We start from the raw sequence: 56,796 nt of genomic DNA, 5'->3' as shown, positions 1-56,796 counted from the left end.
CGCGCCTAAAACGCTTAGGGATAGAACAAAATTTAACCACCAAAGGTCAACATCCCCTGGATTCAGACATGAAAAAAGCAGCCTAGGCTGCTTTTTTTATTTGACGACAGTCAGTGTCGGACGACCTTTCGGTTTCTGCTCTGGCTCTGAAGTTGGCTCCTCAGTCTCCACAACAGTTTCCACATCTTCCTGCACTTCCTCGACAGCATTGAGTTCTGGTTCAGATTCAATACGCTCCAGCTCTTCATCGTATGCTGGCTCTGGATCGAACATGGTGCCAGCACCATTTTCACGTGCATAAATTGCCATCACAGCATACATAGGCACAGTCACCAGCATCGGTCGACCACCGAATCGTGCATTGAAACTGACTTCGTCATTACCCAATTCAAGGTTGCCAACCGCACGCGGTGCAACGTTCAATACGATCTGTCCATCCTGTACGTACTCAAAAGGTACATTCACGTAGGGCATGGTTGCATCCACAACCAGATGTGGCGTCAGATCGTTGTCGAGTAACCAGTCGTAAAACGCCCGTAACAGATACGGGCGTCGAGGCTTGAGATTGATGTCGCTCATTATTGCGCCAGACGCATCTCACGCTCAGCTTCAGTCAGAGAAGCCAGGAATGAATCACGCTCAAATACGCGCGCCATGTAAGTTTTCACTTCTTTAGCGCCAGGACCGCTCAGTTCGATGCCCATTACCGGCAAACGCCACAGCAGCGGAGCCAGGTAGCAATCAACCAAGCTAAACTCTTCGCTCATGAAGAAAGGATACTCAGCAAAAACTGGTGCCAGAGCCAACAGCTCTTCACGCAGTTGACGACGCGCTTTGTCAGCGTCTTCTGCATTGCCTTTTTCAATTTTCTCAGCCAGTGTGTACCAGTTACGTTCGATGCGGTACATCATCAGACGGCTGTTACCACGTGCTACCGGGTAAACCGGCATCAGCGGAGGATGTGGGAAACGCTCATCCAGGTATTCCATGATGATGTTTGCGTTATACAACGCCAACTCACGGTCAACCAGAGTCGGAACCGAGTTATACGGATTCAGATCGAGTAAATCCTCTGGCAGGTTATTTGGATCAACAAGCTCAATCTCGTATGTCACACCTTTCTCTGCCAGAACGATGCGAACCTGATGGCTATACATGTCTGATGCGTCTGAATACAACGTCATCACCGAGCGTTTATTGGCAGCAACAGCCATTAACCCCTCCAGAATGTTTCATCTATAGAAAAAACAATGGGAGCACCTGCTCCCATTGTGGATCAGCAACTCACTAGATTAACCGATCAGTGAACGTCACGCCAATACTCTTTCTTGAGCAAAATGGCTAGGATGAGGAAAATGACCATAAAGCCAATCACCCAGTAACCCATTTGCTGACGCTCAAGCTTATTAGGCTCACCTGAGTACTCAAGGAAGTTGACCAAGTCACGAACTGCGTCGTCGTACTCTTCAGGGCTCAGCTCACCGTTACCCAATGATTCGATACCGATGAACTCCTGAACCTGTTCACCATCAACCAGTACCGTTTTGTACTGCTTAACAGGTGTACCTTGAAGCTCTTCCAATACGTGAGGCATACCCACGCTAGGGAACACTGAGTTGTTCACACCAAACGGACGAGAGTCATCTTGGTAGAAAGAACGCAGGTAAGTGTAAATCCAGTCTGTACCACGAACACGAGCAACCAACGTTAGGTCTGGTGCAGGGCCACCAAAGAAGGTCGCACCATCTTCTGCGGTCATCGCATTGGTCACCAGATCACCGATTTTCGCATTGCTGTCAAAAACCAGATTTTCCAGCATCAGTTCTTTCGGGATATCCAAGTCTTCTGAGATACGCTCATAGCGCTGGTACTGAGTGGCATGACAGCCAAAACAGTAGTTCATGAAAAGCTTGGCACCGTTTTGCAATGATGCTTTATCTGACAAATCGTTGTTTGCTGCATCCAATGGAATGCTTGGACCCGCCGCCATCGCCAGAGAAGGCAGCAGAGCAAACAGCATTACAATCCACTTCTTCATTTGTAGTTCACCCTCTCCGGTAATGGTTTCGTCGCTTCGTTTTTACTGTAGAAGAACAGCGCGACGAAGAACATGAAGTAACCAAAGCTAAAGATCTGTGCCAACAGGGTATAAGTTGGGGTTGCTGGCAGCGCACCCAGAATACCCAGCGCAATGAACGAAACAGTAAACTGCGCAATGTTTGCCAGGTGGATTTTGCTGCGGTAACGGTAAGAACGTACCTTACAGCGATCCAGCCATGGCAGCAGGAACAGAACAGCGATGGAGAGGCCCATCATTACAACACCCAACAGTTTGTCAGGAACTGCACGGAGGATGGCGTAGAATGGGGTGAAGTACCACACTGGCGCAATGTGCTCTGGTGTCTTCAGCGGGTTAGCTGCTTCAAAGTTAGGTGGCTCAAGGAAGTAACCGCCCATCTCTGGATTGAAGAAGATAACGTAAGCAAACAGAATACCGAACAGACCCACACCAATCAGATCTTTCACCGTACCGTAAGGGTGGAAAGGCACAGAATCGATGATGTCGTACTTCTTGGTGTAGTACTCGTGGAATGGGAACTGGGTTTCGTAACCTTCACCTTTAGTGCCCTTAGGCAACTTGGTCTCAATACCATCCGGGTTGTTTGAACCCACTTCGTGCAGCGCCAGAATGTGCAGCACAACCAGCAGCAGAATAACGATAGGTAAAGCAACAACATGAAGCGCAAAGAAACGGTTCAGTGTTGCACCAGACAGAACGTAGTCACCACGAATCCACAATGTCAGGTCGTCACCGATAACCGGAATCGCACCAAACAGGGAAATGATTACCTGTGCGCCCCAATAAGACATCTGACCCCATGGCAGCAGGTAGCCCATGAAAGCTTCCGCCATCAGTGCCAGGAAGATCAACATACCGAAAATCCACAGAAGCTCGCGTGGCTTCTGGTACGAACCATAAATCAGACCACGGAACATGTGCAGATAAACGACCACGAAGAACGCAGAAGCACCGGTGGAGTGCATGTAGCGCAGCAGCCATCCGTATTCCACATCTCGCATAATATATTCAATTGACGCAAAAGCACCTTCTGCAGAAGGGTTATAGCTCATGGTCAGCCAAATGCCGGTTAAAAGCTGATTGACCAATACCAGCATGGCCAAAGAGCCAAACAGGTACCAGAAGTTAAAGTTTTTCGGCATTGGGTATTCAGACAAATGCTTTTTATAAGCATTCATCGCTGGAAGGCGTTTCTCGAACCAGTTAATCAAGTTTTCCATTACGCTGTCCCCTCATCTGCGCCAACCAAAATACGGTTATCGTTAAGGTACGTGTAAGGTGGAACAACCAGATTAAGTGGCGCTGGCACACTCTTAAATACACGGCCAGCCATATCAAACTTAGAGCCGTGGCAAGGGCAGAAGAAACCAGAAGAAACCCCTTCAACCTGCTCACCAAAGCTATCAGGCAGATACGTTGGCGAACAACCCAGGTGGGTACACAGACCAACAGCAACAAAAATTTCAGGTTTTACTGAACGGTAGGCGTTAACAACATATTCAGGTTGCTGTGGTTCGAGAGATTCAGGGTCGCGAAGTTGCTCACCAATCTCATTCAACGTTTCCAGCGTCTGCTCACTACGGCGAACAACCCAGACCGGCTTGCCCTGCCAAATAACCCTGACTAACTGACCTTCTTCAATCTTACTCACATCGACTTCGACCGGGGCACCGGCAGCCTTTGCTTTGGCGCTAGGGTTCCATGACTTGATAAAAGGTACAGCGACTGCTGCTGCACCCACACCACCAACCACAGCGGTTGATAGAGTCAGGAAACGACGTCGGCCGGAATTCACTGGCGCATTGCTCATCCAACATTCTCCCATGTGCTCCCGCATGGATTCTTATAACTTTCCTTATGCGTCCCTGGAGCGTACGGCTAACTCAAATTAAGTATTCTTATTGCGTAGAAACGGGTGGTTTGTCCAACAAAAACCTATTAATACGTCGCCTAAATGATAAGGAAAACCCCACTTTTTGACAAGATAAAGCTACCTTTTTGTAACAAATGTGAGGTATACACCGTTTTTTTAACTAACTGCCAAAAAAGAAAAAATTTGCGGAAATATCAAAATGAGGAAATTGGGGACAAGCGCACAGTTCGCGCATTGACGGGAGGGATAAATGCCTGAATGGAGGTAATAAAAAGCCCGGCATAAGCCAGGCTTTTTGGACCATAATTCCCGGATAATCCGGAAGCGAATTAACGCTTAGAGAATTGTGGACGACGACGTGCTTTACGCAGACCAACTTTCTTACGTTCAACGCGACGTGCGTCACGAGTAACGAAGCCAGCTGCGCGCAGTGCAGGACGCAGAGTCTCATCGTATTCCATCAGCGCACGGGTGATACCGTGGCGGATTGCACCTGCTTGACCAGAGATACCACCACCAGCAACGGTGATGTACAGGTCCAGCTTCTCAGTCATTTCTACCAGCTCAAGAGGTTGCATAACAACCATGCGAGCGGTTGGACGACCGAAGTAGGTTTCCAGAGAACGCTTGTTGATTACGATGTTACCGCTGCCCGGCTTGATGAATACACGAGCTGCGGAGCTTTTGCGACGACCTGTGCCGTAGTATTGTTCTGCCATTTTGAAGTCCCCTTAGATGTCCAGTACTTGCGGTTGTTGTGCCGCGTGCTTGTGCTCTGCGCCCGCGTAAACTTTCAGTTTACGGTACATTGCACGACCTAGAGGACCGCGTGGTAGCATACCTTTAACAGCAAGCTCGATAACCATTTCTGGTTTCTTAGCGATCAGTTTGTCGAAGCTGATTGACTTGATGCCACCCATGAAACCAGAGTGGTGGTAGTACATCTTGTCAGTAGTTTTCGCGCCAGTTACTTTAACTTTTTCCGCGTTGATAACTACGATGTAGTCACCAGTGTCAACGTGCGGAGTGTACTCCGGCTTGTGCTTACCACGCAGACGAGATGCGATTTCAGTTGCGATACGACCCAGAGTTTTACCTTCTGCGTCTACAATGTACCAGTCGCGTTTTACAGTTTCTGGTTTAGCAACGAATGTTTTCATGCTAATAATTACCCGATAAATTTAGATTTCACTTAAGGAGCTCTCGCTCCCACTGTTAAGAGCCCATTCAGCACCCCTTCGAGTGGTGGTTCCCTCGGCCGAAGCCTTTCAACAGTAACGGTGGGTCGCAGGATTATAAGGAAGGGTGGAGAAAAAATCACCTTTTTTTCAAAAAAAGTCCTGACTTTTTCTCCATTGGATTTTTATCAATACTGTCATTACCGCAAGACTGGTTATGGAAGATGCTCCAAAGCCAAGTAATCATGGCTTTGCATCTCCTTCAAACGCGAAATGCAGCGCCTAAATTCGAATGACAAGCGCCCATCTGTGTACAGTGAATTCAAGGCAACTTCAGCTGAAATGATAAGTTTCACGTGTCTTTCGTAGAATTCATCGACCATCGCGATAAATCGACGCGCAGCATCATCCTTTGAGAGGCCCATTTGCGGTACGTTTGCCAGTAAAACCGTGTGGTAAAGGCGAGCTATCTCTATATAGTCAGATTGGCTACGTGGACTATCGCATAACGTGGCGAATTCAAAGTGAACTACCCCTTCGGCTTCACGCTCGGCGATCAGCTTTCGGTTGTTAATTTCGATTTCCAGTGATTCATGACATGGCTCGGTGGCCAGCTTATAGAAGTACTCTTTGAGGTTTTCGCCTGCAGCTTCATCTAAAGGAAAATGAAAGATCTCTGCCTGCTCCAACGTTCGTAAGCGATAATCCGTGCCCGCATCAACGTTCACCACTTCGCAATGCTGATTAATAAGGGCGATGGCAGGAAGGAATCGAGCACGTTGCAAGCCGTTTCGGTAGAGTTCATCTGGAACAATATTTGACGTTGCCACCAGACAGATCCCACGCTCAAACAAAGCTTCCATCAGCGTCCCTAATATCATCGCATCTGTAATATCAGAAACGAAAAACTCATCAAAACAAAGAATATGGGCTTCATCGGCGAGCTTATCGGCAATCTTCTGCAAAGGATCCTGCTCGCCATCAAGGAGCTTCAACTCGTGATGGACACGGTGCATAAAGCGGTGAAAGTGCATCCGCAGTTTCTTATCAAACGGCAGGCTTTCGAAGAAGGTATCAACGAGATAAGTTTTCCCACGGCCAACACCACCCCAGAAGTAAAGACCCTTTTCCGGTGCTTTCACTGGCGTTTTCTTCTTAAACAGGGATTCCAGAAAGCCTTGTTTTTCAACCGGCGCATGCGCCCTCTTTATCAGGCGATGATAAAGATCTTCCAGTTTCTCAACCGCATTGCGTTGGGAAGCATCTTCAAAAAAGTCCGGTCTTTGTAAGTCGTTATGGTATTGCTCTAGTGGTGTCATCCTTGAACCTAGCTCTCACTTGCACCCGTGGCGTTCTCAAAATCAATAGTACCATGCGTCTATCTTGGCATGTATAGTAAACCAAGAGTATTAAGGGGTTTGTAGTTTTCTTTTGATTGCCATTTCATCGGCAAAAAAACTGCAATTTATCCAACCGGTTGGAATAAGTTAAGGAGCACTTATGGCTTGGATCAACACGCTGGTATTTGTGATCATTGGTATTGTCATTGGCTTCATTATTGCCCGCCTGACAATGCGTGATAATTCTCAACAAAAAGATCTGAAAAAAGAGTTAGAGAAGTCGCGCTATGAATTGGAACAGTATCGTCAGGAGTTGGTAGACCACTTCGCGCAGAGCGCAGAGCTGCTCGACAACATTTCCCGCGATTACAGTAAGCTGTATCAACACATGGCCAACACTTCAGCAGAATTAATGCCGAATTTGCCTGAGCAGGACAATCCTTTTGCAAAACGCATCAGCAAACTGTCGGAAGTGACTGAAGAGCAAGAACCTTCTCAAGAGCCGCCTCGCGACTATTCTGATGGCGCGTCAGGTTTGCTGAAAGACCAAAAAGAAACCAGCAAAGCGAGTTAACTCGATCACAAATATCAAATAACGGGGCATTGAACTTTTTTGACCCACCCCCACTCTTAAAACGTACCTATAGAGGGGAGTGTGTTTATGAAAAAGAAGTCTTTGCTTACTTTAAGTGCGATTGCACTTGCCGTTAGTACAACCATGACAGCCTTGCCGACAACTGCAGCATTACCAGCCGCGGTTGCCGGTGAGAGTCTGCCTAGCCTTGCGCCTATGCTTGAAGCTGTGAGCCCAGCAGTCGTCAGTATTGCTGTGGAAGGCAGCCACACATCAAAACAACGCATTCCTGAATCTTTCCGTTTCTTCTTTGGCCCGGACTTTCCTTCTGAACAAGTCAGAGAGCGTCCATTCCGTGGCTTGGGATCGGGTGTCATTATTGACGCAGACAAAGGGTATGTGATCACTAACCATCATGTGATTGATGGTGCAGATAAAATCCGTGTTCAATTGCACGATGGCCGCGAATACGATGCGGAGCTTATCGGCAGCGATGGCATGTCTGACGTCGCATTGCTCAAGCTGGAAAAAGCGGATGATCTGACTGAAATCAAGCTTGCTGATTCAGATGCACTGCGTGTTGGGGATTTCGCCATTGCGATTGGTAACCCATTTGGTCTTGGTCAGACCGTCACTTCAGGCATCATTTCAGCACTGGGCCGCAGTGGTTTGAATGTCGAAAATTTTGAAAACTTCATCCAGACTGATGCGGCGATCAACAGCGGTAACTCCGGTGGAGCGCTGGTTAACCTGAATGGTGAACTGGTCGGCATTAACACCGCTATTCTCGGTCCGAACGGCGGTAATGTCGGTATTGGCTTTGCCATTCCCGTGAACATGGCGAAAAACCTCGTCGACCAAATCCTTGAATTTGGTGAAGTGAAACGCGGCGTGCTGGGCGTGCAAGGTGGCGAACTGACATCAGAGCTCGCAGAAGCATTTGGTTATGAAACAAACCATGGCGCTTTTGTCAGCCAAATCGTACCTGACTCGGCCGCAGAAAAAGCAGGTATCGAAGCCGGTGACATTATCGTTTCCGTAAACGGTAAAGAAATTCGCAGCTTCGGTGAACTTCGCGCAAAAATCGCGACGCTGGGCGCGGGCAAAGACGTGAAGCTTGGCATTATTCGTGACGGTAAAGAGAAAATAGTTACCGCTAAGCTGAAAGAAGCCAGCCTTGCCAAAGCCAATGCGGAAACCCTGCATGAAGCCCTGAAAGGCGCTGAGCTGGAAAACTATAAAGAAGGCAAAGTGTCCGGGGTTCGCGTTTCAAGTGTCGAAAAAGACTCTATCGCCGCCCGCTATGGCTTAAAGCAGGACGACGTGATCGTTGGGCTGAACCGAAACAAAGTGAAAAACCTTGGCGATCTGCGCAAGCAACTTGAGAGCAAACCGTCTGTGTTGGCACTTAACATTCTGCGCGGCGAATCTACCATGTATCTGGTGATCCGCTAAGCAAACGCTTTACTCAAAGCGTTTCAAATCAGGAGCCTGACAGTGTCAGGCTCTTTCTTTATTCGGCCTTGTCAGCTACTCATACAGACCATTCAGTGGTATTCTCAATGCTTTATATTTCGCGGTTTTATGGGGAATTGCATGCTGGCTTTTTTAGCACGTTCTGTGGTGTACGGCGTTTTGGTCGCTGCTGTGCTGCTTATTGCCATTCCTTCGTTACGAAGTTCCCAGCTGTTGCCTGAAGCGACACTTGCCACGTTTGAAGCCAACAACAACCTGATTTCCTATAACTATGCTGTCCGACGTGCCTCCCCTGCCGTTGTGAACATCTACACCCGCCGTTATAGCGCAGAAAACCGCTTGCAGCTCAATGCCGAAGGGCTTGGATCCGGCGTCATTATGAGCGACAAAGGCTACATTGTGACCAACTACCATGTCGTCGCCAGAGCTGACCAAATCATTGTTGCGTTGCAGGATGGCCGTATCAGTACTGCGCAACTGGTAGGTAAAGATCAACGTACCGACTTGGCGGTATTGAAGATTGAGCTAGATAGCCTGCCTGTGATCCCATTTAACGATAGCTATGAACCTGCCGTCGGTGACGTGGTACTTGCTATAGGAAACCCCTACAACCTTGGTCAAACGACGACCTTCGGCATCATCTCCGCAACAGGTCGTGCGGGAATGAGCTTTAACCGCCAGCAGGACTTCCTGCAAACCGATGCGGCGATCAACAAAGGTAACTCTGGCGGAGCCTTGGTCAACAGCCGGGGCGAGTTAGTCGGTATCAATACCGCATCATTCCAGCAAGCCACCGATGTAGATACCTATGGCATTTCTTTTGCTATTCCTTACTCCCTCACATTGAAGATTATGCAGAAACTGATCGCTGATGGTCGGGTTATCCGCGGCTACATTGGTGTGGAAGGACGCGAAGTGAACCCTGTAATGGCAAGGCTCCTTGATGCGGAGCAATTAAGCGGCGTGATGGTGGGAAGCATGGACCCGAATGGGCCTGCGGAAAAATCGGGACTTAAGGTCAACGATCTGATAATCGCGATAAACGAAAAGCCTGTTAGCAGTGTCCGCAATGCCCTGGATATCGTGGTTGATATCCGCCCTGGCACAAAAGTCCCTTTCAAGGTGATCAGAAACGGTCAACCTATTGATGTCATAGTCACGATTGGCGAAGAAAAACTTCAGTAGACACACTACCCACCCGTTCAAAAAAAAACAAAAAAGGCCACTTCTTAAGTGGCCTTCTCTTCATCTATTGCTATCAGCAATTAGTCACTGAAACGTTCAATGCTGACACCCAGCTTTTTAAGCTTATCTTCGATGTGCTCGTAACCACGATCGATATGATAAATACGGTCAACGATAGTTTCACCTTTTGCAATCGCACCAGCAATCACAAGGCTCGCAGAAGCACGCAGGTCAGTTGCCATCACCTGAGCACCACTCAGACCATCGCAATCACCACAAACCACAGTGTTACCTTCGATTTCAGCGTGAGCCCCCATGCGTTGCAGCTCTGGCACATGCATGAAACGGTTCTCAAAAATCGTTTCTGTGATGATACCGGTGCCTTTCGCCATCAGGTTGAGCAGTGTAAATTGCGCCTGCATATCGGTTGGGAAACCCGGATGTGGAGCCGTACGGATATTCACTGCTTTCAGCTCGCGATCTGTCATGTCCAGCGAAATCCAGTCTTCACCACTTTCCACCAGCGCACCCGCTTCTTCCAGCTTAGCCAGCACCGCTTCCATCAATTTTGGTGAGGTGTTATGACACATCACCTTACCGCCAGATACCGCCGCTCCGACTAAGAATGTGCCAGTTTCGATACGGTCAGCAACCACTTCATGATAACCACCGCCCAAGCGCTCAACACCTTCAATTGTGATAGCGTCAGTACCTGCACCAGTGATTTTCGCACCCAGTGTGTTCAGGAACTTCGCACAGTCCACAATCTCAGGTTCACGCGCTGCATTTTCAATCACTGTGGTACCTTCTGCCAGCGTTGCCGCAGACATGATGGTCACTGTTGCGCCAACACTGACTTTATCCATAACGATGTGCGCACCTTGCAGGCGGCCATCAACATGGGCTTTCACGTAACCTTCGTCCAGTGTAATGGTCGCGCCAAGTTGCTCCAGACCATGAATATGCAGGTCAACCGGACGTGCGCCGATGGCACAACCGCCCGGCAATGACACTTCACCTTTACCAAAACGGGCAACCAGTGGGCCTAACGCCCAAATAGATGCACGCATGGTTTTCACCAGATCGTAAGGTGCACAGAATTCGTTAATGTTACTGGCATCAACGTGAACAGAACCGTTGCGGGATACTTTGGCACCCAAACGTGATAACAACTCCATGGTGGTGTCGATATCACGCAATTTAGGAACGTTCGCGACTTCTACAGGCTCTTCAGCCAGCAGCGCGGCAAACAAAATAGGCAGTGCCGCATTCTTGGCACCTGAAATTGTGACTTCACCACGCAGTGGGCCACCACCGTGGACACGGAATTTTTGCATGCTGTTCCTCGTGAACTTATAGCGGTTGCATCAGTTTTTTGTCGCGCGCCCACTCAGTTGGGGTCAGCGCTTTGATGCTAAGAGCATGGATTGCATTGGTTCTGATGTGTTCCATCAGTGGGCCATAAATAGTCTGCTGTTTCTTCACGCGTGACATGCCATCGAACATATCGCCAACTGCGATCACTTCGAAGTGACTGCCGTCACCTTTTACATGGATTTCTTCCAGCGTTAGAGCTTGCTCTAGAATGGCTTTGATTTCAGTAGGTTCCACAACTATTCCCCGTCAACCGATGCACTTTCATCAGTAAAAAGACTTTCCACGTTGCTCAGCTGCAGCAAGACGCTAAGCTGCGAAGGAGTGTTACTCAACATCAGGGTTTGTTGTCTGTCGTTGAGTTCTTGCTGCAAGTGGAGCAACATTGCCATACCCGCCGAATCGACACGTTTTAACGAAGACAGATCGAGTACAACCTGCTTGTCTGACGGCAGCCAATCGGCGCGGCGGCTCCAAAATGCTGGAACTGTGTCACGATCAAGCTCTCCTGACAAGCAGTAATGCCCATTTGTGAGTTGCTGAAGTGATAATGCTTCACTCACGATGCGCTCTCATCACGGGTAATAGGCGCTTTCGCGCGTTCAATCAGTTGTTTGGCGACGTCTTCGATGCCATTACGACGAAGTTCACCGCTCCATTCGCTGGTTTTGGTGTCCAGCATACTCACACCTTCAACCTGTACATCAAAGCCTTGCCACTCTTCCGTTTTGCCGTTTTTACGCAGGGCAAAATCCAGACGGATTGGTGGGCGGGCTTTGTCCAGAATATCAACGCGGACAGACACCACTTTACGTTTGGCATCTATTTTCTTAGCTGGTTCCACATTGATTTCCTGGTCGGTATATTGCGTCAAGATCTGGGCATACGATGCAACGAGATAGTCATAGAAAGCTTCAGTGAAAAGGTCTCGTTCTTCTTTGCTGGCTTTACGCGCCTGTGGGCCCAGCACTTTCAGTGCGGCGTAACGGACATTGATATATGGCATCAACTCCTCTTTGACAACAACGCGCAAAAGCTCTGGGTTTTCGATGTACTGATCTTTATCGGCTTTCAAGCGACTAAACGCGTTTTCCGCCACACTATTGATCAGAAGATACGGGTCTTTCGCATCAATTGGGGCCGCAAAAGAGACCGATGAAATCGCAACAGTCAGCGCTGCGAAAAGCGTAACAAACCACTTTTTCATGACTTTTACTCCTCAGACCCACCGACGCTGTAAAGGAACTGACCAATCAAGTCCTCTAATACCATCGCTGAGCGTGTATCTTCCAACAAGTCGCCATCCTGAAGGACATCAATATCCTCATCCAGAAAGCCAGGGCGAATACCAATGTACTGCTCACCCAGAAGCCCTGACGTCAGAATCGCCGCCGAGCTGGTTTCTGGGAAATAGCCATATTTGCGCTCAATGTCCATCGTCACGGTCGGAATATAATCCGGCGCCGTCAGAGCGATGTTACTAACACGACCCACCACAACGCCGCCCACTTTCACTGGAGAGCGAACTTTCAAACCACCAATGTTGTCGAAATGCGCTTCGAGCGAGTAGTGTTCAGAACGCGAAAAGCTTTTGACATCCGCGACCTGAAAAATGAGCAGCAGCACTGCGGCAATACCGGCTATAACAAATGTGCCTACCCAAAATTCTGTTTTTCGGTTTTGTTGCATTTAATTAGCTCCCAAACATCAGTGCCGTGAGGACAAAATCCAATCCCAACACTGCTAAAGACGAATGCACGACGGTACGTGTAGTGGCTCGGCTGATCCCTTCTGAGGTAGGGATCGCATCGTAACCATTAAACAAAGCAATCCAGGTCACGGTAATGGCAAACACCAGACTCTTAATAAAAGACTGTCCAATGTCGTAACCCAGCTCAACGGATGATTGCATCACCGCCCAGTAGCTGCCGTAATCAATACCTTTCCAGTCGACACCTACGAGCTGTCCGCCCCAGATGCCCACCATCATAAAAATCATCGCCAGAAGCGGCATGGAGATAACACCCGCCCAAAAACGTGGTGCAACCACACGGCGGAGCGGATCAACTGCCATCATTTCAAGGCTTGAAAGCTGTTCTGTTGCTTTCATTAAGCCGATTTCTGCCGTCAACGCTGAGCCTGCGCGGCCCGCGAATAAGAGTGCAGTCACGACCGGGCCAAGCTCCCGTAGTAGCGACAACGCTACCATTTGCCCAAGAGAACTTTCCGCGCCAAAGTCGGCCAGTACCAGATAGCCCTGTAGGCTCAATACCATGCCAATAAAGAGACCTGACACCATGATGATCGCCAGTGAGCGCACACCCACGGAATAAATCTGGGTCAGCAACAACGGGAACATTTTTCTTGGTTGAGGTTTGCCGATCAGCGCACCTAGCAGCACAAAGGTCGCACGTCCCATGGTCTGGGACACCGCCATCGCGCGGGCGCCGATTGCCTGCACCATGCTTACAATCACGAGAAAAGCTCCTGTTTGATATCTTTGGCCGGGTAACGAAACGGCACAGGACCATCAGCATCGCCTTGAAGAAACTGACTGACTCGGGGATCAGGATTGTCACGTAAAGACTGCGGAGAGCCCGATGCGATGATCTTGCCATCGGCCAGCAAATAGACATGATCCGCAATGCTCATCACTTCAGGCACATCGTGAGAGACCACAATAGAAGTCAAACCCAGTGCCTGATTGAGATTGCGGATAAGGGAAACCAAGACACCCATAGTGATCGGGTCCTGACCCACAAAGGGTTCATCGAACATAATCAGTTCGGGATCGAGTGCAATCGCACGAGCCAACGCCGCTCGCCTTGCCATGCCACCAGAAAGACTGCTTGGCATCAAATCGGCGGCGCCACGCAGGCCAACTGCCTCGAGCTTAAGCAGCACAATGGTTTTGATTAGAGACTCGGAAAGCTCAGTGTGTTCACGAAGGGGGAACGCAACATTATCAAAAACCGTCATGTCAGTGAACAGCGCGCCGGACTGGAAAAGCATGCTCATGCGCTTGCGCACATCGTAAAGCTTGCTTCTCGACAGTGTAGGAATGTTTTGACCAGCGAATTCGATGGTGCCATTTTCTGGCTGAAGTTGCCCGCCAATCAGTCTCAACAGGGTTGTCTTACCGATACCAGACGGCCCCATGATTGCCGTTACTTTTCCAACGGGAACAGTAAGGCTGACATTGTCAAAAATCACTCTCTCGCCACGCGAAAAAGTCAGGTTGTTCACTTCAACCAGGTTTATAGTACTCATCAAGGCCCTTTGACGTTGTTATCCTTGAGCGTTAATTGCCCGATCATAGAGGTGAGACAATGGCAAAACAAGTAATTGTACACCATTCATTTGCAAAATCTTTATTAGAAAACTATCAATTCTCAGACATTCGCTGTCTTTTCCTATATGCATCCACTGGAATTAAGATCACTCACTTTAGGCTAGAAACGGTCGCTCATTTTTACCTTTATTTTGTATGGTTTTTTATTATTTTGTGAATCAAAGACGAGGCTACACGCTGGAAGATACCTCACTGTCTGGCGAATAAAGAGAAGCTTGCTGAAACTCATCCGTCCTTTTCCTTCACTTTTACTCAATTAGCGGTCAAAATTGCCCTTTTGTATTGTTCTTAGCCCCAGCTAATTCTGAAGGTATCTAAATGTTTGAAGCGACCGCCATTCTCGTCGTGGGCTTGTGTTTGTTGGTATGGAGTGCTGACAGACTGGTCTACGGAGCAGCCGCTATCGCCCGTAATGTGGGCATTTCTCCACTCGTCATCGGTATGACTATTCTGGCCATGGGAAGCTCTGCGCCAGAAATGGTAGTGTCGGCAACCGCAGCATTAAGCGGGAAAACCGACACCGCAGTGGGTAATGTGCTCGGTTCAAACATTGCCAACATCGCCCTGATTTTGGGTGTAACAGCTTTGATTAAACCACTCGCTATCAGTTCCGGCATCCTCCGCCGCGAGTTACCGCTTATGTTAGGCGTGACTGTGCTGGCAGGCGCTATTTTGTGGAACAACTACCTGAGCTTTTTTGAAGGTGTGCTCCTCGCGGTGTTTTTTGCGGGCTTCCTGCTTTTGATGATGAAGTTTGGCCGTGAGAGTGGAGAAGAAGATCCTATGCTCGCTGAGCAGGAGTCTGAAATTCCTGAAGGCGTCAGTAACGTTTCCGCGGGTATCTGGGTTGTTGTTGGTCTGGTGCTTCTGATTTTCAGCGCAGACATGGTGGTTGATTCTGCCGTTATCATTGCAAAAGCCTTTGGTATGAGCGACCTGGTGATTGGTCTGACAATCGTCGCCGTCGGCACCAGCCTTCCTGAACTGGCAGCATCGATTGCCGGTGTGATGAAAGGCGAAGACGATCTGGCGGTGGGCAACATCATCGGCTCTAACATCTTCAATATTCTCGCGGTAATGGGCATTCCGGGTATACTGGCGCCATCGGCCATTAACCCGTTGGCGATGGATCGTGACTTTTATGTCATGCTCGCACTGTCTGTATTGCTGTTCCTGTTTGCAGTCGGTAAAGCGCGTACTATCAACCGCTGGGAAGGCATTGCACTTCTCGTTTGCTTCGTGGGTTACCAAGGCTACCTGTTCTCGCATCTTGCGGCATAACCGGACTGACTATGACTTTTGATTTTCGCCAAGCAGGCATTGCAACACTGAAAACTGAGCTGGACGCCATCGTCCAGCTTGAGCAGTACATCAATGAAGACTTTGATAACGCCTGCAAGCTTATTCTTGAAGCCAAAGGAAAAGTCGTTGTGATGGGCATGGGGAAATCCGGCCACATTGGTAACAAGATTGCTGCGACACTGGCAAGTACCGGCACGCCTTCTTTCTTTGTTCACCCTGGTGAAGCCAGCCATGGCGATCTGGGCATGATTGAAAAAGGTGATGTGGTTCTGGCGATTTCAAACTCCGGTGAAGCCTCGGAGATCATCACACTGTTGCCAGTGGTAAAACGCCGCGGTATTGCGCTCATCACCATGACGAGCAATCCTTCTTCAACCATGGCGCGACTGGCGCAAATCAACCTTTGTATCAAAGTACCAAAAGAAGCCTGCCCGATTGGACTTGCTCCCACTTCCAGCACCACAGCAACCCTCGTGATGGGTGATGCATTGGCGGTAGCACTGATGCAAGCCAAAGGCTTTACAGCCGACGATTTTGCCCTGTCCCATCCAGGCGGCGCATTGGGTCGCAAGCTATTGATGCGTATTGCTGATGTCATGCATTCCGGCGACAAACTGCCAAAAGTTGCGCCAAACGACTCCATCCGTGATGCGCTATTGGAAATGTCTGCCAAAGGCCTTGGCATGACCGCAGTTGTTGACGACAGCGACGCTGTGCTTGGTATTTTTACCGATGGCGATCTGCGCCGACTGCTGGATCAGCGTATCGACGTCCATACCACCGAAATCGGCGAAGTAATGGGCAAAAAGCCAACACTGATTGGCCCAGATGTACTGGCCGCTGAAGGCCTGAAGCTAATGGAAGAGAAGAAAATCAACGGATTGCTGGTCACAGATAATGACAAGCTGATTGGCGCACTGAATATGCACGATCTGCTGAAAGCTGGAGTGATGTAATGCAACCCATGACAGAAACCCTGTATGGCCCTGTATCTACTGAATTAGTGGAACGAGCCCGTGACATCAAATTGCTGATTTGCGATGTAGACGGAGTGTTCTCAGATGGCCGCATTTACATGGGTAATGATGGTGAAGAGCTGAAAGCCTTCCATACCCGTGACGGCTACGGCGTAAAATCGCTGATGAATGCCGGTGTCCAAATCGCCATCATTACTGGCCGCAAATCGGCCATCGTTGAACGTCGTATGGGCGCTTTGGGCATCCAGCATATTTATCAGGGGCAAGGTGACAAAGCCTCAGCTTATGAGGATCTCGTCAACCGCTTAGGCGTGCCTACTGAGCAAACAGCTTACATCGGTGACGATCTTATTGACTGGGCGGTCATGTCTCAGGTCGGCCTGTCTGTTTGTGTGAACGACGGCCATCCCCTTTTGGCTAAGCGCGCAGATTTGGTCACCCGCACGCCGGGTGGTTACGGTGCCGTGCGTGAAGTTTGTGATTTGATTCTTGAGGCGCGCGGCGAACTCGATGCGCATAAAGGGCTCAGTATATGATGTTGCAACGCCTTGGTATCGTTGCCCTTCTCGCCGTCTGTGGTTATGCCGGGTACTACCTGCTAACCCAACATTACTGGGAAGCAGAGGTACAAGTTGCACCGGATGCTGAAAAGCCCTTGTTTACGGCGGATAACATCAACTCCACCACTTACAACATGCAAGGGATCCGAAGCTACCGCATTGAATCTGTGCATGTAGAGAACTATCAGCAACTCGACGAGACCCACTTTAACGAGCCCGTACTTTGGACATATAGTAACGGGGAAGAGGAAGAGTGGCGTGTCAGTTCCGAGTTTGCAGTTCTTGAAGATACTAAAACCCTGGTGATGACGGGTCGGGTCAGGATTTTTAACCTGTTACCAGACGCTCAAATCAAAGTTGTCACCACTGAAGAACTTACTCTGGATCTCGTCACCCGTGATTTCTGGTCAGACACAGAAACTGAAATTACCGGTGTGGGTCTGCAAACCCGTGGCGAGAGAGTAAAAGGCAATTTTGGCTCCCACCAAATGGAACTGATTGACCAAGTGAAGAGCAGGTATGAACAACAAAAGAACTAAATTTTTTGCCATGGTATTGATGCTGTTGTCAGGCACTGCGATGGCGCTGTCAACAGATTCCGAGCAGCCAATCTATATTGATTCCGACTCGCAAAACCTCGACCTAAACACCAACACCGTGATTTTCACGGGCAATGTTTATCTGCGTCAGGGCTCTATCCGTCTGAATGCTGACAAAGTTGTCGTGACCCGCCCAAGTGGCGAGGAAGGTGTGGAAGTGATCGATGCCTACGGTAAGCCGGCCACTTTCGAACAGACCATGGATGATGGCAAAAAAATCAATGGTGAAGCGTTCGACCTTCGTTACGAAACCGGCAAAAGCTTCCTGACCATGAAGCGCAATGCCGTGTTGACTCAGGAAGGTGGTAACCAGGTAGAAGGCCAGAAGATCACCTACAACATCGACAAACAATTGCTGGTTGCAGAAAGTGATGACAGCAGTCGCGTCACGACCGTGTTGCAGCCACAGTCAAAACAAGAGAAGAACTAACTCTGCATGGCTATTCTCACCGCTAAAAATCTCGCTAAAAGCTATAACGGCCGTAAGGTTGTTACTGATGTTAGTCTTGAAGTGAAGTCCGGCGAGATTGTCGGACTGCTTGGCCCAAACGGCGCCGGTAAAACCACCTCTTTCTACATGATTGTTGGCCTGGTTGCGCGCGATGAAGGCATTATCAAAATCGACGATTTGGATATCAGTATCCAGCCAATGCACAACCGTTCCCGCATGGGTATCGGTTATCTGCCTCAAGAAGCATCTATTTTCCGCAAACTCAGCGTTTACGATAACCTGATGGCCGTATTGCAAACCCGTTCGGATTTGACCAAAGAAGAGCGTCAGGACAAAGCAGAAGATTTGCTGGATGAGTTTAACATCCAGCACATCCGTAACAGCATGGGCATGGCGCTGTCTGGTGGTGAACGCCGCCGCGTGGAAATCGCACGAGCATTGGCAGCTAATCCGAAGTTTATTCTTCTTGATGAGCCATTTGCGGGTGTTGACCCAATCTCGGTCATTGATATCAAGAAGATCATTGAGCATCTTCGCGATCGCGGTCTTGGGGTATTAATCACCGATCACAACGTACGTGAGACACTCAGTGTTTGTGAACACGCCTATATTGTTAGCCAAGGGCACTTGATTGCCCACGGCACACCTGATGAAGTGCTCAACGACGAGCACGTAAAACGAGTCTATCTCGGAGACCAGTTCAGGCTATAGTTATAGGAGAACGGTTGGCGAATCGCTCCTGTATATGCACTGATAATAGATAAAAGGAAAGGTGCCAGTATAACTATGAAACCCTCGCTTCAGCTCAAGCTTGGCCAACAACTTGCAATGACGCCCCAGCTGCAACAGGCAATTCGCCTGCTTCAGCTGTCGACGCTTGATTTGCAACAGGAGATCCAGGAAGCGCTGGAAGCTAATCCACTCCTCGAGCAAGACGAATACGCCGATAACAATATCGACGGCGATAGCGCGCAGGAGTTTGAGGGTGAAGAGAAAGTCAGCGCCTCCGCGTCAGAGTCCGAAACAGATGGCCCTGACACTATGGACAGTTCTGATGCCATGGGTCAGCAGGAAATGCACGACGACTTACCTGTCGACACCACCTGGGATGATTTTTATAGTGCCAATACTGGCAGCACAGGCATTTCCATCGGTGATGACACGCCCGTCTATCAAGGCGAAACCACCGAAACCCTCTACGATTACCTCAACTGGCAGCTCCAACTCACCCCATTTACCGAAGTCGATCTCGCCATTGCCACAGCCATCATTGATGCGGTAGACGACAAAGGCTACCTCACCGTTTCTGCGGAAGATATTCTCGAAAGCCTTGGCGCAGAAGAAGGTGAAGTAGAACTCGATGAAGTCGAGGCCGTACTCAAGCGTGTTCAGCAGTTTGACCCGCTGGGTGTCGCTTCCCGATCCCTTCAAGAGTGTTTGCTGATCCAACTGGCTGCGTTTGCCGAAGATACGCCTTGGCTGGCAGAAGCAAGAATGGTACTTCGTGAGCACATGAATCTGCTCGCGAACCGCGACTATCGCCAATTAATGAAAGACACCAAGCTTCGCGAGCCAGAACTCAAAGAAGTGATGCGTCTTATCCATAGTCTGGAGCCACGTCCGGGTAACCTCATCGTTACCAATGAAGCGGAATACGTGATTCCTGACGTTTCCGTGTTTAAAGACCGTGGCAAGTGGGTGGTGCAAATCAACCCGGATGCCGTGCCGCGCCTGAAGGTTAACCAGCAGTATGCGGCACTCACCAAAAACGGTTGCAGCGCTGCAGACAGCCAATTTATTCGCAGTCATTTGCAAGACGCCAAGTGGCTGATCAAAAGTCTCGAAAGTCGCAACGAAACGCTACTGAAAGTGGCGCGTTGTATTGTTGAGCATCAACAGGATTTCTTCGAATACGGTGAGGAAGCCATGAAGCCGATGGTTCTAAACGATATCGCGCTGGCCGTGGACATGCATGAGTCCACCATCTCCCGTGTTACCACACAGAAATATATGCACACACCACGTGGCATATTTGAATTGAAATACTTCTTCTCAAGCCATGTCAGCACAGACAATGGCGGTGAATGCAGCTCTACGGCAATCCGCGCGCTGGTGAAAAAATTGGTGGCGGCTGAAAATCCGGCCAAACCACTCAGCGACAGCAAGATTGCCACACTGCTGGCGGAGCAAGGGATCCAGGTCGCGCGACGAACGATAGCAAAATATCGTGAGTCTCTGGGTATTGCACCGTCCAATCAGCGCAAGCGCCTTATCTAGGCGTCTCAACCAAAAGGAAGATGTTTATGCAAATCAATCTCACCGGTCACCACGTTGAAATTACCGACGCTCTGCGAGACTACGTGACAACCAAGTTTGATAAGCTTGAGCGCTTTTTTGATCACATCAATAACGTTCATGTAGTGCTTAACGTCGAAAAACTGCAGCAGATTGCCGAAGCGACCCTGCATGTGAATAACGGCGAAATCCACGCAAAAGCCGACTCAGAAAACATGTATGCGGCGATCGATTCGCTGACCGATAAGCTGATTAAACAGTTAACCAAACACAAAGAAAAGATGAATCACCATTAATCATGGAACTCAAAGACGTACTCAAATTGGACTGCACCAAAAGTGCAGTCCTTTGTTCAAGTAAGAAACGTGCACTTGAAGTGATTAGCGAACTGGCTGCCAGCCAATTGGATCAAAACCCGCAAAAGCTGTTCGAGTGTATGCTTGGCCGAGAGAAAATGGGCAGTACGGGCATAGGGAATGGAATTGCCATTCCCCATGGCCGTATCTTCAACAGTGACCATGCCGTTGGAGTGCTGGTTCAGTGTGCAGAGCCTATCGAGTTTGATGCTATCGACAACCAACCTGTTGATCTGCTGTTTGCCCTGCTGGTACCGGATGACCAGTGTAAGGAGCACCTCAAGACCCTTTCATTGATTGCACAGAAGCTCGGTGACAAGCAGGTTTGCCGCCAACTTCGCAATGCAAGTTCTGACCAAGAGCTCTACGATATAATTACAGGATAAGCAGTTCAGGGACGCGCATCATGCAGCTTAAAATTGTCAGCGGCCGTTCAGGCTCCGGAAAGTCCGTTGCGCTTCGCGTACTGGAGGATCTGGGCTATTACTGCGTTGATAACCTTCCAGTTAACTTATTGCCGCAGTTTATCGCCGCGCAGAACGATCAAGACAGCCTTATCGCTGTCAGTATCGATATCCGCAATATGCCAGCCGATCCTGACGAAATTGCGCAGACACTGGCGAAACTGCCAAACGACGTCGACATTGATATTTTCTTCCTCGATGCTGACGACTCAGAGCTCGTTAAACGTTTCAGTGAGACCCGACGCCTTCATCCTCTAAGCCGCGATAACCTCTCCCTCGAGCAAGCTATTGAGCGTGAAAAGCAACTGCTGACCCCACTCAAAGAGCGCGCCGACAAAGTCATCAACACCTCTAAACACTCAGTGCATGACTTAAGTGAAGCGGTACGCTCATTGGTTTTGGGCCGCACCAATCGTGATTTGGTGATGGTGTTTGAATCCTTTGGCTTCAAGCATGGCCTGCCATCTGATGCAGATTACGTGTTTGATGTCCGGTTCTTGCCTAATCCACATTGGGAACCTGCATTGCGTCCACTTACGGGTCTCGATGAGCCGGTGAAAATGTTTCTCGCTGGCGAGCAGGACGTCGCTATGCTGATTGCTCAGGTCAAAAGCTTCCTTGAGTCCTGGCTGCCCGCGCTGGAAAACAATAACCGCAGCTACCTGACGGTTGCTATCGGCTGTACCGGCGGTCAGCACCGTTCCGTGTATATCGCGCAATACCTTGCCGATTACTTCGCCGCGACAGGCCATCAGGTTCAGGTTCGCCACCGCACTCTCGAAGGACAAGTATGAGTCAACTCAGCAAGGACGTATTGATCCGCAACCGTCTAGGGCTGCATGCCCGCGCTGCGGTTAAACTGGTCGAATTAGCACAAAGCTTTGATGCACAGGTGATGTTGACCAAAGATGAACAAACCGTCACCGCAGACAGCGTGATGGGCATTCTTCTTCTTGACTCCAGTCAGGGCGAACAAATCACAGTTTCAGCAGAGGGTTCCGAAGCGCAGCAGGCTTTTGAGGCCATTACTGCGCTCATTGAAGCAGGCTTTGACGAGGAGAACTAACCCTTCTCCTTCGTTCCCACAGAAACATTTTCTCATTTCCCACTCTTTTCCTTCTTAAACGCCAAAGACAGCTTTGGTTGTTTGCGTTAATATTCATGTCATTGCGTCACCCGCCGTCATACGGACACTCCCATGGCAGAGAATTACGAAGTAGAACAACCTAGCCAAACGCACCAAACGCTGCAGGAAGTCAGTCGCGCCCTCGAAAACGGTATGTTTGTTCATGTCCGTCGCATGCTCGAAGACATGGAACCCGAGGATATTGCGCACCTACTGGAAGCATCTCCACCGAAGAGCCGTCTGGTTCTTTGGCAGTTGACCGATCCTGAAGAGCAAGGCGAGATCCTCGAAGAGCTTTCTGAGGATGTGAAAGACGGCATCATGGTGCGAATGCAGCCTGAGCAGCTTGCCGCTGCGACAGAAGGCATGGACACCGACGATGTGGCTTACCTGCTTCGAAGCCTGCCCGATAACGTCTCTCAGGACGTCCTTTCACAGATGGACGCCCAGGACCGTGCGCGCGTTGAACAGGCGCTTGCTTATCCGGAAGAAACTGCCGGCGGGATGATGAACATCGACGTGGTGACCATCCGCTCGGATGTCACCGTTGACGTCGTATTGCGCTATCTGCGCATGCGCGGTGAACTTCCGGAAGCCACCGATGCCCTTTATGTTGTCGATGAGAACAGCCGCCTGATCGGTGAGCTGCCTATCACCACATTGCTCACCTCACAGCCCGACACTGAAGTGCTGGAAGTGATGGAAGACGTGGATGATGCGATTCCCGTCGACATGAGTGACAGCGACGTGGCCAGCCTTTTTGAGCGCCGAAACTGGGTTTCGGCTCCCGTTGTAGACGAAAACCACCAACTCGTTGGCCGTATCACCATCGATGATGTGGTAGATATCATTCGTGAAGATGCGGAACACTCAATGATGAGTATGGCGGGTCTGGATGACGAAGAAGACACCTTCGCGCCGGTATTGAAATCTGCCCGCAGCCGAAGCATTTGGTTGGGTGCCAATGTACTTGCTGCACTTGCTGCAGCCTCTGTTTCTAACCTTTTCGAAAACACGCTCGATCAGATGGCAGCCATTGCGGTCTTAATGACTATCGTTCCTTCCATGGGCGGTGTTGCCGGTAACCAGACCGTTGCACTCGTGATCCGTGGTTTAGCCGTCGGTCATATCGGTGACTCCAACACCCGTTGGCTGTTAAATAAAGAAGCACTGGTAGGTCTTCTCAACGGTGTAATTTGGGCCTGCATCATCGGCGGTGTCGTCGTACTTTGGAAAGGTAACCTGATGCTGGGCGGTATCATTGCTGCGGCTATGCTGACAAACCTCGTTGTCGCTGGTGTTGCCGGTGTTACCGTACCTATCCTTTTGAAGAAAATGAAAATCGATCCTGCCCTTGCGGGAGGTATGGCATTGACCACAATCACAGACATGGTTGGTCTTTCTGTATTCTTGGGATTGGCAACGTTATTTTTAATATAATTTTAAACTTATATTGACATTAATATAACAAACCTCCGCCAGGAGGTTTGTTATAGAACTAAAGTCACATCCCTCACATCGACTTTCCCCTCAAAAACATACTCCTCCTACTTTTTTAAAAATAAAAACCATCAAAAATTAATGCTAATAATTTTTCTAGACAATCAAGAATTAGACAAAATTCTTACCTGAACACAAGTAGAATTTTTGAAGGAATATTAATACAGGAGGTGATAATGTTCTTGCAATCCATCCACAACTATAGGGCTGTAGCAATCATCGCGATTGTAATGAGCCATGCTTATGTTTATGGTTTTGAAGACACGACTGGATTGTTCTCAGTTATTAAGAACATATTGACTGGTGGCACTGCACTTTTTGTTTTTATCTCTGGCTATATGTTTCATCATATTTTCTATAAGAGATATCAATACAAATCATTTATGAAAGGGAAGTTTGAAAGAATTATTGTTCCCTATCTCATTCTTACTTCGCTCGCTATACCGCTGGTTTATGTCATCAAATCCGGCTTCTTCGCCCCTGATGCGGACTATTACAGAATTGTATTTTTCTCTCCAGATGACAGCGCATTTTCAACAACCATTAAGTATTATCTAACGGGAAGAATGCTAACCGCTTATTGGTATATTCCGTTCGCCATTCTTTTATTTCTCGTTTCTCCACTTCATTTTAAATTTATTGAGCTATCCCGACGTACTCAAATCATAATCATTGCCTTATTCTCCGTTATTTCTATCTTCCTACACCGCTCTTATGAGAACATTAACCCAGTACAGATGTTGGTTTACTTCACGCCATTTTACTTGGCTGGTATCTACATTTCACTTTACCGCGAAGAAATCAATAAAAACTGTGGTGTGAAATCACTGGTTCTTCTTTCAGTAGCCGTTACATTGGCATTTTACCAATATACTCAGGGACACGAAGGGAGCTATTCAAAAAGCGTTTTCGAATATGCTGGTATGGACATTATGTTTATCCAGAAAATGTTTTTATCTATTGGGCTTTATTTCTTACTGGAAACCTTCGTTTTCAAAACCAAATTAACGGACCTGATATCCGATACCAGCTTTGCGATTTTCTTTATCCACCCATGGGTATTGACCACCATTAAAAGGCTACCATTCCTGAATCACCCGGAATCAACGAATATTCCGTACTATATGGTCACATGTTTTGCTGTGATCACCCTAAGCATGTTGATTGCCATTGCCTTGAACAAACTCCTGACAGGCAAAGTGAAGTCCCGCTATATCATTGGCTATTAACCAACAAAAAGCCACCTGACTAAGGTGGCTTTCTTCTCTCAGCATGTTCAGCGATGCGCTTACTCGCCGCCGACTTTCATTGATTCAATCAGGATTGAGCCGGTCTGGATTTGACTGCGGAACTCCGTATCTGCACCCACTGCCACAATCTGCTTGTACATATCCGCCAGATTACCTGCGATCGTGATTTCACTGACCGGATATTGGATTTCACCATTCTCGACCCAGAAGCCCGCTGCACCACGTGAGTAATCGCCAGTCACGATATTCACACCTTGCCCCATCAACTCGGTCACCATAAGGCCAGTACCCAGCTCTTTCAGCATTTGCTCAAATGACTGGCCGGTGTTTTTCACAAACCAGTTGTGAATACCACCAGCATGACCTGTCGGCTGCATGTTCAGCTTACGAGCCGCATAGCTGGTTGCCAGGTAGGTTTGCAACTCACCGCCTTTGATAATATCGAGATCGCGCGTCACCAAACCTTCGCTGTCAAACGGTGCACTCGCCATACCTTTCAAAATGTGTGGACGCTCGTTTATCTCAAACCAATCAGGCAGGATCTGATGACCCAGCTTGTCCAGCAGGAAGGAAGACTTACGGTAGAGATTCGAACCGCTGATACCCATCACCAAATGGCCAAGCAGGCCGGTTGCCACGTCAGCAGCAAACATCACCGGGAACTGCCCTGTTGCCAAGCGGCGCGGTTCCATGCGGGAGAGAGTGCGCTTAGCTGCCTCAATACCCACTTTTTCTGGTGCCCATAACTCATCTTTATCACGGGAAACGGTATAGCTGTAATCGCGTTCCATACCTTTACTGTCTTCCGCAATCACGCTGCAGCTGATGCTGTGACGACTGGAGGCATAGCTACCCAGCATGCCATGGCTGTTGCCATAGACGCGCACACCGTAGTGGCTGTCATAGCTGGCACCATCACTGAATTTGATGCGCTTGTCGTGATCCAGTGCTGCACGCTCGGCAGCAATCGCTTTTTCTGCTGCGTGATCCGGCTCTGGCTCATCCGGGTGGAACAGATCCAGATCCGGATAATCAAACGCCATCAGCTCTTTCGGGCCAGGGCCTGAGAACGGGTCTTCTGAGGTATAGTTGGCGATATCTAAAGCCGCTTCAACGGTTTGAGCTATCGCTTTTTCAGATAAATCAGAGGTAGAAGCACTGCCCTTACGGTTGCCGCGGTAAACAGTAATACCCAGCGCGCCATCGCTGTTGAACTCGACGTTTTCCACTTCGCACATGCGGGTAGATACACTGATGCCCGTGGTTTTGGTGATTGCTACCTCTGCCGCATCCGCTTTCTTTCCCGCCAACTCCAGCGCACGGGTCACCGCCGCTTCCAGCTCAGTACGTTGCTGAGCAACCTGTTGTTTCACGTCCATAAGGTCTTAAATTAATGAGTGTTGCTGATAAGCATACCACTCGAAAGGGCCGCAATGCTTAAAAAACACCAGCAAAATTCGACATTCTTGATAAGATACGCCGTTATCGAAACCGTCAAACAACCTCGGGAAGAATTATGGGCCGTAAGAACAAACGTGAGCCTTGGGAAGAGGAAGAAGAGATCATTTGGGTCAGCAAGACAGAAATGAAACGTGACATGGAAGAATTGCAGAAGCTGGGCGAAGAGTTGGTTGCTTTAAAACCTTCTGTACTGGCAAAGTTTCCGCTGGACGACGATTTGCGTGCAGCCATTTCTGACGCGCAACGCTTTGACAAAGAAGCCAAGCGCCGTCAAATGCAGTTCATCGGCAAACTGATGCGCGCCCGCGATCCCGAGCCTATTCAGGCGGCTTTGGATTTGCTGCGCAACAAGCACAGCCAACAGTCGATTGAGCTGCACAAAATGGAAAAGCTTCGTGATCGCGTCGTCGCAGAAGGTGATGCTGCCATTAACGATGTAGTGGCACAATACCCAAGTGCTGACCGTCAGAAGCTGCGTCAACTAGCCCGTCAGGCGAAGAAAGAGCAGGAAAGCAACAAGCCGCCAAAAGCTTACCGCGAAATCTTCCAGATGCTGAAAACGCTGAAAGCAGAGTCTGAAGACTAAAAAAGCCGGGGTTACCCGGCTTTTTTGTATTTCATCCTCAGCAATTACTCTGTGCCACCGACCGTCATCGCATCCAGCTTGAGGGTTGGCTGACCCACACCAACCGCCACACTTTGACCGGCTTTACCACAGACGCCAACACCACGGTCCAGCTTCAGGTCGTTACCGACCATAGACACCTGCTGCATGGCTTCAATACCACTGCCAATAAGCGTCGCGCCTTTCACTGGTGTGGTCACTTTACCGTTTTCGATTAAGTAGGCTTCACTGGTAGAGAACACAAATTTGCCAGAGGTGATATCCACCTGGCCGCCGCCAAAGTTAGGGGCATACAATCCATATTCCACGCTACTGATGATGTCTTCCGGCGTGCTTTCACCTGCCAGCATGTAAGTGTTGGTCATACGTGGCATTGGTAAATGTGCATAAGACTCACGACGGCCATTGCCCGTTGGCGCAACACCCATCAGGTGAGCGTTATGCTTATCCTGCATGTAACCTTTCAGGATGCCGTTTTCAATCAGCACGTTGTACTGGCCCGGCACACCTTCATCGTCAATGTTCAGCGAGCCACGGCGATCTTGTAAGGTGCCATCATCAACGATAGTACAAAGCGGCGATGTCACCTGCTCACCAATCTGGCCGGTAAATACAGACGACTCTTTGCGGTTGAAATCCCCTTCAAGGCCATGGCCCACCGCTTCGTGCAGCAATACGCCTGGCCAACCTGCGCCCAGCACCACAGGCATGGTACCGGCAGGTGCACCTTTGGCATGAAGATTCACCAGCGCCTGTCTGACTGCTTCATCGGCATAGTTCATCGCAACGGTTTTACCGTCTTCTTCTGAGGTGAAGTAGGTATAGGCAAAGCGACCACCACCACCGGCAGAGCCGCGCTCACGGCGGCCGTCTTTTTCCACCAGTACGCTGACAGAAAAACGGACAAGAGGGCGAACATCCGCAGCATAAGTGCCATCGGTTGCTGCAATCAATACCTGCTCGTATACACCTACAATGCTGACTGATACTTCCTGCACCAAAGGTTCTTTGGCACGGACATAAGCATCGACTTCTTTCAGCAGTGCGATTTTCTCCTCTTTGGACATGCTCTTCAGCGGGTCAATCGCCTGATAAATCATTGGGTATTGGCGTGAAGCAAACGCAGACACTTTTAGCTTTCCGCCTTTGTCTGCGATTCCGCGTGCCGCGGTCGCGCTTTGCATCAAAGCATCTGCATTGATCTGGTCTGAATAAGCAAAGCCGGTTTTCTCGCCAGTGATAGCTCGGACGCCAACACCACGATCAATGTTGAATGAGCCGTCTTTGATAATCGAATCTTCAAGCACCAGCGATTCGTGCCAGCACGACTGGAAGTAAACATCACCATAGTCGATGTTTCTTGCCGCCAAATGCTCAAGCGTTTGGCTTAATTGACTTTTACTGACACCGGAAAGGTGCAGCATGGTTTCTTCCACGTGTTCCAGGCTCATGAATAAACTGCTCTTTAGCGCTAAAAAAGGAATGTCCCGCAATCCAGTGTATTACGGGAGAGATATGGGTTCGAGACTGCGCTATTTCATCGCGCATTGCAACCGGGCATGCTGCATGACAGGCATTTTGCTCCGGATTGCGCTGTTAGACGCCAAATCGACATCGGCCCATGCCGTGCCAATTTGCTCATTAAGGGTAGTGACCACCTGCCCCCAAGGGTCAACAATCATCGAATGGCCGTAAGTTTCACGTCCGCCTTGGTGACTGCCACATTGCGCTGCGGCTAACACCCAGCATTGGGTTTCAATCGCGCGGGCTCTCAGCAACACTTCCCAGTGCGCCGCACCCGTGACTTTCGTAAATGCAGCTGGGACGACAATGATGTCTGCACCACGCTGGCGAAGCGCTGAATAAAGCTGCGGGAAACGCACGTCGTAGCAGATAGAAAGCCCAAGCGTGCCAAACGGAGTGTCGACCAATACCAAGTTGTCGCCGGACTTGAAAGTATCAGACTCACGGTAACTGCGGTGATTGTCAGCAATGTCGACATCGAACATATGCAGCTTCTCATAAGAGGCACGAAGGTTACCGGCGGCATCGTACACCAGACAAGTGGTGCTCAAGGTGCCATCGTTATTACGAATCGGGAATGATCCCATCACCAGCCAAATACCGAGTTCAAACGCTAACTGGGAAAGCTTCTTTTGCAAAGGGCCATGACCCAGCACTTCAGCGTGCTTGTCATAGTCTTCTTTGGTGCCAAACACCAGACAGTTTTCCGGTGTCAGCACCAATCGCGCACCTTGCGCTTTCAAATGCTTCAGCTGACCTTCCAGTACTTCGAGGTTTACTTCGGGATCCATCCCTGAATTCATTTGTACGACGCCAAATTTGGTCATTACTCATTGCTCCTTCTGCTGTTCCCGCAAGCGCTTGGTGGCCTGCTCAGGTAACGTCACTTCGCCTGTACTACGCGAAACTTCCCTGACGACGGGATCATCAATGGCCCCGGTTACCTGATATCGAACCTGTGTGAACGCGTCTACGACTGGCGAAAGCACTGTGGTGACTGCCAATACATAGAGTGCGGTTTGAGGGGTGACAGCAAATGCGGTTAAAACCGGAATCCCGGAGGTCAAATCAGGCACGAATCTGACGTCCGCATTAACCTGATTTTTCGCAAGATTTGCTATCCCTCTAATAAACATATCACCTGCGAGCGCATTCATCTGGATATTATCCGTGACAATCACCCCGTTAGTGATTGAGGCACTGCCGCTGATCTCATCAAAAGCAAGACCATCCTCAAACACGCCGGTGAAGTCGAGCTGCATTTTCCGCAAGATAGAATCCAGGCTAAACAGACCAAGCAAACGCCCTGCGCCCCCAACACCACTGATATATCCGTTCTCGATTTTGGTTTCGAGCACGCCATTCAGGGTTTCAACATTCACAGACCAAGGCGCACCATCGAAGCTAAGCTCACCCGAGGTTTTCACCGTTGCGTCCTGAATACCGCCAGTCACGGCAAAGCGCCCCATGAGATCGCTGCTGTTTTTCGCTGATACATCAAAGGTAAGTTCAGAATGGTTAAACCCTTTATTCGAGATAGACCAATCACCATTGGCACGAATCCGGGTGCCACCACTGTCGATGGCAAACTTCGGCATGGTGATGGTTTGACCGCGCTTAAGCAGCTGGGTTTCCACTTTGCCGACGCGGTATCCCTGCAGCCAGAGCTCTTTCACTGTCAAATCGGTTGAAGGGATATAATGCATCAGAGCACGGTCGACATCATTGGCTAACCGGGTACCTTTGCGTTCACCCTCTTCTTCCGGCTTCTCTTTGTCCAGGTCGATATTGAGGAATAAGTGCTCGATAGAGACAGTGAGGAATTTATCTTCATCCCACCATGCGTCACCCGCCAACTCTTCACTGCCTACCAAAACATGAAAGCCATCGCTTTTCTTACGTGCCGCCATCGAGAAGTTATTGAACACCAACTCTCCCGCCTTCACCTGTTCGGCTTTGACGTTAAGTCGTGAAGGATTGGGCAAAACAACAGGGAACGAGCCCTTCGATTCACGATGCGCCGCTTCGGCTTTTGCCACCACATCTTTCCATGCATGGAGATCCAGAACAGGCACATCAATACTGACCGCATTCCCCGTCAGTGGCTGCAGAGAAAGTTCCCCATCACCAATCACAGTGCGGCTTTTGGTCACAACGGGCAGCTCGCCGCTGATATCAATATTGGCCTGGTACTTCACGTTTGGCAGCTCTACCTGTCCAACCAGACTTTGTGCATCGCCAGAGGCTTTCATGCTCCCCTGGCCTTTGATGAAAGAAGGCTTATCCAGTGGAGACGGCAAGTTGAAATCTAAGGTCGTCAGATCGGCATCTAACTTCACGTCATAGGTAAAGCCGACATCTTTCAGTGCAATACCAACATTCAGATCCCAAGCAGATTTCCCTTCAATAAAGGACATATCTGGCTGATCCAACGCGGCCTTCAGCTTGTCTGCTTCCCAGTTACCATCAATATCAATGTTAACCAGATAGTTATCAGACTCTGTTTCACCTTTAAACCCGATATTGATGGGCTGCTTCAATAAGTTAGCTTTGAGCTTTTTCGCCCACACCACATCATTATCAAATTTGATGGTGCCGCTGACTTTCTCAAACGTCATTTCAGGGCTGACAATAGAGACCTTGCTGTTTTTCAGCGATGCCTGACCCTTTGCCAACACATCATCCCCGTTGAGTGGAATGTTCAGTGAAATCTTTCCATTCACCTTTCCCTCGACCTGGACATGGGTCAGTGCAGCACCGACAGAATCGACAAGCGGTGTTGCCAGCATATAGTCACGAAGATCAGCCCCACTTGAGGCGATATTGGCGTCAATCAAGAGCACACTGTTGTCTTCGCTGAAAGAGGGGATTTCCCCTTTCAAACCGTAACCGCGGGCCCCCATCAGTCCGACATTGGACGCATCAAGATACAGAGCATCATTTTGGAACAGCAGATCCAGTTCCAAATCTGTCAGCGTCGGCCACTGGGTATCAAAGCTGAACTGCCCGTTTTTGAGCGGCACATAAGCCTGAAAAATACCTTGATGCTCGAGGTACGGGAAGGTTTCAAAGTCGCCATACCACACCAGCTTGGCGTGATCAGCCTGCCCTCCACGAATCGCCGCAGAAAGATAGTCGGTAAGCTCTTCATCGAGTGCCAAAGCGGGTAGATACCGCCATGTCTGGCCGGCATTGTTCAGACTGGCTTCAGCATAGAACGCAAGCCAGGAGCTGCGGTCATCAAACGGGATATCCAGACGGAACTCGCCCACCACATCCAGATGAGGCGAGCGCACAGCCACGCTGTCAGACCAGATAGTCACGCTATCTTCATGCATCTGCCAGTAGCCGACCACATTACCCTGTTCAATGTTGAGCGGTGCCTGAAAGAAGTCTCCATACGGCAGGATGTCGTCAGTCATTGCCAGCGTGACCTTGCCGTTTTGACCCACACCCGCCACAGTCAAATCCAGTTTGTGCACTTCCGGCAAGTAGGTCCAATGCTTAAAGCCAACGTTTTTCAAGACTGCAGAGTAGTGAACCTCACCGCCTTTTTGTTGCTCAATACGAATATCCTGCGCCATGCCTTTCGGCGCCAATTCATTGATGGCGTTTTCCACCCCTTTGGGCAGCGCGACCAACTCTCGAAGGGGGAGCAACAACTGCACGTCAAAGTAGCCAAGGTTCACCCGCCAAGCGTCATCGTTGATATCCGCTCGCAGGTTCGGCTCTGGCCAGAGTTTGCCATCGGTTTTAATCGCGAAGTTATCAGTGGCGATATGCCAGCCATCGCCGGATTGCTCGACCAGAAGCTGTCCGCGCTGAATATTGACCGATTGCGTACTACTGCCCTGGCTTTGTAGTACTGGAGCATTCGGGAACCACGCGATATCACTGTTATTCACACTGATAAGTGCAGAACGGGCTTCGCCTTTTTCTACTGTCAGCCACGCTTCGCCGCCGACTTTAGCCGTCGCCAGCGACACATCTGGGTTAACGAATTTGCTGATCCAGCTTTTCAGCGAGACATCATCCGCCTTAACGTAAAACTCACCATCGAGTGAGCCCAGCCCATTGTTTTCAGTAAACACCCCTTGAACATCAAGCTTATTGAGTGATGTCCCCTGAACACTCACCACACCTTGAACATGGTGAGTCCCTGCGCGGTTGTCCCAAAGCAGAGAGTTAATATCAATGGTTTTACGCTCGTCAGACGGCGACAGCAGGGTCACTTTGGCGTCGTGAATAGCAAACTGACCCAGCCCGACCAGAAACAGACGCTCCAGCTGAGATTTCAGACTCTCATTACTTTTGTTGTCCCGCTCCGGAAGCTGAGTGAGATCGACGTTAAGCCCGGTGATCGTCACATTGGAAAACGTCGGCTCCCGGCGCTGTAACGTCGCCCAGAGATCGAACTGCATGTCGATGCTTTCAGCCGTCAGAATTTCCAGATGGGAAGTTTCAGTAGAAAGTGTCAGATCGTGCAAAGACAAAGAAGGCACCAGATAACGCCAGTGCCCTTTGAAGGTAGAAAAGTCGATGGTAAAGCCAGAGGTATCACTTGCCCAACGCTGTATCGGCGCTTTAGCCGCATCCAAGTTGGGCAATACAACACGCATGGCCGCGGTAAATACCGCAGCACACACCAGTAAAACAACGAGTAGCCATTTCACCGTCACTGCTAAGCGTTGAGCAAATTTCGCCATGAAAAGAACGGTCTCGCTTACATCATCACTACATCAAACTGCTCTTGGGTATACAGCGGCTCTACATGCACTTTTACTTGTTTACCAATGAAGACTTCAAGCTCCGCTACTGCGTGTGATTCTTCACCTTCCAGCGCTTCGCCCACAGACGGTGACGCATACACCACAAACTTGTCGGCATCATACGCACGGTTCACCCGGGTAATTTCGCGTAAAATTTCGTAGCAAACCGTTTCCACCGTCTTCACTGAACCACGACCTTCGCAAGTTGGACATTGGCCACACAATACGTGCTCAATGCTTTCGCGCGTGCGCTTACGGGTCATCTCCACCAAACCAAGTTGAGTGAAGCCATTGATATTGGTTTTCACACGATCTTTCGACAACGCCTGCTCAAGTGACTGCAATACACGCTGGCGGTGTTCTTCCGAGCTCATATCGATAAAGTCGATGATGATAATGCCGCCGAGGTTACGAAGACGAAGTTGTCGCGCAATGGCACGGGTCGCTTCGGTGTTGGTGTTGAAGATGGTCTCTTCAAGGTTACGTCGACCCACAAACGCGCCGGTGTTGATATCTACCGTGGTCATGGCTTCGGTTTGGTCGATGATGAGGTAGCCACCGGATTTCAGTTCTACTTTGCGATCAAGCGAGCGCTGAATTTCGTTCTCGGTGTCATACATATCGAAAATTGGCTGCTCGCCGGTATAGAGCTCAAGCTTGTCAGACAATTCTGGCACAAACTCTTCCGTAAACTCGCGAAGTGCTTCCATCGCCGTACGGGAATCGACACGGATAATGTTGAGCTCAGTACCAACGAAGTCACGCAAAATACGCTGAGCCAAACCCAACTCACCATAAAGCATCGACTTGGAAGGACGCTTGGCACGACGCTCCAGCACCTTGTTCCAAAGACGTTTTAGAAAAGCCGCATCCTGAGCCATTTCCTGATCCGATGCGCCTTCTGCCGCGGTGCGGATAATAAAGCCGCCTAGGTCATCACAGTAGTCAGACACGATATTCTTCAGGCGCTCGCGCTCTTCTTCACTTTCAATGCGCTGAGACACGCCCACATGCGCTGCGCCTGGCATAAACACCAAGTAGCGGGAAGGTAAGGTGATGTCCGTAGTCAGGCGCGCGCCTTTGGTACCCAGCGGGTCTTTCACCACCTGCACCACAATATCCTGCCCCTGGCGAACCAGCTCAGAAATATCGCGTACCTGAAATTGCTGCTTTTCGTTTTCAGCCACACATTCAGTGTGAGGAACAATGTCAGAGGCGTGCAGGAATGCTGCTTTATCAAGACCAATATCGACGAAAGCCGCCTGCATACCTGGCAGTACGCGGCTCACTTTGCCTTTGTAGATGTTGCCAACAATGCCGCGCTTCGCTTCGCGCTCAATATGCACTTCCTGCAGATTACCCGCCTCAATCATGGCGACACGGGTTTCTGAAGGCGTCACGTTAATCAATAACTCTGCGTTCATAGGTTTTTACCGCTTAATTTTTGGAATTCTTTTAACAGAGTATCTGTTTCGTAAAGTGGCAGACCCACCACAGCGTGATAACTGCCGTCAATTCGGGTCACGAACCGACCGCCAAGCCCCTGAATCGCATAGCTTCCTGCTTTGTCGCAAGGTTCGCCGCTATGCCAGTAGGTTTCGATTTCTTCGTCACTCAGGGGTTTAAACCATACATTAGTTGTGACCAGTGTGGTCAGGGAATGGTTCCGATCTGCCAGCGTCACTGCCGTCATCACCTGATGTTGGCGATCAGACAACTGGCGCAGCATAGCGCGCGACGCATCAAGATCTGCGGGCTTTTCCAATACCTTGCCGTCACAAACAACGATGGTGTCTGAGCCCAGCACTGGCAGGTCGACAGGCGCGACATTGACGCCGGCTTTTGCCTTATCGAGGGATAAACGGCGGACATAGTCCGCCGCTTGTTCATGAGGCTGGCGCTGTTCTTCAACGTCAACACGTAAAATCTCAAACTGGACAGAGAGTTGTTCCAGCAGCGCCTTTCTTCGAGGTGAGGCAGACGCGAGATAAAGTTGAAGATCTGCCATGGTTTCTCCAGATTACTTAATCGAAAACTGACGGCGTACCCGTCGCAGCAGCAAAAACAGCCAAGGCCACAATAAGAAGTTAAGCAGACCCGCCCATAGCTGCGCCGGATCGAACTGGACATTGGACACCAAGTACTCCGCCCAAAACTCTAGCACTTTTCCTGCCAAGGTCAGCAAAGACAAGAGTGCAGCCTGTTGCCAGAGTGACATATTCCGCAGCATCTGGAAGTTCAGTGCGACGATATAAACCAGCACTGACATCATCAAGCCGCGCACACCGAGTGTAGAGCCCAGCATTAAATCCCAGAGTAAACCAACCACCAGCGCCGTACCGACATTCACGCGGTGCGGCAATGCCAACACCCAATAAAACGCCACCAGCAACACCCAAGACGGGCGGAATGGTGCAAGCTCACCCGGCCACGGCGCGGCCTGAAGGATCAATGCGATAATAAACGATAGCCAGATAAGCGCACGGCCACGCATGCTTGAATTAGCCATTGCTTACCTCTTCGGTTTGTTCTTCTGCCGTTGATGGTTGGGCATCTTCACTTGCAGGTGTTTGCCCTTCCTCTTCAACCACTTCTTGTTTCTCAACGTCAGTTGGCCACACCAGCAATAGGTATCTCAAACGGTCAAACTGCACTTCTGGCTTAGCGTCCACCTGTGCAAATGGGCGTTTGTTGTCAAAAGAGAACGACGCAACTCTCGCCACCGGATAGCCTTCAGGGAAGACACCACCCAAGCCAGACGTGACCAGCATGTCGCCCGGTTCAATGTCCGTGCTGCTTGGAATGTTTTCCAGCTGGATATTGTCGTTGTCACCGCGACCTGAAGCGATAACACGAATATCGTTACGCACCACCTGAACTGGAATCGCATGGGTTGGGTCAGTGATAAGCAGTACACGGCTATTGTGAGCACCGACATAAGAAACTTGCCCTACGATGCCTCGCTCGTTAATCACCGGCTGGCCTTCGTAAACCCCGTTAGTACGCCCTTTATCAATCATCACCTGATGCTTGTAAGGGTCAGAGTCTACCGCCATTACTTCCGCTACCATCTTGCGTTCGTCACGCACAAACGGTGAACCCAGCAGCTCGCGAAGACGCTGATTTTCTTGCTCCAGTTGATCCAGGATCAACTGTCCGCTTCGCAGCAGTAGCACCTCTTCTTTGAGCTTGGTGTTATCAATCAACAGCTGTTGGTGCGAGGTGAACTGGCGGAAGACGTTATCGAGCAGATCACGCGGCACATTCGACGCGTATTGCAACGGAGCGACCAGCGAGTTCAGCAAATAACGGAAATTGGTGAAGGCACCCAAACGACTATCAGCCAGCATAAGGCTGGCTGATATTAAAAGAGCGAAGAACAGGCGTAATTGTAGCGATGGCCCACGGCCAAAAATTGGTTTCATTCAGTTACAACCTGTTTGTTGATGGAAGAAGATCAATCTTCGCTGAACAGATCGCCACCGTGCATGTCGATCATTTCCAGCGCTTTACCACCACCACGTGCAACACAGGTCAGCGGCTCTTCAGCAACAACAACCGGAATGCCGGTTTCTTCAGTCAGCAGACGGTCAAGGTCGCGAAGCAGCGCACCACCACCAGTCAGAACCATACCGCGCTCAGAGATGTCAGATGCCAGCTCTGGCGGACACTGTTCCAGTGCAACCATCACAGCAGACACGATACCTGTCAGCGGCTCTTGCAGCGCTTCCAGAATCTCGTTGGAATTCAGCGTAAAGCTACGTGGCACACCTTCTGCGAGGTTACGGCCGCGTACTTCGATTTCACGCACTTCATCACCTGGGTAAGCAGAGCCGATTTCGTGCTTAATGCGCTCAGCCGTTGCTTCACCAATCAAACTGCCGTAGTTACGACGCACATAGTTGATGATGGACTCGTCAAAGCGGTCACCACCGATACGTACTGAAGACGAGTAAACCACGCCATTCAGAGAGATAACCGCTACCTCAGTGGTACCACCACCGATATCGACCACCATAGAACCGGTCGCTTCAGACACTGGCAGACCTGCACCGATTGCCGCCGCCATTGGCTCGTCAATCAAATACACTTCACGCGCGCCTGCACCCAGTGCAGATTCACGGATAGCACGACGCTCAACTTGAGTAGAACCACAAGGAACTGCCACCAGCACGCGTGGGCTAGGACGCATAAAGCTGTGGTCGTGAACGGTTTTGATGAAGTGCTGCAGCATCTTCTCGGTCACGTAGAAGTCAGCGATAACGCCGTCTTTCATTGGACGAATGGCTGCGATGTTTCCTGGCGTACGGCCCAGCATTTGTTTTGCTTCATGACCGACTGCCGCGACGCTTTTTGGTGAGCCTGCACGATCTTGACGAATTGCGACAACAGAAGGTTCATCCAGAACGATCCCTTGCCCTTTTACATAGATGAGAGTGTTAGCTGTTCCCAGATCGATAGACAGATCGTTAGAGAACATGCCACGAAGTTTCTTAAACATAATCTTCGGTTAATCCTGCAAGCGTTAAAATTCTTCAAATTCCGCTAAATGTACCAACGCTGACGGGGCGCGGCAAGGTGATGATCTACAAACCTGAATGAGATCTGTCTTTTTTTTCATTCCCCTGTCAATGTGATGTTTTTTTCACCTTTATAGATGACACGATCACTTCCCCGGTAAAACCCAAAGGTTCCTATCGCGCTGGGATCATCATCAAATTGCGTACCCTGCCAATTATGTTGCAACCAGGTTTGTGGTGCCGCGCTGCCGATCGCCGTATCCAGCCTCTGCCAGTAACGGAACTGCTCCCGGTTTAAATTGCCATTTTGAGCCGGAGCCTTCACAACAAACTCGGAGCGGCCATTTTCGACAGTTTTCGTGTTGATGGTATTGCCTGCATCATCTTTCAGTGAAATCTGAGCCTGCTGATTCACATCGGGATTTGAGCTGAACAACACCTCTTTCTCTCCGATTGTGGTAGAGATCTGTGATGCGTTATCCCGGGTGTTGGTGACAAAGCGTTGACCATTAAACACTTCGACTACAACTGGCATGGTTTGTTCACGCGAAAGATCTTGGGTTTCAGTAAATCCTTCCATTCGCATCCGGCCAAACATAAATTCGCCTTGGGCGAACTCCGCGCCAGCGATAGAAGATCCCGCCTCTCCTGCAGGCTTAATCACTCTTATTTCACACCCGGCTTCATTTTGAACATCGCAAAACCTGAAATCGGTACCATCTATATCTGGCATACTCACACCAACAGCAAAATAAAGCGGTCTAAATGGGGCTTCTGGCGCACTGTCCTTATCAACCCGCATTCGAATATTCTGAGTAAGCGACAACTGACTTGTACCATCGTTGCCCGCTCTCCAATCCGTTTTAGAAGGACGCGTCCAACGTGAAGAGAGATCATCACCGGCAATAGGGTTGCTCGACACTGGCTTTATCACCCAGTCTTCAAAGACTGCTTTATATGCATCGCCAAACAGGTGATAATTCTTGACCGGCTTATTATCAGACGTCATTGCATAAACCGTGTATTGACCATCGAAAGGCTGATTGAGGTAGGTAAAACCTTCACCACCACTGTCTTCACTGGCAGTGATAGCAGAAGTCAAACTGCCAGAAACAGAGAAGTGGGAGGGGTAGAAACGACCAACGGGTCTTTCCCCTGGATTCACTGTCATATCGAGGTAATTTGCTGCCAGCTTTGAACGAACTCCAAATGCGCCGACTTCATCAACTGAGACATCTACAAATCGATAACGAACATTGTTTACATCACCCGCATTATTCGTTTCTGTATGCGTCAGAGGAACAATGCCAGTTATAGCCGCATTACTTCCGTTGGCTGGCGTGACGATATAGGCAGTTTCATCCAGTGTCACTGTGGCGGCAGGCGCATTTTGATGCCAAAAGCTCGGTGTTGTAGCTCGCCCACAGAAATTTGGTTTGAGCGGAACGACGCCGCCATTAGTCAGTGCGGTTCCCGTCAAATCTCCGCTTTGCCATAAGACAGGTTTCAATGTGGCGGTAAATGGGTTTCCAGCTTTGACAAAAGCCTTCTGGCTCGACACATCTGAGAGTGAAGGTAAGCTGCCGCATACAGCAAAAGTATATGGGCGCGCATGCAAAGAGATGTCCCCATTCAATTGCCTGCTTTCAACACCATTCGAATCATCTTCAACTTCAGTGGCGCTATTGCTGCTGGCAACACTTGCACTTTGGACTTCAGAGACGGGAATAGAGAGCACACCCGCATCCGAATAATTTAAGGTCAGTGCATCTTTGGCTACGCCTTTGGAAAACTCCACTACGATGGTTTGCACACCGACAGTTTCATTTACCGATGGCTTATGTGGGGCACCTGATGAGGTGTAGTTGGGTTGCTGATAGTTCGCATTCCCAATACTCAGTTGTTTTGTCCCCTGATATTCAGGGATAGGTGTTGGGTCACAATCACCATACACTGCTTCAATTGATAGCTTCTCTGGTTTACCTGCCACCATTTTTAATGGCGAAGGAGAGAAGCGGAATCCACCGGCAGTGAAAGTGTAATTGCCCTGCTCGGATTTGAGTTCTCCAGTTTCACTTGAGGTGAAAGTAGCTTCTGCGTTGACGGTGCCAATGGCTTTGTTTTGGAGCCAAAGCGTGCGTTTACCACCGGATAACTCAACCTCTCTGTTGGGCCCCAAGCACAGGTCTTCAGGTGACTTCTTCCAACAAGCTGCGGGTGACCCTGAAGCTCTGACAGATAATGTTCCTGAGATCTCAGTTTGTAGTACATCTTTATCGTTATTCACTTCAAATGTAACTGGAACTGATGAGCAAGCATTTGCCTTGCTACTAAGGGGGTTTATGGCCAGTTTGTACTGTCTATCAATACATTGACTATTGCCAACAATCTTTGAGTAACCCCTTAGAAAGATTTTATTTGCAGTCACCGCGCCCGTTATCAACGTTCCTTCAGAGCCGTCAGCATTATTGCCATCAAGGTAAATGTCACCTCGGCTAAAAAGTAATGCGTTCAGAACAGTATTATTTGTTAGATGAAGAGCATCCCACTCTCCTTTATTCAAAAAGTGCCCCAAAAGCAGCAGATCATCCGGGGTCCCTAAATTATTAAACCTAGAGCCGCCATATATTCTCAACTGCCTAAAATGAACAATTACCGATTTCCCATCTTCTATCGTTATAGTTGAGGGTGTTGGAATATTGGGATCATCTGCATAGGAAATGTTAAGTTGGAGAGTATCAATCCAGTATTCGCCCTCCTTAAAAGTAATATCCACGCCGTTTAGTTCAAGTAACTTGTACTTTGCAGGTGTAAGAACCCCCCCTGGAGCAACCTCATCGATATTTGATTTGAGAATCGTTAGTTTTTCGGTACCTTCTTGAAACTCCGGTAGAGGTTGAGGAATAACAATAAGCTCCTTATTAGCGACACACTTCTTCTCAACGCCCTCATATTCACATGATTTATCCGAAAGCTGCGTTCCGTCTGTCACATTGATCCCTACGAAGCCTAATTCATGGTCTTTAGAACCCGAAACCTGTGCATTTTCGTTCATCCAAAGCGTGCCACTAAGATTGTTATAGGTCTGTACGGGGCGAGGGAAAATATCGCAATACTGATCAAACTCGAAAGCTTGTGAAGAGCCAAGCAATGTGAAAAACAGAATAAGAGCTGGGATTATTTTAAGCACTAGATCCCCCTTGCCCAGCTTTCCTGAACCCTAACAACCTGATGCGCACTACTACCGCATTGCCCCTTGCTCTCAACGTGGTATTGCACAAACTCACCTACATCAATGGCTTCACAGGTCACTGAAACCGAACAGCCGCGAAGGCCAGCAGAACTAAAATTCGTCACAACAGGTGTCTCGCTGCACGTTGCTACAGGTAAGTTGTTGGCATCTTTGGCTAGCGGAAATAGCCTCGCCATCGCCATTTCAGTGCCGCTGTTAGCCGCAAGCCAGGCGCGGGCACCCAACACTTCACGGGTAGTGGTATCACTTTGTGAGGTGGTGATTTGCATCATCGCTGCACCAAGTGCCGCCAACGCAGTCATTGCGAAGACCGCAACGATGAGCATGCTGCCTTTTTGGCGTTTGGAAGATGTAGCTTTATGGTGCATTGAGAACCTGCACTTGTTGGTTGTAGACCGAAGACTCACCGGATTGGCGGAACTTGTAGGTGATATTGATTAGGTTACCGCTGGCTAAAGATGTGGTGCCCAAATTAAATCCGCTGCCGGCAGTAATGTTCATCGCCAAGGTTGTACTGTTCTGAGTGCCATTGTTGATACGACGTCGAAGCTCACCGTTTTCAAAGCAGAAATTGACCGAATTTTCGTAGATATAAAAACGACGGGAGGGTGACTCGGCAGGCCAAGGGTTAGCTGCAATTTTTGATGTAGTTATTGTATTGCCAGAAACGCCCGTGATCTGGTAGCTGTTATCTCCAGTCAAATCTGCAGGCGATGAAGGTAAGAACACAATGCGATGATTCCCATCATTTATCTTGTTTTGCCAATGGGTATCTTTGGTTGAAAGCACGGCATCAAGTGTATTTACTCCCTCCACCAACTGATGGTAGGTGCCTGTATAGCGAATCGGTGTAAACACCATACATTCTCCACCAGCATAAACAGCAAGGCTGTTTGGCACCGCATGTCGCAGCTCTCTACCTACGCGCTCAACCGCAAAACGGGCTTCAGATTGCAAGGCTTCACGGTTTCGTGATTCCACATAGCCCGATGCACTGGACTCGATAAAGCCAAAGATACCCACCGAAACAATCGCAAGAATCGTCAAGGTGACGATTAGCTCGACCAGCGTAAATCCGCGGGGTCTGCGGGTGAACAAAGCCATCAGAAGTTACTCCGATAGGCCGTGAAGTCATATCGGCCAAAACTGCCGGTATCGACGTACAGGTCGATGCGTTTGTAGAGTCTGGCGTTGTTGGTGCTGTCAGCAAAAGTGCTGCTGTCGTACTCGACATTGATATCGACAGTGAAGCCTTTGTAATCGGACGCAGAGCCTCCAACCAAAGCGCTCAAATCGCCTCTGTGGGTTCGAGTGCAGGCCGAGCTTCCTCCCCAGCACCCGATATAGTCTTCGACAGCAACAAAGCCCGTCCCTGCTGAAAGTGGAGAAGAGCAGGTTTGAATAGGATTCGGGGCAACAATACCCTGCGCTAAAACCGCATCAGCATCTTCATCACAACGCCAGCGGCTGCCGTTAGGGTCGGATTCTTTATCAAACTGACGTGCCAGGATCTCATTCATCACTGCTTGTCCTAACGCCGCCGCGCGGGCTTCGTAATGCGGATTGGCAGATTTGGCGAACATAGGGAAAAGGGTGGTACTGAGTAGCACCATGGCAACGCCAAATACGACGATGCCAATCACTAATTCCACCAGCGTGTAGCCACGCTGATGGTTTGGAATTCGATAAATTTTTTCAGCTGCAGGCATGGAAATAGCCCTCGCTGTTTAAGCAAATGCTGGCTTCTGTACCGCCTTGGGAGAAGGTGAACTCGCACCGTTCAGAAGTGCAAAGGCGGCTGCCTACTGCATTTACCGGACGTCCCAGCAAATCAAAATAAATCGTTTGAACAGGTGAAATTCGCACCTTTGAGTCGGACAAATTCACCACATCACTGCGGTTATCACCAAAACCACAGATTGAGTTGCTACTGCCCCCCATTCGGGAGGCAGCAACATACAAGGCATTGCAGGCAGAAGACGGCGTCTCCTGCTGCATCGCCCTGAGCTGGACTTGTCTGGCAACAGACAAGCCCGTATCCCGCGCACTGGTCACTGAAAAAGCTTCAGTTCCCGACAGGCGCGGTGCGGCAAACACACTAATAATGCCGAGGATCACCAAAACGGTGACTAGCTCGATTAGAGTGAAGCCTCTCATTTATCTTTTAACTACAGTCACCAACAATAATAACTGGAGCAGTGTCCGCATCAACAGCATTGTTATAAGTTACGCACTTCGTACCACCATTTTTCGAGAAGGTGTATTTACCATCCGAAGCAGTAGCATCTGTATGTGGTTTCCAATCAGTATTAGTACCATCGGCGCTAACACCTTCAATTGCAGCTCCAATGCCAGTGATTGTTGCATCTGGATAGCCATTCTTAGTTGTGATTGATTCGATAGAGCCAACACCGTCCTCGTCAGCACTATCGCCATTAATAAGAACCTTTGCATGCACCATGCTAGCCGCACTCGTCATCGCACCTTTTAAACCCTGTAAGGCACCTTCTTGTGCTTCATCTTGCATGTTAAGGAACTTAGGCGCAGCAGTAACCGCCAAAATACCCAGAATTACGATCACAACGATCATTTCAATCAGCGTAAAACCGCCTTGACGTTTCATTTTACTTCTCCAGTTTCTCTCAACACTTCTACGCGACCTGATGCCGGGTAGTAAGCAAAAACATGACGCGCCGAATTTGACGGGTCATCACTCCAAATACCGGCGCGCGCCGGCCTCTCAAATCGGCAATAAGGTTGGGCGTTGTTACCTTTGTCCTTCACCACTATTGCGCGAATCTTTGGCTGCGAGATTTGTTCTGCCGCAGCCTGTAATCTGTCATCCAGCCAGTAAGACTGGTCGGTAAACTGCTCCAGCAGCGCACCGCAATCTTGGCTGTGTAAATCTGCCAGTGTTTTTGCGCCATTTCCCAGCGCAAAAGGAAAACCTTTCTGATGGTTATCTGTTGAGTTCAATCGGAAACTGACATCTTCAACAGTAACGATATCTTTTTGTTTACTCTCGTTTTTTAAAGCAGCTCGCAAATGCACATTCTTGGCAGAGCCTTCAAACGCATTGGCGAGATAACGAAACTCCACGTCATCCGCAAACTGCATCACACGCTCAAAAGCCGGAATCGCTGCCATCACGACAATGCCGATAATCGCGGTGAGCAAAGCCCACTGGGCAGCACTGCTTTCCCTGAACCTAAAAATCCAGCGCATTTAGCCGCCGCGGATCAGGTCGAGCATGTTCCACATCGGCAGGAAAATACCCAATGCAAGGATCAACACCATGCCCGCCACAATCAGCAGCAGGATAGGCTCCATCCGCGCTGACAGGGTTTTCAGGTCGTAATCCACTTCGCGGTCGTAAAAGTCGCTCGCTTCCAGCAGCAGGTTATCAATCTGGCCAGTTTCCTCGCCCACCTGAATCATCTGGTGAACCAGTGGCGTAAACAGTTGGCTGTCTGCCGTGACGGAACTGAGGTTAATCCCCGACTCAATCGCCGCTTTCATCTTATCGACTTCGCCGCCAAGAAAATGGTTATCCAGCGCTTCACCAGACATTTGTAGTGCAGTATTGAGCGGCACGCCTGCGCGCAGCATCAAAGCGAATGTTCGCGAGAAGCGCGACATCAAGGCACGGTTAACCAAATTACCAACCAGCGGAATGCGCAGCTTGAATCTGTCCCATTTCACCCGGCCTTGCTCAGTGCTTTTCCACACCTGTAAGCTTGCGACCAAGCAAACGGTGCCAAACACCAGCAGCCACCAGAAATCGACAAAGAAGCTCGATGTCGCCATCAAAATCTTGGTCGGCAGTGGTAAATCAGAGCCGAATTTGGCAAACATACCTGCAAACTGCGGGATCACTTTGACGTTCAAAAACGCCATCGCGCCGATGATCACCATCAGCACAAATGTTGGGTAACGCAGCGCCGATTTAATCCGGCGGCGGGTTTCCATTTCCTGCTCGTAGTATTCAGCCAGCTGGAGCATGGCATCATCGAGACGACCCGTGTTTTCACCGACCTGCACCAGCGAGACAAACAAATCGCTGAACACATTTTCATGGTCGCGCATTGCCGCCGACATTGGGCGACCGTTGGAAAGCTCATTGGCGACGCTTTCAAGCGCGGCTTTCAATGGCTTATCCGTGGTGCTTTGCGCCAAGCCTTTAATGGCACGCAGCAGCGGGACACCCGCTTTTATCAAGCTGTATGCCTGACGGCTGAAAATCACCAGTGACTCCAGTTTCACCTTTGGCTGGAACAGCGGCTCATTGGCTTTTTGTGCCCGCGCCTTGGTGACTTCCAGTGACAACAACACCGCGCCAGACGCCGACACATTGGCGATCGCATCGCTCTCGCTGGCAGCTTCAATAATCGCCGAAACACGTTTTCCGTTCGGCTTACGCGCAGTGTAGCGATACCTTGGCATCAGGCACCTATCAGCGACATCGCTGCCGCTTCAGAAAGCTTCATCGCTTCTTCCAGCGAAGTTTGTCCCTGCTTGGCAAAATCCAACGCACTGTGAACCAATGGCTTATAACCTGCCTGCTGTTCTGCCAGCGCAGAGAACAACTGGGTGTCGTTAGCACGTAAGGCATCCATCAACTCTGGCGTGATTTCTAGAAGCTCAAACACACCAATTCGGCCTTTGTAGCCGGTAAAGTTACAGCTCTGACAGCCGCGGCCTTTGTAGAAGCCATGCCCTGCCATTTCCGGGCGAGTAGTTGTCAGCCAAACCTGCTCCACATCGTCAGTGGCGTGAGGCACTTTACAATCCGGACAGATACGTCGGATCAGTCGCTGCGCCAGCACGGCGCGAACAGCACTCGCTACCAGATACCCCGGCGCTTCCATATCAAGAAGACGAAGCGCACTGTCGATGGCGTTGTTGGTGTGCAGGGTCGAGAGCACCAAGTGACCAGTTAGTGCCGCGCGAAGGCCGATTTCCACGGTTTCAAGATCACGCATCTCACCAACCAGGATGATGTCCGGATCCTGACGGAGGAAGGTGCGAAGCGCGGAAGAAAAGCTCAGGCCAATCTTGCTTTGAATTTGTACCTGACTGATACGAGGCAGACGATATTCCACCGGGTCTTCCGCAGTCAGGATCTTTTTGCCCGGCACATTCAGTTCATTGAGCGCGCCATAAAGCGTGGTGGTTTTACCCGAACCTGTCGGGCCGGTCACCAGAATCATGCCGTGTGGGCGACGAAGCTGGTTTCGGAAACGCGCCAGCATCTGAGCATCCATACCGACTTCTTCCAGTTGCAGCACACCGGCCGACTGGTTAAGAAGACGCATCACCACAGACTCGCCGTATTGCACCGGAAGCGTCGATACACGCACATCGATGGCATTGCCACGGACATTGATGTTGAAGCGGCCATCCTGCGGCAAACGCTTCTCAGAAATATCCATGCCACTCATCAGCTTTAAGCGCAGTACCAGTGCAGAAGCAATCGCACGCTCTTTCAGCAATGTTTCATGCAGCACGCCATCAATACGCTGACGGATACGCAGTGCGTCAGCATCTGGCTCGATGTGAATGTCCGAAGCATTCACCTGCACCGCGTCTTCAAACAGCGAATTAATCAGCTTAACGACAGTGACTTCTTCAGATTGCTCTTCTTCTGCACCAAAGCTTTGCTCAAGCTTCACACCGTGTTCGGCCTGCAAACGCTCGGCGAACGAGGCGATTTCGCTGGTGCGACGGTAGTAGCGATCAAATGCGTCGATCAGCGGCTGTTCTGCCGTGATCAGAAGTTCTACCTGATATTGATGAAGCTGGTTCAGCACACTTTCCTGTGAAGCCAGATCCGCAGGATCGGACATCGCCACACGAACAGTATTACCGATACGGCCAATCACCAGCGCGCGAAGACGTCGAGCATGCACTTCTGGCAGCAAACTGACGGCACTTGGGTCAACTTGGGTCAAGCTAAGATCAATCAGTGGTACACCAAGCTGACGGGCAAGGAAGTCCAGCATCTGACTCTCGGTCAGAATACCCATTTCCATCAGGGTATCGCCGAGCTTACGTCCGGTTTGAGATTGACGGGACAGTGCGGCATTCAAGTCAGCGTCCGTGATGATGTGCTCTTCAACCAGCAGGTCGCCAAGACGTTTTCGAAGTTTAACGGCCATCTGTCGCTCCCTGTTTCAGGTTCTGGAGGTAAACCAGACGCTGGCGGGCAAAGTTCACCGACTGGTTGCTCAAACCGCCGGACTTCACCGCTTTCCCATAGGCTTTTTCGGCTTCCTTATTAGCACCGGTTTTCTCAGCAGACACACCAAGTCCCAGCCACCAACGACCGTCCATCGGCTCTTGCTCTGTCAGCCATTGATAGCTCTGCTTGGCTTCAAGGTTCTTACCCAGCTTTTGCGCCAAGGCCGCGCGCATGGACACGAAGCGTACCTGCTCGCCATCCAGCAAATGCACTGACGAAGACAGCACATTCAGCGCAGATTCTTCGCTGCCACTTTGCTGATACATACGCGCCAGTGTGAGTTTCAATGTCGCGGAATTCGGGTTGGCACTGATGCCTTTACGCAGCACACTTTCTGCATCTCGCAATTGACTGCGACCATACAGAAGTCCCGCCAATTGGTTGGTGGCAGCAATGTGGCTCGGGTTGTATTTCACCGCATCACGCAGGAAAGCGATGGCTTTTTGTGTATCACCGACTTGGGCGCGCTTCTGCGCTTTGTCATAAGCAATATCCGCCAACTGCTCGCCAGTCAGTTCAATGGTTTCCACTGACAGGGAAGCTTCTTGTTCCACTTTTTCTTGCACAGGCGCTGCTTTAATACTCTCAACGTTCGCCATCAGCATGGGCTCAGAGACTTGTTCAGTTGCTTTGGTTTCGGCTTTGGTTTCAAAGGTTGGCTCAACAGCAACAACAGGCGTCGCCTTCATCGCCACATAGCTAACCTCACTTTTCACCACTTTCTGAGTAGGAGAAGGTATAGCTTTTGGCGCTGGCTCTACGAAAACAGGCTCCGGTGTCACCATTGGCGTAGTTAAGAAGGTTTTCTCACTGCCTACCGAGACCGCCCATGAAATGCCTGTCGCGCCCACTAAAGTCGCCACCAGAGCCAGCACTACACGTGCAAAGCGAAAGCCCCATACAGAAGGAATTGGTGCAACGGTGACATGTTTTTCACTGTTTTTCGGCGACGAAAGGTCGCTCAACATGCGGTTTAATTCACTCATGATTTCCTACCCCCAAACGGCCTGAAGCACAGAGTGCTTGCGGGCGAGAGGTGTATCTTTAATGGCAAGGCGAACAGCATGCGCGCTGACGCGGCGTTTGCCCCTGCCAAAACTCAATAACAGCGATTTATGGCAAAGCTGATGCACCAGTCGCGGAATGCCTTGACTGGCGACCCAAATGCGGCGCTTTGCCCACGTAGAGAACAGTGGCGAAACGCCCTGTTCTTGTAATCTGTGGTCGATATAGGCTGATGTCTCAGCAAAGCTCAGCGGCGTTAATTCTGCGCTGAAACTGATACGCTGCAAAAGCTGACGCATACTGTGCTGGGACAGGCGCTCATCTAGCTCTGGTTGACCGAACATAATCAGTTGGATCAGCTTACGCTGCTCGGTTTCCAGATTGCCCAGCAAGCGGATCGCTTCAAGCACTTCATCCGGCATGGCCTGCACTTCATCACAAAGGATCACGACAGGCTTTTCATCTCGTGCAGCTGCAATGGCTGCCTGTTGGATTGCACCAAGCAGCTTGTCTTCCGTCACCTGTTCATCAATGCCAAGTTCATCAGCAATCAGGCGATGCAACCCTGCTACCGTATTGGCTGGGTTTGGCAGAAATACCAAGGTAAAGCTTTCGCTCAATGCTTTGAGCACCAAACGGCACACCATGGTTTTTCCTGTACCCACTTCGCCTGTCACTTTGACCAAACCTTCGCCCATTTCCATCGCCGACACGCAGGTATTTATCGCATCCACGTGCGAACGCACGCCGAAAAAGCAGCGTGTGTCCGGGGTCAAACTAAATGGCGCGGCATTGAGGCCAAAGTGCGACATATACATAGGGCTGGCTTAGTTTTCCGGGAACCAGTCGTTCAACAGCTGACGTGAACGGTTGATCTCTTCTTGCCAGGTTTGCTCACCCACCACAGAAGGTTGCAGCAAGATCACCAGTTCGGTTTTCTGCTTCATGCGGTTCACGTTGCGGAATAGATTGCCTAGACCCGGAATATCGCCGAGAAGTGGCACTTTAGAGACCATTTCTTCGTAGCTCGATTTCATCAGGCCACCAATGACGACGACATCGCCAGATTGAGCATGAATGATAGAGTCCGACTCACGGATAGAGGTCTTAGCCAGTGGCAACACATAAGGCTGTGATGAAGTACCCAGTTGGATAGTTTTCTCTTCTGTCACCACATCAATCACCGCTGGGTGAACATGCAGCAGTACGCCATTGTCATCGTCGATTTGCGGCGTCACATCTAGGGAGATACCTGAGAAGAAAGGTGTTAATTCGATGTTCGGGCCAGAGTCTGAGTTATCACCCGAGGTGTCGCTGGAAGAAATATCCGTGACAAAGTACTCGTCACCACCGACTTTAATGACCGCTTTCTGGTTGTTGGCAGCAGTGACACGAGGACTCGACAGCACATTCACATCGCCCTGTGTATCAAGGAAGTTCATCACCGCGGAGAAATTGCCATCCGAGATGGTGATATTGGTTTGTCCACCGATCACATTGGAAATAAAGTCGCCGGCAAGTTCTGCCGCGTCTCGTGTGATTTCCACACCACCACTGCCAATCGATGACGTAATATCCGACCAGTTAACACCCTGCTGATAGCCATCACTCAAGGTCACTTCGAGGATTTTGGCTTCCAGAATCACCTGACGCTTCAGGCGTGCTTGTGACGCGTCGAGGAAACGTTTCACTTCGCGAAGTTCATTCGGATATGCCTTCACCGTGATAAGGCTCGCTTGTGGTGAGACCACAATGCTGCGTCCATCGCCATTACCAATCATGGCCGCGACAGCGCGTTCGAGCTGCGCCCAGAAATTGCTTTCCGCACGGGTTTCAATCACGGTTCCGCCCGTAGGCACTGAGGTACGCTCAGTTTTTTCATCATCTCCGCTGCCGGAGCTGGAATCCGTTGAAACGGCACCTGTGCTGATAGAAGTCAGTGACACCCCAGCGCGTTGAAGCTGAAGGTAATCCACCGGGAAAGTTTCCGTGCGCAGTACCGCCGGGAAAATCTGGATCAGGCGACCATTGATTTCGACGTTGTAGCCGTAGATATCAGAAACCACTTCCAACGCTTCAGGCACGGTGACATCTTTCAGGGAAACGGTGACCTTCCCGCCCACTTCCGGATGCATCACCAGATTGAAATCCGTACCTTGAACCAAGGAACCAAAGAAGGCTTTGGCATCCACATTATTGGCATTGATGCGCAGGCGTTTTTCAGTCAACACGCCACTGCCAGAGGTGTCAGAGAAGTCCCCCATCAAATCCTGAGTGACCGCATCTGGCAATTCCGTCAATGGCTGGGAAGTGCTCTGTGCATAAGCCTCGTTCAGCGCTTCCTGTATTTCAGTTGGCTTTTGATGTCCCACGCTCTGACACGCCGACAACAGCATCGCTGCGGCGAAGGTCAGTAAACCTTTGCTCAGTAATGAATGTGTCTTCACTGTACTACCTGCTCGTTAAATACGGTCAATGCCCAACGCTTGCCACCACGGCTCAGCGTTACGCGCTCTTCATTGATTTGGCTGACAACGTAGCCATTGATGCTTTGACCTTTCCTCACGCTCTTGCCATTCAACACAGCAGAACAACTGCCATCGCTCGCACACAAAATCGCGTCCAGTTTTGGCAAGCGATATACCTTTTTCTTCGCGGGCTGAGAGGAAGGCGTAAAGCCTAGCGGCGCTGTCGGATCGCTCTCTGCTAAAGACGTTATCGGCAGCAACAGCGAAAACATAATCAGAACGCTATTCAGTAATTTCATTTTTGCCCCCGATAAACACGGCACTTTCACCCAGGGTGTAAACCTCAATGGTGACTTCAGCCTTCGGGTATTCCTTCACGCTGTAGTCCACGCTTTGCCAGTAGTATTTGACGGGCAAGGCTTCCAGTGCACTCAGGTAATCAACAATGTCGAAGTAACGCCCTTCCAGCGTAATTTCAACAGGATGGATGTAGTAACCCGCATCCTCAGTGTCTGTCAGTTGTTGCGGTGGCAAGGAATTCATTGATACCAGCGTCAAACGTTCAGACTGTCTCAGCACAGCTTCCATCAATGAAGACATTTGGGCGGCAGTAACCAAACCATCCACTTTGCGCTCCATTTCGCTATCAAGGGCTGAAATCTCTTGATTGAGTGTTACCAACTCAGCTTCAAGCTCAGTGTTTGGTGAGGTGTGCAGCTTTTCCTGCTTCAGACGATTGAGTGTCACCAAGTCTTCGGTCGTGCGCTCTGACTGAAGAATCTGCGTTTCCAGCTGTGTCAGCGTCTTACTTACAGGCTCTATAAAGAGGAACAAACCCAAGCCGAGAATCGCCATCCAGCCTGCCAGTGCAATCATCCACTGTTCGCGGATGCTCAGAGCCTCAAACGCGTCTTTACCGCGGGTGAGTAGTGCATTCATTTCGCGCTCTCCCCGCTTTCACGTTTGGATACCAGATTGAAGTTCAGGCGGTTTTTCTCATCGCGGCTCAGCGCCATTTGCTCGAAAACACGATCTGCCAGTGGTGGCTGAGAATTGAATGTCTGCAGCCAAGCCGGAACAGAAGCAGGAGTGGCAGCCAGTCCGCTCAAATCGAGCGACTGTTGACTAACAGAAATAGAAGACACGGAAATATCGTGGCGAGAAAGTGAGGCCAGCGCACGGAAGGTCTCTGCATGACCTTGCTGAAGTGCAGAGTCATGCTGTTTCACCGCAGCCAACGCACGACGCTTAGCTTCAATGGCGGCTTTTTTCTCATTCACCTCATTGGTCAGGCTTACCGATGGCAGATGCAAAGCCATTTGCTCGTTAAGCTCATCGGAAAGACTCTGTGCGCTCTGTCGCTCGCTGTCTGCCAGTGAAAAAAACTTCTCGGCTTGCGCCAGTGAAAATTGTTGGTAAGCAGCCACTAACACCACCAGCAGTGAGGTTGCGCCCCATACCAGAAGCATTTTTTCGAACGTCAGCAGCGGCGCTTTGGGTGACAGATCGTCGCTGAATAGGTTCACATCCGGAGAATAGTCGTGGCTTAACGCGGCCATCGCAATGTGTTGATGATGGGCACCGGTATCAAAAAGCTGCTGCGGGCGCACCGCAACAGATAAACGTGAAGACAGTTGAAACGCCAACTCGGTATCGTCGATGCCATGAACACTGACGACCAATCCTGTCACTTGCGCGCTTTTCAGTTGTGACCGCAAATAATCGAGCGAACGCTGTACTTCCAATGCTAAGTCATCAACAACCGATGGGGGCATCATTTGCCCTTCCAGCATCACACCGCGGATCTGGCGTTGAAAACAAAGACGTCCCAGATGGAATGCAGCCAACTGCAACACGCCATGGCTATCACGACTCAGTACCATCTCGGTTTTATCCAGTTGCGTCCACTGGCGCAGCGCCACATCTTCAAGGGATACGTTAGTGAGTCGGCACTGACTTTTTTCCAGCGCTTTGCTGAACTGGACAAGCGGCAGCTTGTGGCAGACAAATGCCTGAAAACGGTTTGCCACTGGCGAGCTAAAGCCATCAGCGACAATGTCCGACGGCGAATCAGAAATGAAGTCTTTCAGCTGAAATGGTAAAGCTGCGCGTTTGTCTTCATCAGATAAACCGGGATCATCAATCAACAGGGATTGATAGAGGCCATGCCCGAGCACCAGATGTACGTCTGCCTTGCTGATCCCGTGACGAGAAATCAGTTGGGTCGCTGCCGTCCAAGGGTCAGATTGGGTAACGGCCTGCGCGTCCAATTGCGTCTTTTCATTGTCATCTTGATACGCGATCACCACCTGTTCGGCTGACGCGACAAGGCTGACAATACCCCGTTGTTTTACAGGGGAAAATTTTGCAAAAAGAGTAGAAACTGCCATCTGCACCTAATAATTGCTCGGGAAATGTTAATAAAGTGTTTGAAGTACACTATATTCTATCAAATTTCCCGCCAAAAAATAAGTATGCGTGCGACAGTTTCATGACGCAATTGAGCGTTTTATAAACAATGCTCGATCCATATCATTGTTTGCGCCAACGTTGCCTCTTGCGCGTGGCTGGACTGGAAGAGAGTTCTGCGCCCAGAAAACGTCCCTGCCCACCCATAACCCCAAGTTGTAAAAGCACTTTCCATTCCTGCTGGGATTCCACTCCCACCGCCAGCACTTGGGTTGGTGTCGGGTCACAGGCTCCCAACATACTGCGTACGTACAACTGGTTCTCCGGACGCTGATGAATGTCGCGGATAAGGCTTCGATGGAGTTTGATGTATTTCGGTTGGATATCTTTCACGTAGTGGGTACTCACCACAGAACGGCCAGCCTGATCCACCACCACCGCACAACCCAGTGCGCGAACCATGCGAAGCGTCGGTCTGACAGCATCGAAGTGCTTGACCAGCGGCGCTTCAGAGACTTCAATTTGCAGGCGGTTGAGCACGCTACGAGGCGTTTGCAGCAAGGTATCTCGCAACCAGGTTTGGTACGCACGCTGGCCCAGTGATTCAGCGCAGACATTAATAGACAACACTTCACGTCCGTCGCCCGTGCGAAGAAGATGAAGCGCTTTGCCGACCACACGTCTATCTAACGTGCTGTTCATGCCCACCAGATCGATACCGTTCATAAAGCGTGATGCTTTGATGATGAGGCCATTTTCATCTTTGATGCGCGCAAGCAGTTCGGTATGCAGCTCTTCCCCTTTGGCATCTTTCACTGCCTGTCGGTAAAGATCCGGGCCACCCACTTCAAACACACGGGTCAACAAGGTTCGCCAGCGAACACTGCCACGAGCTTCGTCTGCTACAACATCTTTCTTAAACGCATACCAGCCATTGCTACCCTGAAGCACAGCGCTGCGTTTCGCCATGTCGGCCTCTTCCATCAGGCGGCCCCGGCGCTCACCGGTGGTAAAGAAGGTCATACCGAGGTGCACCCAGTTTTCCTCTTCCAGGCACTCAGGCGGGGTCAGGCGCTCCAGTGCTTTCATCAATTGGGTGGCAAACAAACGGGCGTCTTTGGCCGACTGATGCGTGAGCAATACTGCAAATTCCGTGTCGTAGTAACGGGCAAGCACCGCGTCAGGGAAGCGGAGAATCGCATTCGACAGCACGTTGCCGACTTCTTTGACCCACTCGTCAGCGCCTTCTTTGCCAGACTCATGCACCAGAGTGTCCCAGTCGCCAATGCGGATCATCAGCACTGCACCTTGCGCACCTTTATCTTGCAATAGGGTTTGCAGACGGTTGTCGAACATCACGCGGTTAGCTGCGCCTGTGAGTTTATCCAGGAAGGTGTTGGAGCGGATAAAAGTATCAAAGCGACTGCGTTCCTGACGCGCTTCGCGAAGTTCTGCAATCATCTGGTCGAGCGCAATACTGGCCGTTGCTGGCCATTCACGTTCATCACCGGTATGCACTTCTTCCGCCCGTCCAGCCAGAATTAATCGGCCACGGTGTTCTAACAATTCTGCACCCAAGAGCTGGGTTCGCAGCCACCTGATACCCCACGATAACGCAAGCACAATGACGAGTACTGCAAGCGACAGCGAAGACATTGCGCCTATCGAATAGGCAAAATCCGCATACGGCGGAACCGATTTAATCACAATGAAGAAGCCGGGATTACTCGGGAGATCGTAGCGGTTCACAATCAAATCCAGCGATTTTCCTACCGTTTGGATTTGTTCATAGTGATACAAAAGGCCGGTTTTGCTGTTAATTTCCAGCTCAACGATGTCACTGGCTTTCAATAGCTGCGGAAGCCAAAGTCCGATATTTTCGTTAGAGACAGGGTTGGCAATCGCATGGTCAATTTCGACCACCACTTTGCTGAGATAATGGGAGAGGAAGTCCGTTCCCAATTTACGAAAACTGATTGCACCACCAATAAAAAGCACGAACATGGCACAAACAACAATAAGCGTTACAAAAGCGACCAATCGGTTGGTCAGCTTCATCCCGGCAACTTTTCTCATGTACTATCCAAATGAAGGGTTTTGCTGATCCCTTCTCAGCAAAAATAAGTTCAGAAGGCCAATCGGCCTTGAATTAGTTATTATCGTTGTTCCCGTTATGAAAGTGAACGCAAAGTCGATACTCGGTTGATAAACCCCGGAATGAGTCAATAAATGGATTGGATTACCTGCGCGAAAAGTTATGTCACTGTGGTTGAAATGGGTTCGCTGGCTCAAGCTGCAACCAAGCTCAACACCTCGAGTTCTGCCCTCTCCAAGCGGTTGGCCTGGCTGGAAAATCAACTTGGGGTTCAACTGTTAAAGCGCACTACCCGCACCCTAACCATGACCGATGCAGGACGATTGTTTTATCAACGTGGAAAACTTTTGCTGGACGACTGGACGCAACTGGTCTCTGAAACCACATCCACTTACGGCGAAGTTAGCGGCGTGCTGCGAATTGGTGCTCCGCTTGCGACTGGAAGCCGACTGTTGGTCAACAATATCGGCGAGTTTCTTTCGGCGTACCCGAACATTCAGGTGGAACTGCATACTCTCGCACCCGGGCAACTCCCAGACCCAAATCTGGATGTGGTAATCACCCGCGAACTGGCAGACTTCAACTCAGCAAGCTTTATCGCCACCAAGCTGTTTGATTTCCAGCCGCGCTTTTTTGCTTCACCGACTTATCTCGCGCAGCACCCACCGATAGTCGATCAAGAGCAGCTCTTGCATCACAACTGCCTGCTCTATGGCTCCACCAGCCACCCACAAGAGCACGAGTTTGAGCATGGTCGAAAGCTACGCCTGAGCGGAAACTTTGTCTCACCCAACCCTGAAGCCTTAGTGAACGCTGCGGTGGCTGGACTTGGCATTATTCTGGTTGGAGATGTCACGGTCAGAAAGGAGTTGGATCAGGGATTACTGGTGCCCGTGCTACCGGATGTGCGTCAGCCGAAAAGTGCGGCTTACGCCTATTATCCGAAGCTTGAGTACAACCACACCAAAACGCGGCTGTTCATTGATTTTCTTAAGCAGAAAGTCGGTCACTGAAAAGCACTTCTAATGCCAATCACAGTAGGTAGCTGATCAGAAATAGCGCAGGAAAAATGCTCGAGAACAAGGCGGGAAATTTCGATAAGTAGTTATTCTAC

General features: G+C 50.0%; 58 protein-coding genes. 18 read left to right on the top strand and 40 right to left on the bottom strand.

What is annotated here, in order from left to right:
• Positions 1-96: 96 nt before the first annotated feature.
• The 8 genes from sspB to zapE form a co-directional block, all read right to left on the bottom strand.
• On the bottom strand, positions 97-579 hold the full coding sequence (sspB, locus tag RN22_RS13095; RefSeq protein WP_046304903.1) for a ClpXP protease specificity-enhancing factor: 483 nt from the start codon (positions 577-579) through the stop codon (positions 97-99).
• On the bottom strand, positions 579-1,214 hold the full coding sequence (gene sspA, locus RN22_RS13090) for a stringent starvation protein SspA (RefSeq protein ID WP_046304901.1): 636 nt from the start codon (positions 1,212-1,214) through the stop codon (positions 579-581). Before sspA ends, sspB begins: the two co-directional genes overlap by 1 nt.
• 86 nt (positions 1,215-1,300) lie before the next feature.
• Positions 1,301-2,038 (bottom strand): cytochrome c1, encoded by a 738-nt coding sequence (locus RN22_RS13085; RefSeq protein ID WP_002537340.1) that lies wholly within the window; start codon positions 2,036-2,038, stop codon positions 1,301-1,303.
• On the bottom strand, positions 2,035-3,300 hold the full coding sequence (locus RN22_RS13080; protein WP_002537338.1) for a cytochrome bc complex cytochrome b subunit: 1,266 nt from the start codon (positions 3,298-3,300) through the stop codon (positions 2,035-2,037). The genes RN22_RS13085 and RN22_RS13080 overlap by 4 nt, the downstream gene beginning before the upstream one ends.
• A complete protein-coding gene (gene petA, locus RN22_RS13075; RefSeq protein ID WP_002537336.1) occupies positions 3,300-3,890 on the bottom strand; it encodes a ubiquinol-cytochrome c reductase iron-sulfur subunit in 591 nt (196 codons plus the stop codon). Before petA ends, RN22_RS13080 begins: the two co-directional genes overlap by 1 nt.
• Positions 3,891-4,282: 392 nt before the next feature.
• Positions 4,283-4,672: a 30S ribosomal protein S9 gene (rpsI, locus tag RN22_RS13070; protein ID WP_002537334.1), complete on the bottom strand. Its 390-nt coding sequence runs from the start codon at positions 4,670-4,672 to the stop codon at positions 4,283-4,285.
• A gap of 12 nt (positions 4,673-4,684) precedes the next feature.
• Complete coding sequence (gene rplM / locus RN22_RS13065; protein ID WP_002537332.1) at positions 4,685-5,113, bottom strand: 50S ribosomal protein L13; 429 nt, start codon at positions 5,111-5,113, stop codon at positions 4,685-4,687.
• 233 nt (positions 5,114-5,346) lie between these two features.
• Positions 5,347-6,450: a cell division protein ZapE gene (gene zapE, locus RN22_RS13060; RefSeq protein ID WP_046304897.1), complete on the bottom strand. Its 1,104-nt coding sequence runs from the start codon at positions 6,448-6,450 to the stop codon at positions 5,347-5,349.
• A 181-nt stretch (positions 6,451-6,631) separates the two neighbouring features.
• Here zapE and zapG point away from each other — a divergent pair, with 181 nt between their 5' ends.
• From zapG to degS, 3 genes are all read left to right on the top strand, one after another.
• On the top strand, positions 6,632-7,045 hold the full coding sequence (gene zapG, locus RN22_RS13055) for a Z-ring associated protein ZapG (protein ID WP_002537329.1): 414 nt from the start codon (positions 6,632-6,634) through the stop codon (positions 7,043-7,045).
• Between the two features lie 87 nt (positions 7,046-7,132).
• Positions 7,133-8,500: a Do family serine endopeptidase gene (locus RN22_RS13050; protein WP_002537327.1), complete on the top strand. Its 1,368-nt coding sequence runs from the start codon at positions 7,133-7,135 to the stop codon at positions 8,498-8,500.
• A 141-nt stretch (positions 8,501-8,641) separates the two neighbouring features.
• A complete protein-coding gene (gene degS, locus RN22_RS13045) occupies positions 8,642-9,706 on the top strand; it encodes an outer membrane-stress sensor serine endopeptidase DegS (protein WP_002537324.1) in 1,065 nt (354 codons plus the stop codon).
• 80 nt (positions 9,707-9,786) lie between these two features.
• Here degS and murA read toward each other — a convergent pair whose 3' ends face one another.
• The 7 genes from murA to mlaF are packed head-to-tail and all read right to left on the bottom strand — an operon-like array spanning position 9,787 to position 14,350.
• Complete coding sequence (gene murA / locus RN22_RS13040; RefSeq protein ID WP_002537322.1) at positions 9,787-11,043, bottom strand: UDP-N-acetylglucosamine 1-carboxyvinyltransferase; 1,257 nt, start codon at positions 11,041-11,043, stop codon at positions 9,787-9,789.
• A gap of 16 nt (positions 11,044-11,059) precedes the next feature.
• A complete protein-coding gene (gene ibaG / locus RN22_RS13035; protein WP_002537320.1) occupies positions 11,060-11,317 on the bottom strand; it encodes a BolA family iron metabolism protein IbaG in 258 nt (85 codons plus the stop codon).
• Positions 11,318-11,319: 2 nt separating this feature from the next.
• Complete coding sequence (locus RN22_RS13030) at positions 11,320-11,643, bottom strand: lipid asymmetry maintenance protein MlaB (protein ID WP_046304895.1); 324 nt, start codon at positions 11,641-11,643, stop codon at positions 11,320-11,322.
• A complete protein-coding gene (mlaC, locus tag RN22_RS13025; RefSeq protein WP_046304893.1) occupies positions 11,640-12,287 on the bottom strand; it encodes a phospholipid-binding protein MlaC in 648 nt (215 codons plus the stop codon). Before mlaC ends, RN22_RS13030 begins: the two co-directional genes overlap by 4 nt.
• 5 nt (positions 12,288-12,292) lie before the next feature.
• The gene (mlaD, locus tag RN22_RS13020; RefSeq protein ID WP_002537314.1) at positions 12,293-12,769 is read right to left on the bottom strand and encodes an outer membrane lipid asymmetry maintenance protein MlaD; all 477 of its coding nucleotides are present in this window, start codon (positions 12,767-12,769) and stop codon (positions 12,293-12,295) included.
• A gap of 4 nt (positions 12,770-12,773) precedes the next feature.
• The gene (gene mlaE, locus RN22_RS13015; RefSeq protein ID WP_192815500.1) at positions 12,774-13,544 is read right to left on the bottom strand and encodes a lipid asymmetry maintenance ABC transporter permease subunit MlaE; all 771 of its coding nucleotides are present in this window, start codon (positions 13,542-13,544) and stop codon (positions 12,774-12,776) included.
• An 8-nt stretch (positions 13,545-13,552) separates the two neighbouring features.
• A complete protein-coding gene (gene mlaF, locus RN22_RS13010; RefSeq protein ID WP_046304891.1) occupies positions 13,553-14,350 on the bottom strand; it encodes a phospholipid ABC transporter ATP-binding protein MlaF in 798 nt (265 codons plus the stop codon).
• Between the two features lie 400 nt (positions 14,351-14,750).
• On the opposite strand from mlaF, the gene RN22_RS13005 reads away from it, so the two are divergent.
• The 13 genes from RN22_RS13005 to RN22_RS12945 all read left to right on the top strand — a co-directional run bounded on the left by RN22_RS13005 (position 14,751) and on the right by RN22_RS12945 (position 25,291).
• Positions 14,751-15,713 carry a calcium/sodium antiporter gene (locus RN22_RS13005; RefSeq protein ID WP_002537311.1) on the top strand — a complete coding sequence of 321 codons (963 nt, stop codon included), beginning with the start codon at positions 14,751-14,753 and terminating at the stop codon, positions 15,711-15,713.
• 5 nt (positions 15,714-15,718) lie between these two features.
• A complete protein-coding gene (locus RN22_RS13000; RefSeq protein ID WP_369700100.1) occupies positions 15,719-16,690 on the top strand; it encodes a KpsF/GutQ family sugar-phosphate isomerase in 972 nt (323 codons plus the stop codon).
• Positions 16,690-17,247 carry a 3-deoxy-manno-octulosonate-8-phosphatase KdsC gene (kdsC, locus tag RN22_RS12995; protein WP_046304888.1) on the top strand — a complete coding sequence of 186 codons (558 nt, stop codon included), beginning with the start codon at positions 16,690-16,692 and terminating at the stop codon, positions 17,245-17,247. The genes RN22_RS13000 and kdsC overlap by 1 nt, the downstream gene beginning before the upstream one ends.
• Entirely contained in the window at positions 17,244-17,810 is a 567-nt protein-coding gene (lptC, locus tag RN22_RS12990) for an LPS export ABC transporter periplasmic protein LptC (protein WP_046304886.1), read from the top strand. The genes kdsC and lptC overlap by 4 nt, the downstream gene beginning before the upstream one ends.
• Positions 17,791-18,300: a lipopolysaccharide transport periplasmic protein LptA gene (gene lptA / locus RN22_RS12985; protein ID WP_002537307.1), complete on the top strand. Its 510-nt coding sequence runs from the start codon at positions 17,791-17,793 to the stop codon at positions 18,298-18,300. Before lptC ends, lptA begins: the two co-directional genes overlap by 20 nt.
• Positions 18,301-18,306: 6 nt before the next feature.
• Positions 18,307-19,032 (top strand): LPS export ABC transporter ATP-binding protein, encoded by a 726-nt coding sequence (gene lptB / locus RN22_RS12980; protein WP_002537305.1) that lies wholly within the window; start codon positions 18,307-18,309, stop codon positions 19,030-19,032.
• A gap of 75 nt (positions 19,033-19,107) precedes the next feature.
• A complete protein-coding gene (locus RN22_RS12975; protein WP_046304884.1) occupies positions 19,108-20,598 on the top strand; it encodes an RNA polymerase factor sigma-54 in 1,491 nt (496 codons plus the stop codon).
• A gap of 26 nt (positions 20,599-20,624) precedes the next feature.
• Positions 20,625-20,912: a ribosome hibernation promoting factor gene (hpf, locus tag RN22_RS12970; RefSeq protein WP_002537302.1), complete on the top strand. Its 288-nt coding sequence runs from the start codon at positions 20,625-20,627 to the stop codon at positions 20,910-20,912.
• Between the two features lie 2 nt (positions 20,913-20,914).
• A complete protein-coding gene (gene ptsN, locus RN22_RS12965) occupies positions 20,915-21,358 on the top strand; it encodes a PTS IIA-like nitrogen regulatory protein PtsN (RefSeq protein ID WP_002537300.1) in 444 nt (147 codons plus the stop codon).
• A 20-nt stretch (positions 21,359-21,378) separates the two neighbouring features.
• A complete protein-coding gene (gene rapZ, locus RN22_RS12960; protein WP_002537298.1) occupies positions 21,379-22,230 on the top strand; it encodes an RNase adapter RapZ in 852 nt (283 codons plus the stop codon).
• Positions 22,227-22,502, top strand: coding sequence for an HPr family phosphocarrier protein (locus tag RN22_RS12955; RefSeq protein WP_046304882.1), 276 nt, complete (start codon positions 22,227-22,229; stop codon positions 22,500-22,502). Before rapZ ends, RN22_RS12955 begins: the two co-directional genes overlap by 4 nt.
• A gap of 132 nt (positions 22,503-22,634) precedes the next feature.
• Positions 22,635-24,002, top strand: a complete 1,368-nt coding sequence (mgtE, locus tag RN22_RS12950) for a magnesium transporter (RefSeq protein WP_046304880.1) — start codon at positions 22,635-22,637, stop codon at positions 24,000-24,002.
• A 236-nt stretch (positions 24,003-24,238) separates the two neighbouring features.
• On the top strand, positions 24,239-25,291 hold the full coding sequence (locus RN22_RS12945) for an acyltransferase (RefSeq protein ID WP_046304878.1): 1,053 nt from the start codon (positions 24,239-24,241) through the stop codon (positions 25,289-25,291).
• A gap of 59 nt (positions 25,292-25,350) precedes the next feature.
• On the opposite strand, the gene pmbA is transcribed toward RN22_RS12945, so the two are convergent.
• Positions 25,351-26,691: a metalloprotease PmbA gene (gene pmbA, locus RN22_RS12940; RefSeq protein ID WP_002537291.1), complete on the bottom strand. Its 1,341-nt coding sequence runs from the start codon at positions 26,689-26,691 to the stop codon at positions 25,351-25,353.
• A gap of 137 nt (positions 26,692-26,828) precedes the next feature.
• Between pmbA and yjgA the strand changes: the two genes are divergently transcribed.
• A complete protein-coding gene (gene yjgA / locus RN22_RS12935) occupies positions 26,829-27,359 on the top strand; it encodes a ribosome biogenesis factor YjgA (RefSeq protein ID WP_046304876.1) in 531 nt (176 codons plus the stop codon).
• A gap of 44 nt (positions 27,360-27,403) precedes the next feature.
• Here yjgA and tldD read toward each other — a convergent pair whose 3' ends face one another.
• From tldD to csrD, 24 genes are all read right to left on the bottom strand, one after another.
• Complete coding sequence (gene tldD, locus RN22_RS12930; RefSeq protein ID WP_046304874.1) at positions 27,404-28,849, bottom strand: metalloprotease TldD; 1,446 nt, start codon at positions 28,847-28,849, stop codon at positions 27,404-27,406.
• Positions 28,850-28,930: 81 nt separating this feature from the next.
• Entirely contained in the window at positions 28,931-29,749 is an 819-nt protein-coding gene (locus RN22_RS12925; RefSeq protein ID WP_046304872.1) for a carbon-nitrogen hydrolase family protein, read from the bottom strand.
• Positions 29,750-29,752: 3 nt separating this feature from the next.
• The gene (locus RN22_RS12920) at positions 29,753-33,628 is read right to left on the bottom strand and encodes a YhdP family protein (protein WP_046304870.1); all 3,876 of its coding nucleotides are present in this window, start codon (positions 33,626-33,628) and stop codon (positions 29,753-29,755) included.
• A gap of 17 nt (positions 33,629-33,645) precedes the next feature.
• Entirely contained in the window at positions 33,646-35,115 is a 1,470-nt protein-coding gene (rng, locus tag RN22_RS12915) for a ribonuclease G (RefSeq protein WP_002537282.1), read from the bottom strand.
• Positions 35,112-35,699: a nucleoside triphosphate pyrophosphatase gene (locus RN22_RS12910; RefSeq protein ID WP_046304868.1), complete on the bottom strand. Its 588-nt coding sequence runs from the start codon at positions 35,697-35,699 to the stop codon at positions 35,112-35,114. The genes rng and RN22_RS12910 overlap by 4 nt, the downstream gene beginning before the upstream one ends.
• 12 nt (positions 35,700-35,711) lie before the next feature.
• Positions 35,712-36,200: a rod shape-determining protein MreD gene (gene mreD / locus RN22_RS12905; protein ID WP_039849728.1), complete on the bottom strand. Its 489-nt coding sequence runs from the start codon at positions 36,198-36,200 to the stop codon at positions 35,712-35,714.
• Positions 36,193-37,116, bottom strand: a complete 924-nt coding sequence (mreC, locus tag RN22_RS12900) for a rod shape-determining protein MreC (protein ID WP_046304865.1) — start codon at positions 37,114-37,116, stop codon at positions 36,193-36,195. Before mreC ends, mreD begins: the two co-directional genes overlap by 8 nt.
• Before the next feature lie 32 nt (positions 37,117-37,148).
• Positions 37,149-38,192, bottom strand: coding sequence for a rod shape-determining protein MreB (gene mreB / locus RN22_RS12895; RefSeq protein WP_002537278.1), 1,044 nt, complete (start codon positions 38,190-38,192; stop codon positions 37,149-37,151).
• Between the two features lie 116 nt (positions 38,193-38,308).
• A complete protein-coding gene (locus RN22_RS12890; RefSeq protein ID WP_052737541.1) occupies positions 38,309-41,401 on the bottom strand; it encodes a DUF6701 domain-containing protein in 3,093 nt (1,030 codons plus the stop codon).
• Complete coding sequence (locus RN22_RS12885; protein ID WP_046304864.1) at positions 41,401-41,832, bottom strand: hypothetical protein; 432 nt, start codon at positions 41,830-41,832, stop codon at positions 41,401-41,403. Before RN22_RS12885 ends, RN22_RS12890 begins: the two co-directional genes overlap by 1 nt.
• Positions 41,822-42,568 carry a prepilin-type N-terminal cleavage/methylation domain-containing protein gene (locus tag RN22_RS12880; RefSeq protein WP_046304862.1) on the bottom strand — a complete coding sequence of 249 codons (747 nt, stop codon included), beginning with the start codon at positions 42,566-42,568 and terminating at the stop codon, positions 41,822-41,824. Before RN22_RS12880 ends, RN22_RS12885 begins: the two co-directional genes overlap by 11 nt.
• On the bottom strand, positions 42,568-43,173 hold the full coding sequence (locus RN22_RS12875) for a prepilin-type N-terminal cleavage/methylation domain-containing protein (RefSeq protein ID WP_046304860.1): 606 nt from the start codon (positions 43,171-43,173) through the stop codon (positions 42,568-42,570). The genes RN22_RS12880 and RN22_RS12875 overlap by 1 nt, the downstream gene beginning before the upstream one ends.
• On the bottom strand, positions 43,160-43,621 hold the full coding sequence (locus tag RN22_RS12870; protein ID WP_046304857.1) for a type II secretion system protein: 462 nt from the start codon (positions 43,619-43,621) through the stop codon (positions 43,160-43,162). Before RN22_RS12870 ends, RN22_RS12875 begins: the two co-directional genes overlap by 14 nt.
• A 7-nt stretch (positions 43,622-43,628) precedes the next feature.
• Positions 43,629-44,087, bottom strand: coding sequence for a type II secretion system protein (locus RN22_RS25595; protein ID WP_046304855.1), 459 nt, complete (start codon positions 44,085-44,087; stop codon positions 43,629-43,631).
• Entirely contained in the window at positions 44,084-44,689 is a 606-nt protein-coding gene (locus RN22_RS12860; RefSeq protein WP_046304853.1) for a hypothetical protein, read from the bottom strand. The genes RN22_RS25595 and RN22_RS12860 overlap by 4 nt, the downstream gene beginning before the upstream one ends.
• Positions 44,690-45,907: a type II secretion system F family protein gene (locus RN22_RS12855; protein WP_046304851.1), complete on the bottom strand. Its 1,218-nt coding sequence runs from the start codon at positions 45,905-45,907 to the stop codon at positions 44,690-44,692.
• On the bottom strand, positions 45,907-47,622 hold the full coding sequence (locus tag RN22_RS12850; protein ID WP_046304849.1) for a GspE/PulE family protein: 1,716 nt from the start codon (positions 47,620-47,622) through the stop codon (positions 45,907-45,909). The genes RN22_RS12855 and RN22_RS12850 overlap by 1 nt, the downstream gene beginning before the upstream one ends.
• A complete protein-coding gene (locus tag RN22_RS12845; RefSeq protein ID WP_046304847.1) occupies positions 47,612-48,691 on the bottom strand; it encodes a M48 family metallopeptidase in 1,080 nt (359 codons plus the stop codon). The genes RN22_RS12850 and RN22_RS12845 overlap by 11 nt, the downstream gene beginning before the upstream one ends.
• A 6-nt stretch (positions 48,692-48,697) precedes the next feature.
• The gene (locus RN22_RS12840; protein WP_046304845.1) at positions 48,698-49,528 is read right to left on the bottom strand and encodes an ExeA family protein; all 831 of its coding nucleotides are present in this window, start codon (positions 49,526-49,528) and stop codon (positions 48,698-48,700) included.
• A gap of 9 nt (positions 49,529-49,537) precedes the next feature.
• Positions 49,538-51,106 carry a pilus (MSHA type) biogenesis protein MshL gene (gene mshL, locus RN22_RS12835; RefSeq protein ID WP_046304906.1) on the bottom strand — a complete coding sequence of 523 codons (1,569 nt, stop codon included), beginning with the start codon at positions 51,104-51,106 and terminating at the stop codon, positions 49,538-49,540.
• 47 nt (positions 51,107-51,153) lie between these two features.
• Positions 51,154-51,477: an MSHA biogenesis protein MshK gene (locus RN22_RS12830; RefSeq protein WP_046304843.1), complete on the bottom strand. Its 324-nt coding sequence runs from the start codon at positions 51,475-51,477 to the stop codon at positions 51,154-51,156.
• On the bottom strand, positions 51,461-52,117 hold the full coding sequence (gene pilO / locus RN22_RS12825) for a type 4a pilus biogenesis protein PilO (RefSeq protein WP_046304841.1): 657 nt from the start codon (positions 52,115-52,117) through the stop codon (positions 51,461-51,463). Before pilO ends, RN22_RS12830 begins: the two co-directional genes overlap by 17 nt.
• Positions 52,114-53,568, bottom strand: coding sequence for a hypothetical protein (locus tag RN22_RS12820; RefSeq protein WP_046304839.1), 1,455 nt, complete (start codon positions 53,566-53,568; stop codon positions 52,114-52,116). Before RN22_RS12820 ends, pilO begins: the two co-directional genes overlap by 4 nt.
• A 142-nt stretch (positions 53,569-53,710) precedes the next feature.
• Entirely contained in the window at positions 53,711-55,663 is a 1,953-nt protein-coding gene (gene csrD / locus RN22_RS12815) for an RNase E specificity factor CsrD (protein WP_046304836.1), read from the bottom strand.
• Between the two features lie 153 nt (positions 55,664-55,816).
• Between csrD and RN22_RS12810 the strand changes: the two genes are divergently transcribed.
• Positions 55,817-56,695, top strand: a complete 879-nt coding sequence (locus RN22_RS12810; RefSeq protein ID WP_046304833.1) for a LysR family transcriptional regulator — start codon at positions 55,817-55,819, stop codon at positions 56,693-56,695.
• Positions 56,696-56,796: the final 101 nt, after the last annotated feature.

Source organism: Grimontia sp. AD028 (assembly GCF_000973155.1).
GTDB classification, from domain to species: domain Bacteria; phylum Pseudomonadota; class Gammaproteobacteria; order Enterobacterales; family Vibrionaceae; genus Enterovibrio; species Enterovibrio indicus.
This window is presented reverse-complemented; position numbering and strand designations above follow the sequence as displayed.

Bases quoted from the DNA above. Each gene is read 5' to 3' on its own strand.
- sspB (WP_046304903.1), bottom strand. From the start codon at position 579: ATGAGCGACATCAATCTCAAGCCTCGACGCCCGTATCTGTTACGGGCG.
- sspA (WP_046304901.1), bottom strand. From the start codon at position 1,214: ATGGCTGTTGCTGCCAATAAACGCTCGGTGATGACGTTGTATTCAGAC.
- RN22_RS13085 (WP_002537340.1), bottom strand. From the start codon at position 2,038: ATGAAGAAGTGGATTGTAATGCTGTTTGCTCTGCTGCCTTCTCTGGCG.
- RN22_RS13080 (WP_002537338.1), bottom strand. From the start codon at position 3,300: ATGGAAAACTTGATTAACTGGTTCGAGAAACGCCTTCCAGCGATGAAT.
- petA (WP_002537336.1), bottom strand. From the start codon at position 3,890: ATGAGCAATGCGCCAGTGAATTCCGGCCGACGTCGTTTCCTGACTCTA.
- rpsI (WP_002537334.1), bottom strand. From the start codon at position 4,672: ATGGCAGAACAATACTACGGCACAGGTCGTCGCAAAAGCTCCGCAGCT.
- rplM (WP_002537332.1), bottom strand. From the start codon at position 5,113: ATGAAAACATTCGTTGCTAAACCAGAAACTGTAAAACGCGACTGGTAC.
- zapE (WP_046304897.1), bottom strand. From the start codon at position 6,450: ATGACACCACTAGAGCAATACCATAACGACTTACAAAGACCGGACTTT.
- zapG (WP_002537329.1), top strand. From the start codon at position 6,632: ATGGCTTGGATCAACACGCTGGTATTTGTGATCATTGGTATTGTCATT.
- RN22_RS13050 (WP_002537327.1), top strand. From the start codon at position 7,133: ATGAAAAAGAAGTCTTTGCTTACTTTAAGTGCGATTGCACTTGCCGTT.
- degS (WP_002537324.1), top strand. From the start codon at position 8,642: ATGCTGGCTTTTTTAGCACGTTCTGTGGTGTACGGCGTTTTGGTCGCT.
- murA (WP_002537322.1), bottom strand. From the start codon at position 11,043: ATGCAAAAATTCCGTGTCCACGGTGGTGGCCCACTGCGTGGTGAAGTC.
- mlaC (WP_046304893.1), bottom strand. From the start codon at position 12,287: ATGAAAAAGTGGTTTGTTACGCTTTTCGCAGCGCTGACTGTTGCGATT.
- mlaD (WP_002537314.1), bottom strand. From the start codon at position 12,769: ATGCAACAAAACCGAAAAACAGAATTTTGGGTAGGCACATTTGTTATA.
- mlaE (WP_192815500.1), bottom strand. From the start codon at position 13,544: ATGGTGCAGGCAATCGGCGCCCGCGCGATGGCGGTGTCCCAGACCATG.
- mlaF (WP_046304891.1), bottom strand. From the start codon at position 14,350: ATGAGTACTATAAACCTGGTTGAAGTGAACAACCTGACTTTTTCGCGT.
- RN22_RS13005 (WP_002537311.1), top strand. From the start codon at position 14,751: ATGTTTGAAGCGACCGCCATTCTCGTCGTGGGCTTGTGTTTGTTGGTA.
- kdsC (WP_046304888.1), top strand. From the start codon at position 16,690: ATGCAACCCATGACAGAAACCCTGTATGGCCCTGTATCTACTGAATTA.
- lptC (WP_046304886.1), top strand. From the start codon at position 17,244: ATGATGTTGCAACGCCTTGGTATCGTTGCCCTTCTCGCCGTCTGTGGT.
- lptA (WP_002537307.1), top strand. From the start codon at position 17,791: ATGAACAACAAAAGAACTAAATTTTTTGCCATGGTATTGATGCTGTTG.
- lptB (WP_002537305.1), top strand. From the start codon at position 18,307: ATGGCTATTCTCACCGCTAAAAATCTCGCTAAAAGCTATAACGGCCGT.
- RN22_RS12975 (WP_046304884.1), top strand. From the start codon at position 19,108: ATGAAACCCTCGCTTCAGCTCAAGCTTGGCCAACAACTTGCAATGACG.
- hpf (WP_002537302.1), top strand. From the start codon at position 20,625: ATGCAAATCAATCTCACCGGTCACCACGTTGAAATTACCGACGCTCTG.
- ptsN (WP_002537300.1), top strand. From the start codon at position 20,915: ATGGAACTCAAAGACGTACTCAAATTGGACTGCACCAAAAGTGCAGTC.
- rapZ (WP_002537298.1), top strand. From the start codon at position 21,379: ATGCAGCTTAAAATTGTCAGCGGCCGTTCAGGCTCCGGAAAGTCCGTT.
- RN22_RS12955 (WP_046304882.1), top strand. From the start codon at position 22,227: ATGAGTCAACTCAGCAAGGACGTATTGATCCGCAACCGTCTAGGGCTG.
- mgtE (WP_046304880.1), top strand. From the start codon at position 22,635: ATGGCAGAGAATTACGAAGTAGAACAACCTAGCCAAACGCACCAAACG.
- RN22_RS12945 (WP_046304878.1), top strand. From the start codon at position 24,239: ATGTTCTTGCAATCCATCCACAACTATAGGGCTGTAGCAATCATCGCG.
- pmbA (WP_002537291.1), bottom strand. From the start codon at position 26,691: ATGGACGTGAAACAACAGGTTGCTCAGCAACGTACTGAGCTGGAAGCG.
- yjgA (WP_046304876.1), top strand. From the start codon at position 26,829: ATGGGCCGTAAGAACAAACGTGAGCCTTGGGAAGAGGAAGAAGAGATC.
- tldD (WP_046304874.1), bottom strand. From the start codon at position 28,849: ATGAGCCTGGAACACGTGGAAGAAACCATGCTGCACCTTTCCGGTGTC.
- RN22_RS12925 (WP_046304872.1), bottom strand. From the start codon at position 29,749: ATGACCAAATTTGGCGTCGTACAAATGAATTCAGGGATGGATCCCGAA.
- RN22_RS12920 (WP_046304870.1), bottom strand. From the start codon at position 33,628: ATGGCGAAATTTGCTCAACGCTTAGCAGTGACGGTGAAATGGCTACTC.
- rng (WP_002537282.1), bottom strand. From the start codon at position 35,115: ATGAACGCAGAGTTATTGATTAACGTGACGCCTTCAGAAACCCGTGTC.
- RN22_RS12910 (WP_046304868.1), bottom strand. From the start codon at position 35,699: ATGGCAGATCTTCAACTTTATCTCGCGTCTGCCTCACCTCGAAGAAAG.
- mreD (WP_039849728.1), bottom strand. From the start codon at position 36,200: ATGGCTAATTCAAGCATGCGTGGCCGTGCGCTTATCTGGCTATCGTTT.
- mreC (WP_046304865.1), bottom strand. From the start codon at position 37,116: ATGAAACCAATTTTTGGCCGTGGGCCATCGCTACAATTACGCCTGTTC.
- mreB (WP_002537278.1), bottom strand. From the start codon at position 38,192: ATGTTTAAGAAACTTCGTGGCATGTTCTCTAACGATCTGTCTATCGAT.
- RN22_RS12885 (WP_046304864.1), bottom strand. From the start codon at position 41,832: ATGCACCATAAAGCTACATCTTCCAAACGCCAAAAAGGCAGCATGCTC.
- RN22_RS12880 (WP_046304862.1), bottom strand. From the start codon at position 42,568: ATGGCTTTGTTCACCCGCAGACCCCGCGGATTTACGCTGGTCGAGCTA.
- RN22_RS12875 (WP_046304860.1), bottom strand. From the start codon at position 43,173: ATGCCTGCAGCTGAAAAAATTTATCGAATTCCAAACCATCAGCGTGGC.
- RN22_RS12870 (WP_046304857.1), bottom strand. From the start codon at position 43,621: ATGAGAGGCTTCACTCTAATCGAGCTAGTCACCGTTTTGGTGATCCTC.
- RN22_RS25595 (WP_046304855.1), bottom strand. From the start codon at position 44,087: ATGAAACGTCAAGGCGGTTTTACGCTGATTGAAATGATCGTTGTGATC.
- RN22_RS12860 (WP_046304853.1), bottom strand. From the start codon at position 44,689: ATGCGCTGGATTTTTAGGTTCAGGGAAAGCAGTGCTGCCCAGTGGGCT.
- RN22_RS12855 (WP_046304851.1), bottom strand. From the start codon at position 45,907: ATGCCAAGGTATCGCTACACTGCGCGTAAGCCGAACGGAAAACGTGTT.
- RN22_RS12850 (WP_046304849.1), bottom strand. From the start codon at position 47,622: ATGGCCGTTAAACTTCGAAAACGTCTTGGCGACCTGCTGGTTGAAGAG.
- RN22_RS12845 (WP_046304847.1), bottom strand. From the start codon at position 48,691: ATGAGTGAATTAAACCGCATGTTGAGCGACCTTTCGTCGCCGAAAAAC.
- RN22_RS12840 (WP_046304845.1), bottom strand. From the start codon at position 49,528: ATGTATATGTCGCACTTTGGCCTCAATGCCGCGCCATTTAGTTTGACC.
- mshL (WP_046304906.1), bottom strand. From the start codon at position 51,106: ATGCTGTTGTCGGCGTGTCAGAGCGTGGGACATCAAAAGCCAACTGAA.
- RN22_RS12830 (WP_046304843.1), bottom strand. From the start codon at position 51,477: ATGAAATTACTGAATAGCGTTCTGATTATGTTTTCGCTGTTGCTGCCG.
- pilO (WP_046304841.1), bottom strand. From the start codon at position 52,117: ATGAATGCACTACTCACCCGCGGTAAAGACGCGTTTGAGGCTCTGAGC.
- RN22_RS12820 (WP_046304839.1), bottom strand. From the start codon at position 53,568: ATGGCAGTTTCTACTCTTTTTGCAAAATTTTCCCCTGTAAAACAACGG.
- csrD (WP_046304836.1), bottom strand. From the start codon at position 55,663: ATGAGAAAAGTTGCCGGGATGAAGCTGACCAACCGATTGGTCGCTTTT.
- RN22_RS12810 (WP_046304833.1), top strand. From the start codon at position 55,817: ATGGATTGGATTACCTGCGCGAAAAGTTATGTCACTGTGGTTGAAATG.